Annotated in this window: 49 protein-coding genes and 1 tRNA gene (2 of these 50 running past the window's edge); 14 read left to right on the top strand and 36 right to left on the bottom strand. The window is 39.8% G+C overall.

All coding sequences use genetic code 11. The annotated features are described in order from the left end of the window. The 5 genes in view from argH to argC are tightly spaced (at most 51 nt apart) and all read right to left on the bottom strand, a layout consistent with a single transcriptional unit that may run on beyond the window. Window positions 1–5, bottom strand: the beginning of a protein-coding gene (gene argH, locus H5120_RS01390) for an argininosuccinate lyase (RefSeq protein ID WP_002958762.1). The gene continues 1,861 nt to the left of window position 1, outside the view; only the first 5 of its 1,866 coding nucleotides appear in the window; the start codon lies at window positions 3–5; its stop codon lies beyond the left edge, outside the window. 51 nt (window positions 6–56) lie between these two features. Further along, complete coding sequence (locus H5120_RS01385; protein ID WP_182673348.1) at window positions 57–1,259, bottom strand: argininosuccinate synthase; 1,203 nt, start codon at window positions 1,257–1,259, stop codon at window positions 57–59. Further along, complete coding sequence (locus H5120_RS01380) at window positions 1,256–2,188, bottom strand: ornithine carbamoyltransferase (RefSeq protein WP_149593651.1); 933 nt, start codon at window positions 2,186–2,188, stop codon at window positions 1,256–1,258. Before H5120_RS01380 ends, H5120_RS01385 begins: the two co-directional genes overlap by 4 nt. 7 nt (window positions 2,189–2,195) lie before the next feature. After that, on the bottom strand, window positions 2,196–2,963 hold the full coding sequence (gene argB / locus H5120_RS01375) for an acetylglutamate kinase (protein ID WP_002958765.1): 768 nt from the start codon (window positions 2,961–2,963) through the stop codon (window positions 2,196–2,198). After that, a complete protein-coding gene (gene argC / locus H5120_RS01370; RefSeq protein ID WP_182673347.1) occupies window positions 2,964–3,974 on the bottom strand; it encodes an N-acetyl-gamma-glutamyl-phosphate reductase in 1,011 nt (336 codons plus the stop codon). It abuts the gene before it with no gap. Window positions 3,975–4,198: 224 nt separating this feature from the next. Here argC and argE point away from each other — a divergent pair, with 224 nt between their 5' ends. Beyond that, the gene (gene argE, locus H5120_RS01365; protein WP_182673346.1) at window positions 4,199–5,347 is read left to right on the top strand and encodes an acetylornithine deacetylase; all 1,149 of its coding nucleotides are present in this window, start codon (window positions 4,199–4,201) and stop codon (window positions 5,345–5,347) included. A 53-nt stretch (window positions 5,348–5,400) separates the two neighbouring features. Here the strand turns inward: argE and H5120_RS01360 are convergent, their stop codons facing one another. Together H5120_RS01360 and radA are read right to left on the bottom strand one after the other, a co-directional pair. After that, window positions 5,401–6,333 (bottom strand): hypothetical protein, encoded by a 933-nt coding sequence (locus tag H5120_RS01360; protein ID WP_002958768.1) that lies wholly within the window; start codon window positions 6,331–6,333, stop codon window positions 5,401–5,403. A 75-nt stretch (window positions 6,334–6,408) separates the two neighbouring features. Next, window positions 6,409–7,794: a DNA repair protein RadA gene (radA, locus tag H5120_RS01355; protein WP_182673345.1), complete on the bottom strand. Its 1,386-nt coding sequence runs from the start codon at window positions 7,792–7,794 to the stop codon at window positions 6,409–6,411. Window positions 7,795–8,158: 364 nt separating this feature from the next. On the opposite strand from radA, the gene H5120_RS01350 reads away from it, so the two are divergent. Further along, on the top strand, window positions 8,159–10,636 hold the full coding sequence (locus tag H5120_RS01350; protein WP_182673344.1) for a PilZ domain-containing protein: 2,478 nt from the start codon (window positions 8,159–8,161) through the stop codon (window positions 10,634–10,636). A gap of 20 nt (window positions 10,637–10,656) precedes the next feature. On the opposite strand, the gene serB is transcribed toward H5120_RS01350, so the two are convergent. Then, window positions 10,657–11,685, bottom strand: a complete 1,029-nt coding sequence (gene serB / locus H5120_RS01345) for a phosphoserine phosphatase SerB (protein ID WP_182673343.1) — start codon at window positions 11,683–11,685, stop codon at window positions 10,657–10,659. A 152-nt stretch (window positions 11,686–11,837) separates the two neighbouring features. Here serB and H5120_RS01340 point away from each other — a divergent pair, with 152 nt between their 5' ends. After that, window positions 11,838–12,458 carry an AhpA/YtjB family protein gene (locus tag H5120_RS01340; protein WP_002958772.1) on the top strand — a complete coding sequence of 207 codons (621 nt, stop codon included), beginning with the start codon at window positions 11,838–11,840 and terminating at the stop codon, window positions 12,456–12,458. On the opposite strand, the gene H5120_RS01335 is transcribed toward H5120_RS01340, so the two are convergent. The 4 genes from H5120_RS01335 to prfC all read right to left on the bottom strand — a co-directional run bounded on the left by H5120_RS01335 (window position 12,425) and on the right by prfC (window position 17,769). Further along, window positions 12,425–13,192 carry a TatD family hydrolase gene (locus tag H5120_RS01335; RefSeq protein WP_182673342.1) on the bottom strand — a complete coding sequence of 256 codons (768 nt, stop codon included), beginning with the start codon at window positions 13,190–13,192 and terminating at the stop codon, window positions 12,425–12,427. The two genes, H5120_RS01340 and H5120_RS01335, sit on opposite strands and share 34 nt — an antisense overlap. A 21-nt stretch (window positions 13,193–13,213) precedes the next feature. Next, a complete protein-coding gene (gene pdxH / locus H5120_RS01330; RefSeq protein WP_002958774.1) occupies window positions 13,214–13,852 on the bottom strand; it encodes a pyridoxamine 5'-phosphate oxidase in 639 nt (212 codons plus the stop codon). Between the two features lie 524 nt (window positions 13,853–14,376). After that, on the bottom strand, window positions 14,377–16,119 hold the full coding sequence (gene argS / locus H5120_RS01325; RefSeq protein WP_182673341.1) for an arginine--tRNA ligase: 1,743 nt from the start codon (window positions 16,117–16,119) through the stop codon (window positions 14,377–14,379). A 60-nt stretch (window positions 16,120–16,179) separates the two neighbouring features. Next, a complete protein-coding gene (prfC, locus tag H5120_RS01320; RefSeq protein WP_002958776.1) occupies window positions 16,180–17,769 on the bottom strand; it encodes a peptide chain release factor 3 in 1,590 nt (529 codons plus the stop codon). Between the two features lie 738 nt (window positions 17,770–18,507). On the opposite strand from prfC, the gene H5120_RS01315 reads away from it, so the two are divergent. After that, complete coding sequence (locus H5120_RS01315) at window positions 18,508–21,174, top strand: ATP-binding protein (protein ID WP_024596082.1); 2,667 nt, start codon at window positions 18,508–18,510, stop codon at window positions 21,172–21,174. 72 nt (window positions 21,175–21,246) lie between these two features. On the opposite strand, the gene rimI is transcribed toward H5120_RS01315, so the two are convergent. From rimI to H5120_RS01300, 3 genes are all read right to left on the bottom strand, one after another. Next, entirely contained in the window at window positions 21,247–21,714 is a 468-nt protein-coding gene (rimI, locus tag H5120_RS01310; protein WP_182673381.1) for a ribosomal protein S18-alanine N-acetyltransferase, read from the bottom strand. Continuing rightward, on the bottom strand, window positions 21,701–22,000 hold the full coding sequence (locus tag H5120_RS01305; RefSeq protein WP_182673340.1) for a hypothetical protein: 300 nt from the start codon (window positions 21,998–22,000) through the stop codon (window positions 21,701–21,703). The genes rimI and H5120_RS01305 overlap by 14 nt, the downstream gene beginning before the upstream one ends. A gap of 64 nt (window positions 22,001–22,064) precedes the next feature. Next, window positions 22,065–22,141, bottom strand: a tRNA-Trp gene (locus H5120_RS01300). A gap of 425 nt (window positions 22,142–22,566) precedes the next feature. Between H5120_RS01300 and H5120_RS01295 the strand changes: the two genes are divergently transcribed. Further along, the gene (locus H5120_RS01295; protein WP_182673339.1) at window positions 22,567–24,156 is read left to right on the top strand and encodes a BCCT family transporter; all 1,590 of its coding nucleotides are present in this window, start codon (window positions 22,567–22,569) and stop codon (window positions 24,154–24,156) included. An 87-nt stretch (window positions 24,157–24,243) separates the two neighbouring features. On the opposite strand, the gene guaA is transcribed toward H5120_RS01295, so the two are convergent. Beyond that, window positions 24,244–25,821, bottom strand: coding sequence for a glutamine-hydrolyzing GMP synthase (gene guaA / locus H5120_RS01290; protein WP_182673338.1), 1,578 nt, complete (start codon window positions 25,819–25,821; stop codon window positions 24,244–24,246). Between the two features lie 264 nt (window positions 25,822–26,085). Further along, entirely contained in the window at window positions 26,086–27,555 is a 1,470-nt protein-coding gene (gene guaB / locus H5120_RS01285; RefSeq protein WP_002958783.1) for an IMP dehydrogenase, read from the bottom strand. 401 nt (window positions 27,556–27,956) lie between these two features. On the opposite strand from guaB, the gene xseA reads away from it, so the two are divergent. Then, the gene (gene xseA, locus H5120_RS01280; protein ID WP_149602214.1) at window positions 27,957–29,288 is read left to right on the top strand and encodes an exodeoxyribonuclease VII large subunit; all 1,332 of its coding nucleotides are present in this window, start codon (window positions 27,957–27,959) and stop codon (window positions 29,286–29,288) included. Here the strand turns inward: xseA and H5120_RS01275 are convergent. The 3 genes from H5120_RS01275 to H5120_RS01265 all read right to left on the bottom strand — a co-directional run bounded on the left by H5120_RS01275 (window position 29,285) and on the right by H5120_RS01265 (window position 33,900). Then, window positions 29,285–29,965, bottom strand: coding sequence for a hypothetical protein (locus tag H5120_RS01275; RefSeq protein WP_182672967.1), 681 nt, complete (start codon window positions 29,963–29,965; stop codon window positions 29,285–29,287). The two genes, xseA and H5120_RS01275, sit on opposite strands and share 4 nt — an antisense overlap. Before the next feature lie 36 nt (window positions 29,966–30,001). Further along, window positions 30,002–30,820, bottom strand: a complete 819-nt coding sequence (gene cysE / locus H5120_RS01270) for a serine O-acetyltransferase (protein ID WP_002958786.1) — start codon at window positions 30,818–30,820, stop codon at window positions 30,002–30,004. 197 nt (window positions 30,821–31,017) lie between these two features. After that, the gene (locus H5120_RS01265; protein WP_182673337.1) at window positions 31,018–33,900 is read right to left on the bottom strand and encodes a pitrilysin family protein; all 2,883 of its coding nucleotides are present in this window, start codon (window positions 33,898–33,900) and stop codon (window positions 31,018–31,020) included. 250 nt (window positions 33,901–34,150) lie between these two features. Between H5120_RS01265 and H5120_RS01260 the strand changes: the two genes are divergently transcribed. Further along, window positions 34,151–35,107, top strand: a complete 957-nt coding sequence (locus tag H5120_RS01260; protein ID WP_024597318.1) for a methylenetetrahydrofolate reductase — start codon at window positions 34,151–34,153, stop codon at window positions 35,105–35,107. A 260-nt stretch (window positions 35,108–35,367) separates the two neighbouring features. On the opposite strand, the gene H5120_RS01255 is transcribed toward H5120_RS01260, so the two are convergent. The 3 genes from H5120_RS01255 to H5120_RS01245 all read right to left on the bottom strand — a co-directional run bounded on the left by H5120_RS01255 (window position 35,368) and on the right by H5120_RS01245 (window position 38,533). Beyond that, window positions 35,368–36,348 (bottom strand): sensor domain-containing diguanylate cyclase, encoded by a 981-nt coding sequence (locus H5120_RS01255; RefSeq protein ID WP_182673336.1) that lies wholly within the window; start codon window positions 36,346–36,348, stop codon window positions 35,368–35,370. A gap of 59 nt (window positions 36,349–36,407) precedes the next feature. After that, window positions 36,408–37,655, bottom strand: a complete 1,248-nt coding sequence (locus tag H5120_RS01250; RefSeq protein ID WP_182672962.1) for a DEAD/DEAH box helicase — start codon at window positions 37,653–37,655, stop codon at window positions 36,408–36,410. A gap of 176 nt (window positions 37,656–37,831) precedes the next feature. Next, entirely contained in the window at window positions 37,832–38,533 is a 702-nt protein-coding gene (locus H5120_RS01245) for a DUF3581 domain-containing protein (protein ID WP_182672961.1), read from the bottom strand. Between the two features lie 112 nt (window positions 38,534–38,645). Between H5120_RS01245 and H5120_RS01240 the strand changes: the two genes are divergently transcribed. Both H5120_RS01240 and H5120_RS01235 read left to right on the top strand, forming a co-directional pair. After that, window positions 38,646–39,515 carry a CPBP family intramembrane glutamic endopeptidase gene (locus H5120_RS01240; protein WP_182673335.1) on the top strand — a complete coding sequence of 290 codons (870 nt, stop codon included), beginning with the start codon at window positions 38,646–38,648 and terminating at the stop codon, window positions 39,513–39,515. Window positions 39,516–39,619: 104 nt separating this feature from the next. Next, the gene (locus H5120_RS01235; protein WP_182673334.1) at window positions 39,620–40,012 is read left to right on the top strand and encodes a hypothetical protein; all 393 of its coding nucleotides are present in this window, start codon (window positions 39,620–39,622) and stop codon (window positions 40,010–40,012) included. A gap of 16 nt (window positions 40,013–40,028) precedes the next feature. Here H5120_RS01235 and H5120_RS01230 read toward each other — a convergent pair whose 3' ends face one another. From H5120_RS01230 to proB, 5 genes are all read right to left on the bottom strand, one after another. After that, on the bottom strand, window positions 40,029–40,328 hold the full coding sequence (locus H5120_RS01230) for a 2OG-Fe(II) oxygenase (RefSeq protein WP_182673333.1): 300 nt from the start codon (window positions 40,326–40,328) through the stop codon (window positions 40,029–40,031). 429 nt (window positions 40,329–40,757) lie between these two features. Further along, a complete protein-coding gene (gene gltX, locus H5120_RS01225; protein WP_182673332.1) occupies window positions 40,758–42,242 on the bottom strand; it encodes a glutamate--tRNA ligase in 1,485 nt (494 codons plus the stop codon). A 39-nt stretch (window positions 42,243–42,281) separates the two neighbouring features. Continuing rightward, a complete protein-coding gene (locus H5120_RS01220) occupies window positions 42,282–42,641 on the bottom strand; it encodes a glutaredoxin domain-containing protein (RefSeq protein ID WP_077535797.1) in 360 nt (119 codons plus the stop codon). Window positions 42,642–42,697: 56 nt separating this feature from the next. Further along, entirely contained in the window at window positions 42,698–43,672 is a 975-nt protein-coding gene (locus tag H5120_RS01215) for a GGDEF domain-containing protein (protein ID WP_182673331.1), read from the bottom strand. Window positions 43,673–43,773: 101 nt separating this feature from the next. Further along, a complete protein-coding gene (gene proB, locus H5120_RS01210; RefSeq protein WP_182673330.1) occupies window positions 43,774–44,877 on the bottom strand; it encodes a glutamate 5-kinase in 1,104 nt (367 codons plus the stop codon). Window positions 44,878–44,996: 119 nt separating this feature from the next. On the opposite strand from proB, the gene H5120_RS01205 reads away from it, so the two are divergent. After that, complete coding sequence (locus H5120_RS01205; protein ID WP_024597327.1) at window positions 44,997–45,956, top strand: DMT family transporter; 960 nt, start codon at window positions 44,997–44,999, stop codon at window positions 45,954–45,956. On the opposite strand, the gene H5120_RS01200 is transcribed toward H5120_RS01205, so the two are convergent. The 3 genes from H5120_RS01200 to pdsO are packed head-to-tail and all read right to left on the bottom strand — an operon-like array spanning window position 45,851 to window position 49,266. Continuing rightward, on the bottom strand, window positions 45,851–46,456 hold the full coding sequence (locus tag H5120_RS01200; protein ID WP_182673329.1) for a class GN sortase: 606 nt from the start codon (window positions 46,454–46,456) through the stop codon (window positions 45,851–45,853). The genes H5120_RS01205 and H5120_RS01200 overlap by 106 nt on opposite strands. Continuing rightward, window positions 46,453–48,489 carry a marine proteobacterial sortase target protein gene (locus H5120_RS01195; protein WP_182673328.1) on the bottom strand — a complete coding sequence of 679 codons (2,037 nt, stop codon included), beginning with the start codon at window positions 48,487–48,489 and terminating at the stop codon, window positions 46,453–46,455. Before H5120_RS01195 ends, H5120_RS01200 begins: the two co-directional genes overlap by 4 nt. A 45-nt stretch (window positions 48,490–48,534) precedes the next feature. Beyond that, a complete protein-coding gene (gene pdsO, locus H5120_RS01190; protein WP_182673327.1) occupies window positions 48,535–49,266 on the bottom strand; it encodes a sortase-associated OmpA-like protein PdsO in 732 nt (243 codons plus the stop codon). A gap of 204 nt (window positions 49,267–49,470) precedes the next feature. On the opposite strand from pdsO, the gene pdsR reads away from it, so the two are divergent. The 3 genes from pdsR to H5120_RS01175 all read left to right on the top strand — a co-directional run bounded on the left by pdsR (window position 49,471) and on the right by H5120_RS01175 (window position 52,744). Continuing rightward, window positions 49,471–50,160, top strand: coding sequence for a proteobacterial dedicated sortase system response regulator (pdsR, locus tag H5120_RS01185; protein WP_182673326.1), 690 nt, complete (start codon window positions 49,471–49,473; stop codon window positions 50,158–50,160). Continuing rightward, window positions 50,160–52,298 (top strand): proteobacterial dedicated sortase system histidine kinase, encoded by a 2,139-nt coding sequence (pdsS, locus tag H5120_RS01180; RefSeq protein WP_182673325.1) that lies wholly within the window; start codon window positions 50,160–50,162, stop codon window positions 52,296–52,298. The genes pdsR and pdsS overlap by 1 nt, the downstream gene beginning before the upstream one ends. A gap of 281 nt (window positions 52,299–52,579) precedes the next feature. Beyond that, window positions 52,580–52,744, top strand: coding sequence for a hypothetical protein (locus H5120_RS01175; protein ID WP_182196201.1), 165 nt, complete (start codon window positions 52,580–52,582; stop codon window positions 52,742–52,744). A gap of 5 nt (window positions 52,745–52,749) precedes the next feature. Here the strand turns inward: H5120_RS01175 and H5120_RS01170 are convergent, their stop codons facing one another. Beyond that, complete coding sequence (locus H5120_RS01170) at window positions 52,750–54,000, bottom strand: multifunctional CCA addition/repair protein (RefSeq protein ID WP_182673324.1); 1,251 nt, start codon at window positions 53,998–54,000, stop codon at window positions 52,750–52,752. A gap of 132 nt (window positions 54,001–54,132) precedes the next feature. Between H5120_RS01170 and H5120_RS01165 the strand changes: the two genes are divergently transcribed. Next, window positions 54,133–54,360 (top strand): hypothetical protein, encoded by a 228-nt coding sequence (locus H5120_RS01165; protein WP_007581571.1) that lies wholly within the window; start codon window positions 54,133–54,135, stop codon window positions 54,358–54,360. 30 nt (window positions 54,361–54,390) lie between these two features. Here the strand turns inward: H5120_RS01165 and H5120_RS01160 are convergent, their stop codons facing one another. The 4 genes in view from H5120_RS01160 to H5120_RS01145 are tightly spaced (at most 8 nt apart) and all read right to left on the bottom strand, a layout consistent with a single transcriptional unit that may run on beyond the window. Further along, the gene (locus H5120_RS01160; protein WP_002961636.1) at window positions 54,391–54,891 is read right to left on the bottom strand and encodes a DUF1543 domain-containing protein; all 501 of its coding nucleotides are present in this window, start codon (window positions 54,889–54,891) and stop codon (window positions 54,391–54,393) included. Between the two features lie 8 nt (window positions 54,892–54,899). Then, window positions 54,900–56,249, bottom strand: coding sequence for a sigma 54-interacting transcriptional regulator (locus H5120_RS01155; RefSeq protein WP_138488616.1), 1,350 nt, complete (start codon window positions 56,247–56,249; stop codon window positions 54,900–54,902). A 2-nt stretch (window positions 56,250–56,251) separates the two neighbouring features. Continuing rightward, window positions 56,252–56,797: a hypothetical protein gene (locus H5120_RS01150; RefSeq protein WP_182673323.1), complete on the bottom strand. Its 546-nt coding sequence runs from the start codon at window positions 56,795–56,797 to the stop codon at window positions 56,252–56,254. A gap of 1 nt (window position 56,798) precedes the next feature. After that, on the bottom strand, window positions 56,799–57,671 hold the 3' portion of the coding sequence (locus H5120_RS01145; protein WP_182673322.1) for a HAMP domain-containing sensor histidine kinase. It continues 585 nt past the right edge of the window; 873 of the gene's 1,458 nt are visible here — the last part of the coding sequence; its start codon lies beyond the right edge, outside the window; its stop codon occupies window positions 56,799–56,801.

Raw genomic sequence — 57,671 nt, 5'->3', positions numbered from 1 at the left:
GCCATGAAATCTCTCCAAACCCTGTAGTGCCCCTTTTATAAGGGGCTATAAATAATTTACTTTTTAGCCAATGCTGAAATTCTGCTTGAAAGCGAGAATAAACGAATAAAGCCTTCAGCGTGTGACTGGTCATATACATCATCTTCGCCAAATGTAGCAAATGCTTCGCTGTATAAGCTATTTGGTGATTGCTTTTGAACCGCAGTTACTTGACCTTTATATAGCTTAAGTACCACTTCACCTGTTGCCACTTTAGAAAGTGCTTCTGCACCGGCTAAAATAGAATCTTTAAGTGGTGTAAACCAACGTCCGTCGTACACTAAATGTGAAAATTCACCACCTAGTACTTCTTTCCACTTACGGCTTGCTTTATCAAGCACTAGCTCGTCAATGGCTTGAAGCGCAGCCATAATTACTGTGCCACCTGGTGTTTCATAACAACCGCGTGACTTCATACCTACTAAACGGTTTTCTACAATATCAACACGTCCAACGCCATGAGGCGATGCAATATCGTTTAATTTAACTAAACAGTCATATGGTTTAAGTTCTTCGCCATTTACAGCAACCACTTCGCCTTCAACAACTTTTAAAGTTACTAGTTCTGATTTATCTGGTGCTTGCTCTGGAGAGTTAGTCCAAGTCCATACTTGCTCAGTTGGTTGACACCATGGATCTTCAAGCTCACCACCTTCGTGCGAAATATGCCAAGCGTTAGCATCACGGCTATAAATTTTTGTAGCTGATGCTGAACACGGAATGTCACGCTCTGCTAAGTAATCAAGTAATGATTCACGACTCGATAAGTCCCACTCACGCCATGGCGCAATTACTTTTAAATCTGGAGCAAGGGCTGCAAAACATGATTCAAAACGAACTTGGTCATTACCTTTACCAGTACAACCATGAGAAAGTGCATCAGCACCTACTTTACGTGCAATTTCAACTTGTGCTTTAGCAATAATAGGACGCGCCATAGACGTACCTAGTAAATAAGTACCTTCGTAAACCGAGCCCGTTTTAAGTGTTGGATAAATGTAATCACTTACCATTTCATCTTTTAAATCAACTACGTAACATTCTGAAGCACCTGAAGCGATTGCTTTAGCTTCTACGCCTTCAAGTTCTTCTGCGCCTTGACCTACATCCGCTACAAACGCAACAACTTCACAACCGTAGTTTTCTTTTAACCATGGCACGATAGCCGATGTATCAAGACCACCTGAATAGGCTAAAACGACTTTTTTAATTGAACTCATAGGTGTTCCTTAACAAAATTTGGATTTAGTAATGTAACTAGCAAAGCATTTTGCGCGTGCATGCGATTCTCTGCTTGTTGAATAATTTTCGATGCTGGACCATCCATTACCTCAGAGGTAATTTCAAATTCACGGTGTGCCGGTTGGCAATGTAATACCGTAGTTGCACCTGTTTGATCTAGCAATGCCTGATTTAATTGATAAGGCATATATTTTTCTTTAACTTGCTCAAGCGGTGTTGTATCACCCATTGATACCCATGTATCTGCATATACAACGTTTGCACCCACAGCCGCTTCAACACGGTCACTTACCATTACTGATGCGCCATTCATTGCTGCTATTTGCTCAGCCTTTTTAAGAATTTGCGAATCAGGCGAGCTACCTTTTGGCGTTACGGCAACAAAATCAGTGCCAAGCGTTGCCGCTAAAAGCATTAATGAATGAGTTACATTATTGCCCTCACCTAAGTAAGCTACTTTAAGCTCGCTCACATCGCCGTGAACTTCTTGAAGCGTTAAAAAATCAGCAAGAGCTTGGCATGGGTGGTATAAATCACACAAACTATTTACTACCGGTACTGATGCGTATTCACCTAATGTAGTTAATGTGCTGTGCTGATTTACGCGCGCAACAATACCATCGGCCCAAGTAGAAATATTAAGTGCGAAATCTTTAATTGATTCACGTGCACCCATAGCGCCATTTTGCTGATCTAAATAAACTGCATGGCCACCAAGGCGGTTAATACCTATATCAAACGATAAGCGAGTACGTAAACTTTGTTTTTCAAACAATGTTACGATTGATTTACCCGATAATACTTGGCTGTATTTTTCTGGCTTTGCTTTTATATCTTGCGCTAACTTTAATAAATTAAGTGCGCCTTCTTGGTCTAATTCTAAACCCGTTAAAAAATTCTCAAACATAATAAACCTATGGTGTAATCTTTGTTCCGACATGCTCGCCTTGCAGCAGAGCAGTTAAATTTTCTGGCTTTTGCCAGCTGGAAATATACACACCGCGTCGTAAATGTTGGGCAGCGTGAAGGCTGGTCTTAACTTTGACCTCCATCCCGCCCACAATTACTCCATTTGTAATTAAAGTATCAATGTGTTTTGTGTCAAGTTGATGTAACGGCTGTTTATTTTCGTCAAGCACTGCTTCAACATCCGTCATAAAAATAAGCTCAGCATTTAAGTTACTAGCAATAGCCGCTGCTGCTTCATCTGCATTTACGTTGTACCAAAGCCCTTGCTCATCAAAGCCTATAGAGCTAACAATGGGTAGGCGACCGATTTTGAGTAAATCATTAACAATAGAATCGTCGTTGCTTTTACATTTACCCACTAAGCAAAGCGCTTTTAGCTTTTGAGTGGCAGTAACACCTGCCTCAAAAAGACTTAAGCCAACAGGCTTGTGCCCAGCACTAATAGCTTGAGTCATTAATTGTTTATTAGCGCAACCTGCGAGTGCTCCGACTATATAAGGCATTTGCTCTGCTGGGCTAATACGTAATCCTTGGTGTTTAGCACTGGCAAAACCCGCTTGTTTTAACCATGTATCAACTAAAGCGCCACCGCCATGTACAATGACAAATTCATCATTTGTTTGCTCATTTAATACATCAAACAACGCTTTTGCTGCATTTTCTGTATTAAGTACTGCACCACCTAGTTTAATTACCCACGTTTTTTTACTCATTTAAAACGCTCCTTTTAATCCAGTGGTATGATCTAAATTCATAGAAATATTAATACACTGCAAAGCTTGTCCAGCAGCGCCTTTTAATAAGTTATCAATAGCAGACATCACAATTAACTGCGTTCCTTGTTGCTGCCAGCCAATATCAACAAATGGCTGCTTAGCTACACCTTTAATTGAAGGTACTTTATCGCCTAATAAACGAATTAATGGCTCGCTCGAAAGTACTTGATAAGCCGATGCAACGTTTTCCTTGGTAACGCCTGGCTTAAGCTGTACATAAATAGTTTCTAAAATACCGCGCGGAAAATTACCTAGATGCGGTGTAAACAACACTTTGTGGCCAAGGTGTTGTTCAATTTCAGGGCCGTGGCGATGGTTAAACAAACCATAAGGTGCAAGCGACACTTCACAAAAATGTGTTCCTACACTGGCTTTACGCCCTGCGCCTGTAACGCCCGAAACCGCATTAATAATAATACTTTCGCTGCTCAATAAGCCTGCTTGCTTAAGCGGTTTTAGCGCATTAAGCGCTGCTGTTGGGTAACAGCCTGCAACAGCAATTAGCTTTGCATTAGCGATAGCATCATGGTTCCACTCAGCTAGACCGTAAGCCGCTTCATTTAAAAGCTCTGGATGTTGATGCTCAAAACCATAGTAAGTAACGTAGTCGTCATTGCTTGCTAAACGATAGCCACCGGATAAATCAAATACCTTTTTACCCATAGCTAAAAATTGCGGCGCTAGATCAACACTTACTTTGTGATCGGTACATAAGCATACGTAATCAGCATCACTTTGAATGTCATCAAAAGCTGATACGCTAAGAGGAAGTAAAGGGCAGTCTAGTAAGCCAAGGTGCTCCGGGTATAAATCACTTAGCAATTTATTTTTATCTAAGCTACCCTCAGATACATAACAGTCTGTTAAAGTTAAGTTTGGATGCTTAGCAACTAAACTTGCTAACTCTGCGCCGCTGTATCCGCTTGCGCCAATAATCACTACATTCATTTGTTACTCGTTATCTTAAAATTAATTACTACTTATCTATAATGTTCGCTTAAACTAGCTTAGACGCTAATTAAGTCTTTTTTATTAATGAATTTTGATTATCGTCGCATTATTTTCATGGCGTTACTTTTAATATATTTATGCTTAAAAAGTGAATTGATATTCATCATAAATACTTTTATATTGTTATGCAATTAAATTGAATAATAATTTTGGATTTTTTTATGCCTTTGCCTTCGTTTATTTCCATGTACCAACAATTGATTGCAGCCCCTTCTATTAGTGCTATTGAAGACAACCTGTGTATGAGCAATAAAAACGTAATCGAACTCCTAGCCAGTTGGTGCGAAACAATCGGTTTTACGTGTGAAATTATAGAATTAGAAGGAGGTAAAGGGCGCTATAATTTATTAGCAAAACGCGGAGAAGGTGATGGCGGATTAATGCTAGCTGGTCATACCGACACAGTGCCTTTTGATGACAGTCGTTGGAATCATAATCCATTTAAACTTACCGAACTCGATAACAAATTGTATGGGCTAGGAAGTATTGATATGAAAGGCTTTTTTGCTTTTGTATTACAAGCGATTAGTGAACTTGATGAAAAGCAGCAAACTCAGCCTATTTTAATCCTTGCCACCGCCGACGAAGAAACAACGATGGCTGGTGCACAACAAATATGTAAGCACCCGAATTTAAAACCTGCGCGTTGTATAATAGGCGAACCTACTGATATGACGCCAGTATTTATGCACAAAGGCCATATGAGTACAGCAATAAGAGTGGTTGGTCGCTCTGGGCATAGCTCCGATCCCGAACGTGGTCTTAACGCCATTGAAGTAATGCATAAAGTGATTACAAAATTGATGATCTTAAAAGAACAATTAAAGCATAAGTATTCAATAAACCACTTCGAAATCCCTTATCCAACATTAAACTTAGGTAATATTCATGGCGGCGATAACGCGAATAGAATTTGTGGTTGCTGTGAAATGCATATAGATATGCGCCCATTACCAAGTTTAAGTGTACAAGAACTACAAGCATTAGTACTCGATGCAACGAAAGAGATAAATCAGCAATACCCAAATGCGGTGAGCGTTATTGATTTACATGAACCAATACCGGCATTTAGTGGTAGCACCGACAGTGCTTTAGTAAAAATGGCTGAAAAAATAGCGGGGCAAAAAGCGGTCGCGGTAAATTACTGCACTGAAGCGCCGTTTATCCAGCAACTCGGTTGTGAAACGATTGTAATGGGCCCAGGCTCAATTAACCAAGCACACCAGCCTGATGAATTTTTAGCTATGGAAAAAATAAAACCATCACAACAAATAATCACTGATCTTATAAAAGCAAATTGCTTTAGCTAATAAGATTACAATAAAGGCGCCAATTGGCGCCTTTATTAATACAGAACTAAGGCCTAATCACCTTTAACTTCTAAGTTAATAAACTTAACTAGTTCTTCAGGTTGCCCTACTAGCATCATAACTTGTTGGTTAATTTCCATCATAGTTTTACCTTCAGGTAGCTTTGCAGACACACTGAATGAATTTAAACCTTTCGCAAAGCTAGTTAAAGCCTCTGCAATATCTTCAGTTACAGGAGCTTGTTGTAACTGTTGTTCTAGCGTCATTTCCATTTGCTCAAGCGTCATACCTTGCTTTTCAAGCTCGCTTGATAGTAAATCTTTTAATTTACCTTGGTTATTTAAGGCAAAGCTAACATTACGCGGCTCTAATTTACTCATTGCTTGCATAACAAGTGTTTGCTGCTGTAATTCCTGTTCATACGTCAGCGGTTGATCACCCGCTTCTTGCTGCGCCTTGCTAATAGCTAATGAAGCATCCATTAACGCTTTTGAATTAGCTAAACCCATATCCATATTAAAACTAACAATGTCTTTTGCATCAAGCTTAACTACTACATCACTATTGCCAGACTCTTCATCGTAATCAAGTGATGAATGTAAATCGTAACTTGCCGACGCTAACATTTCGTTTGTATCAGCTGGTAATTTTGATACGAAGCTTTTATCAAACTGAAAGCTTTTTACATCAAATGATGTATGTGGTGATATTTTATCCGGCTCGTAGCCAGTTATTTCAATGCTTTGAATATTAGCAACATTGTCACCTTCAGGGCTTATTACTTCCATGTTTGTTATTTCTACACTCTTTGAAATAACACTTGCCGATAAACCAGCGTATTTAAATGTAGCGCCAGTTTGCTCGCTTACTAAAGCAAGTTGCTTATCTACTTCTGCACGCACTTCTTGAGTTGCTACGTAGTTTGCGTAACTAACACCACCCACGCCTGCGGCCACAAGAGCTGCAACTATAACTAATTTTTTCATGTCATTTCCTTATTTAATTCTTTCTATAAAGTGTCTCAACTTAAGAGTAACACTGAAGAACATCACCGATAAGTGTTAATTAATCAAACTAAGTAACTCATGTACGGTTTTTACAGGGGTAATTTTAGCGCCTAGCCCTTCCATCGATTTATGGTAATTGCGAAATGGAATATATATTTCTGTAAAACCATGTTGTGCAGCCTCTTTAACACGCGGTACACCACTGTCTATTGGGCGTACATCGCCGTTTAAGCTAAGTTCTCCCATAATACACGTGGTACGAGGTACAACAAATTCGTTTAAACTGCTAAGTAACGCGGTTACTAATGCTAAATCGATGCAGGTTTCTGTCTCATCAATTCTTAAACCACCCACAATATTAAAAAACGTATCGTGAAATATTTTAGTTTTAGTATGCTTACGTAATATACCGGTCAGCATTTTTATACGATTCATATTTAAACCAACACAAACACGCTGCGGAAATTCAGCTTCTGTTTCGGTAGTTAAACATTGAATCTCAAGCAATAAATTACGATTCCCTTTACGAATACAGGTAATAGTAGAGCCAGGTGAGTCAGTGGTTGAACCCGATAAAAATATTTCACTTGGATTATCAACACTTAACATCCCACGTTCACACATTTTAAAAATGCCAACAGTATCAATATCACCAAAGCGGTTTTTATTTGCCCTAAGGGTTCGTATTTGCCCATCGTTGGTATCTATGTGTAAAAGCGCATCAACAATATGTACAAGTGTTTGAGGGCCTGCTATTTCGTTATTTTTATTTACGTGAGCAATAATGAACATGGTTACATCATTTTGCTTACAGTACTGAGTTAATGCTTGGGCGGCGCTTTTTACTTGCGAAGGCGAACCTGGGCTACCATTTGCCGTATCGGTTACAACAGCTTGAATAGAGTCAATAACAGCAAACTTAATTTTATTTTTCTCGAGCTCTTCGATGATGGTTTCAACGCTCGTTTCTGAAAGTAAATAAAGCTCTTCCGGGTTATAGCTTAACTTTAAACGATTTACCCTGTTTTTAAACTGCGATAAAGATTCTTCTGCCGTACAGTAAAGTGACGGCATCCGTTGTGACATTCTCGCCACTAAGTCAGATAGCAAAGTTGTCTTACCCGCCCCCGGATCGCCCGAAATTATATTAACAGAGCCAGTAGTCACCCCGCCGCTTAGTACGCGATCAAGCTCGCCGATTTCAGTTAGCTGCTTTTCAGCCTCTGATGTAGCAATATCATTGATTTTTTTAGAGCCACCACCAACACCACCAGCATAACCACCAACGTTCGCTCGTATTGATGCTTTTTTACTGTGCCCTGCTGAAGGCTTAAATTCCGCTAATGTGTTCCACGCACCGCAGCGACATTGACCCTGCCAACGTTGATAGTTCATGCCACATTCGGTACAAACAAATTCTACTTTTGCCGCTTTAGCCATTGATAACTTTACCTACTATTCTTTAATTAAAAAAAATTCTTACTATTAAGCGCTTATTTTGCCATTTCAGGCATTTACTTAGCAACAAACTCTTGCCTGCTTAAAAATCTAGCGTCACAATCAATAAATACACATGGTGTTTCTTTTTAGCTATAATTTAGGGCATACTTTTTGCTTTGTAATAGTTTAAAGTAACTTGCCAATAAAATGGCAAATAACACATACATAACAAGAGCTAAACAGTAGTAACTCAAATAATCGTACCTATATTAATAACATAGCGCGATTTAACGTTTATTGAACTTCTAATAAATGGACTTAACAGTATACCTACTTTTTCAATTAGACGGTGATGGTTTTATAAATGGCTGATGACATAATGCTCAAACACGAAGACCTCGTGAATGAGTTAAAAACATATTTAGGCAACGCTAAATTTGATCTAATTTTCAAATCAAAAACCGCAGGGTTAACTAAACCTGAGCAATTTTTAATGAAAATGGAAATGTCGCGTTTATCTCAGCCAGTGGCACGTTTTGTTGATCTTCGTGGATTAGTGACAGGCCAAGTAAAACCATATGAGCATAACGGCAAGCAACACTTTATGGATGACACAGCCATTGAAGTGTTTGAAAAAGCGCTTAAACAACATGGTGAATACACCTTAGCTGTTTACGAAGCCGTAATGAATACAGAAAATAACCACCGCGTATTACAAAAACAAGCAGCCGAAAAATCAGAGTTACAAGAGTTAGAAAATAACTTAAACACTGAAGTAATTAAGTTTGCCTCTTACGAGAGCCGCCGTGAAGAACGGATGAATTACTCAATAAAAGTAACGATTGATTACAAAGATAAAAAGAACATTGCTGCTAGCACCTCAGATATATCTTTAAGTGGTTGTAAAGTTAAGCTTGCAACGCGCTACTCTATAAAAAAAGGTGAGCTCATCGCAATGCGCTTAGTAGGCCTTGAGCAAGACTTTGAACTTGGCCTAAAAAACGGTATTCAATACGAAGTTGTTGCAGTAGAAAATATCTCTCGTGAATTTAATCACATCCGCTTAAAGCGCACTTATATAGAAAACAACGATGCCTTTAATGACTTTTTAGAAAGTTTTATTCATGGTAATAAGCGTCGTTATAAAGTAAATCTAGATAATACGCTCGATGCTGTAGTATCAAAGGGGTATGAGCAGTACTACATTCCTCGCGTAACGTCTTTATATGTGTTTTTAAGTAAAAAAGATGAGCAATATTACCCAAGCCTTAGCCTTACCACTGAAAATAATATTTTTATTCAGCGCTACTTTACCGATGAAAGAAAAATACCGTGTTTGTACAATATACTTAATCATCAGCGTATTACACAATTACTAACTCAAATTACCGCAGTAAAAGAAGATTACCTCTATACATTTACACATATATCATCAGGTAAAATTTATTACTACTCAGCGACGCGTACAGAGTTAAATAACAACCCTAAATTACGTGATCTATTTTTAGGTTTTGGTAGCCAAAAAGAGAGCTGGCAGTGCTTTAAAATACAAATAATGCCAAGTCATCCAGATGATTCTTTTATACCGCTTTCACTACCCAATAGTGCCGGTGAAAATATAGAAAAATTAAATAAGCCGCCTTCACCTCGTGTAAAAGGCCTTATAAAAGATGTTAAGTATATTGTTGTACTTACAAATATTGGCAATAAAGCTGAGCAAGCAAATTATAAACAACTTACTTTTGATAAAGCATTAGTAAATCAGCTTAAGCACTTTGGCCACGCAAAACACAAAACACCACCCTACTTAGATATTGTGCCACTTGAATACGTAAATTTACGCTCGCATAAGCGCTATCTTTATAAAACACCAGTTAGTGTCACTATTAATGATGAGGTATTTAACGGCTATACACGTGACTTTTCGGTAATGGGCTTGCAGTTAGAGTGCGAACAACCTGCCACATTTAAAAAAGGCGATATAGTACTTTTAGCATTCCCTGAACTTCAAAAAATAACTAAAAAGCATAAGCTTAGTGAACTAAAGTACGAAGTAATGGCCATCAGTAAGTCATTTACTACTATTAACCTAAAAGCAAATCGTATTGCTGATTTACCCCATGCTGGCGTGACCTTTTTCACTCAGCTAATAGAAGGTAATAAAGACAAACTTAAAGTATCTGAAGAAGCACCTAAAGTAGAAGGCTTATCTACCGCACTTAGAAATATGGTTACAAAAAGCGTTTGCCAATTTCCGCTATATTTACACAAAGAAGCTGCACACTTTAAAACCGGCGCAATTGGATATGGGTTATACGCCAGCCCTATGCACGTGATTTTGCAAAACTTTGGTTTATTAAGTAACAAAACTGACTTTTCGAGCATTCTGACTGAAGAGCAAATTATTAATGTAATAACACCAAATATTAAAGATCGTAGCCGCCAAGATGCACCACTTGCTTTTACACTTGCTATTAACTTCGACCCTCGAAAAGGCAGTATTAAAGAGGCTATTGTTAGTCAATGCGCTTTAGGTGAAGACTACTCAAGCTTTTATAAACAAATTAGTAAAGACATTACATCGCAACTTATATTCGTAATGCGTTTGTATATATCGCGCACAGGTCGCCCCGATACTGATTATCTTTCTAATGAGCTAAAATACGTAAGTCAGTACGCAATGCACAAAGCTAAAGATTTAGAAGAAGCCTTATGGGCCGTAGCTGGTGTGGGTGATGTAGTAGATATAACTGAAGAAGCGCTAAGCCATTTAGAACTAAAAAAAGAGCAAGTAGCACAAATGAGCCGCCGTAAGCTAATTTGGTTAAACCGCTTACGTTAAGCGGTTTAACTTAATTTATTTTAAAGTGTTGGTTGTTTTTCTAACGGAATAGCCAACATATACAACAATTGCAATAATGACCCTTCACAAATAGCCGCTTGTGCTTGCTCAACCACTTTAGGCTTACCATGGACGGCCACACCTAGGCCAGCTTTTGCCATCATGACTAGATCATTTGCGCCATCCCCAATAGCTACAGTTTGTGCTTTTTTAAGCCCTAGCTTTTGCTGAAGTACCTCTAAAACGACCGCTTTTTGCTGCGCATCGACAATCGTACCCAGTACTTTACCTGTTAGCTTGTCGTCTTTAAATTCGAGCACATTAGCGTGCACTTCATCTAAATTAATCAGCTCTTGTACACGCTCTGCAAAAGGCACAAAACCACCTGAGGCAATCGCCAAATACCAGTTATGTTGCTTTAAAATTTGGCACAGTATTTTAATACCAGGCATTAATGGTAATGTACTTTTCAGTTCTTCAATTAAGCTTTTTTCAATACCTTCAAGCTTAGCTACACGCTGATATAAACTCTCACTAAAATCAAGTTTACCCGCCATTGCAAGTGCAGTTACAGAGGCAACTTCATCGTATACGTTCGCAAGGCGTGCTATTTCGTCTATGCACTCAATAGTTATTGCAGTTGAGTCCATATCCATAACCAATAAACCTGGCTCATATAAATTAGGCGGCGTAGCAACTTGCACTAATTGACAATCAAGCGTGTTTGAAAATTCTTGTAGTACTAACGGGTTTATAGTTTTATCTGCATTTTGCGCGTAAAAACACAGTGCTGGTGCAAGCCCTAAATCAGGTTGGTATTGGCATATAGCGGTGACGTTTTGGTTATGTGTCGCTAAAAAGTCAACAATACTGGCAATGTGTTTTTCTGCAAAATCACCTGCAAATGCGATGCTAAATAACCCTAATGCTTTGTTTGGAATATAATCGAGAGGTGTAGATACACCACCACTATAGCTAAACCATTTATTTAGAGTTAAGTGTTGTAATGGTTGCTCAGCAGCTTGCTGTGCCATGTTGATTTGCGACATGGGATCTCCGTGTTTATTTTTATTTTCCTGATAGTTGGCATCTCAAAACTGCTATTCTCAACACTAAATTCGCCATCAGGTGGGGTTTAAGGTTATAGTTAGTGTAGTTGTAACATCAAATCAAAATGCTGTCAGTAGCATAAACGGTGACTATGAAAAATAACCATATTAAAAACCCTATAAGCGCATCCCAAAGAAAGCGACTCGTTCGCTTAATTCTTGCGGCTGGCTGTTTTGTATTACTAAGCTGGGTGGGTGTTAATAGTAGTTTTCAGAGTCACCAGTTACTTTACGATAGCGCCGACAGCACCGCAAAAAGCCTCACTCAGTTTATGGCTTTAAATGTTAAAACACCTTTAATCGAAAAAAATAAACCCCAGCTCAATGCAATTTGTAACGATATAAGTAAAGATGAGTTCGTGCTTTCGGCCACTATTTACGATCAACAGGGTATTTTATTAGCCAGTAGCGACAATTGGCAGTCGCACCATGTTTATGGTCAACTTTCTGATTCTACCCCCGGAATAAGTAAGTTAAAAACACCTTTTATGGAACCTGTTATAAGCGATGATGACCGCCCTATAGGTTTTGTATCTATTACTTATTTAACTCGCGCTGCAATATCCGATAGCCATAATCATTTTCATGACTTAGGCAGGCAGGTTTTACTAATGCTAGTGATTGCTTGTATTTTTACGTGGCAGTTAGGCCGCGGATTAAAGCGCTGGCAGGTAAATCGTTATATGCAAAAAACATCTGAACAAGAATCATAAAGCTGCTTTGCAAGCGTCTCTTTTTCGCTGTGTGGCTTTAAATCACATAGTGCGTCAAACACATCAGGTAAATGCAATGGCGTGTTAACCTCCCCTTGGTAGCCACTTAACGGCATTGAAGGTGAATCCGTTTCAAGCACTAAGTGCTCGGGCTCAATAGCGGCAATAACAGCACGGGTTTTAGCTGCACGTTGATAGGTAATAACACCGCCTACGCCAAGCTTAAAGCCCTGTTTGATATAATACTTCGCTTGTTGGATTGAACCTGAAAATGCATGAATCACTCCCCCATTTTTTGGCTTACAACGTTTAAACGATTGCGCAATTAAATCATGGCTTTGCCTGTGATGTACAATAAGCGGTAAGCTTAGCTCGTTAGAAAGCTTTATTTGCTGTTCAAATAAATAAGTTTGTTTAGAGAGGTTTTCAATGCTTCTATCAAGCCCACACTCACCAATGGCCACTAACTGATGCTTATTTGTAGTTGCAAACTCGAATAATGCTTCTATGTGCGATTCTTCATGCTGTTTTAAAAAATAAGGGTGCAGCCCTGCCGCTATTTTTATACTTGGATAGGTTGCTTTGAGCTCTATAAGAGTATGCGATTGAGCAAGCGTAATACCCGGTACAACAAACTGATTAACTCCCTTTGCTACACACTCGTTTATCAGCGATTCACGACTTGAATTAAACTCACTAAAATCGAGGTGGCAATGAGAGTCAATAAATTGCACGGTTACTTACTCATCTATTTATTAAGGATTTAAGCGTGTAATTTGCCAGCTATTATCTGCTTGGCGCTGATACATAAAACGATCATGTAAACGATGCGCCCCACCTTGCCAAAACTCAATTTTAGTGGGCACTACACAATAACCGCCCCAAAAATCAGGTAATGGAATTTCACCTTTAGCAAACTTATTTTTCATATTAGCAAAGGTTTCCATTAGTACTTTACGTGATGACACCGGACGACTTTGCGCTGATGCCCACGCTGCTAATTGGCTTTCTTTAGGACGAGATAAAAAGTACTTTGCCACAGCAGAAGTTGGTAATGGTTTAGCCTCACCGTATACAATAACTTGGCGTTCCATGTGATGCCACGGAAAGTGAAGCGATATTTTGTTATTACCTTTAAGCTCCTGCGCTTTACGCGAACCTGTATTGGTAAAAAATACAAAGCCGTTATCATCCAGGTGCTTTAAAAGCACTATACGCTGTGAAGGCTGACCGGTTTCATCAACAGTTGCTACAACCATCGCTGTTGGATCGGGTAATTGGCTTGCTACAGCATGCTCAAGCCATGTTTCAAACTGCTTGAATGGGTCATCTTGCAAGTTATCTTCGCTTAACGCGTCTTGCAGGTATTCACGGCGGATATCTTCGAGTTTCATAACAAATCCTTTAAATAAAGACTTAGAAAAGAGCTTAGAGTAGCGAGCTTAAAACAATAGATATTGAGTAGTAACAAATATTAAGATTCAGGTATATGTGATAGCAATAACACCGAGTCTCGGGTGTATTCGATAGCAATAAACACAGAGCCTCAGGTGTATCGTTGGGTTTCGTTTCACTCAACCCAACCTACAACGCAAACTACACAGCTCAGATATCTGCAAGTGTAGGAGTGCTAGCAAGGCGGTAAAACTATTTATGCCAAGGAGCATACGGTTTGTATGTGACTTAGGCTAAATAGTTTTACCAACGCAGCTAAAGCGAACTGCACAACTCAAATATCTGCAAGTGTAGAAGCACGACAACGCAGTCAAAGCGAACTACACGCAGCAGACGGTTCACCTAAGTAGTTTAGCCTAAGACAAGGCATCCAACCCGACTTATCCCTATGAGCATACGGTTTGTATGTGATTAGGGTAAGTCGGGGTGGATAACGCAGTATTAGGTTAAAATACGACGGTGATTACATTTGCTCCATAACTTCAATGCCAAGTAAGTCCAATCCCGTTTCTAATGTTCTTGAAACCAAATTACACAACACTAAACGGCTATCGCGCACGCTTGGCTCCACGCCTTCTTTAAGTACTGGGCAGGCTTCGTAAAATGTCATGTATAAGCTTGCAAGCTCGTATAAGTAACCACATAGTACGTGCGGTGTTGCTTCGCTGATCATTAAATCAAGTACTTCTTCGAGCTGTAGTAGCTTAAGTGCAAGTGCTTTTTCTTGAGGCTCAACAATTGCAACGTCTGAATTTAATGTAGCAGCATCAACGCCTGATTTGCGGAAAATACTGCGTACACGTGTATAAGCATATTGTAAGTAAGGCGCTGTTGCACCTTCAAAACTTAGCATGCTGTCCCAGTTAAAAATGTAATCACTGGTACGGTGCTTAGAAAGGTCGGCATATTTAACTGCGCCAATACCTACTTTACGGGCAATTTCGCTGCGATCGCTATCACTTAAATCAGACTCACGTTCAGCTAATTTTGCTGCTGCGCGGTTAATTGACTCTTCTAATAAGTCAGCAAGTTTTACTGTGCCGCCAGTACGTGTTTTAAATGGTTTATTATCGGCGCCCATCATGGTGCCAAACGGGCAAAACTCGTAACTTGTTTCGTCTCTTAATAAACCAGCTTTACGCGCTGTTAGCTCTACTTGGTTAAAGTGTAGATTTTGACGTGCATCTACAAAAATTAAGATGCGATCTGCACCTAATTTATTTGAACGGTAGTCACATGCCGCTAAGTCTGTTGTTGCATATAAAAAGCCACCGCCAGATTTTTGTACGATAAACGCTGATGGCTCGCCATCTTTATTTGCTAGCTCATCTAAAAACACCACTTGCGCGCCTTGCGACTCTACGGCAATATTTTTATCTTTAAGTAGGCTAATAATATCGTTAAGCTCTGCGTTGTATGCGCTTTCAGCCATAATATCGTCTTGAGTAAGCGTTACATTCAAACGCTTGTATACTTCTTCAGAGTGTTTAACTGAGGTGGCTATAAATAGTTTCCAAAGTTTTTCACAGTGCGCATCGCCGCCTTGTAATTTAACAACGTAGTCACGTGCTTTATCTGCAAAGCCTTCTTCGTCGTCAAAGCGTTTTTTAGCGTCGCGGTAAAAAGTTTCTAAATCAGCAAGCGCAACAGTATCTAAGTCAACGCCTTGACTAATTTGATCTTCTAAATGCGCGATTAACATACCAAATTGCGTCCCCCAATCACCCATGTGATTTTGACGCACAACCGTATCGCCTCTAAATTCAAGCGCACGTACAATTGAGTCACCAATAATAGTTGAACGTAAATGACCTACGTGCATTTCTTTAGCTAGGTTTGGTGATGAATAATCAACAACTACTTTTTGTGGCTTAGCATGTTCGTTTACAGCTAGTTTTGCATCATTATTAGCCGCTTTCACGCTTTGCGCTAAAAACTCAGGCTTTAAATGAATATTAATAAAACCTGGACCCGCAATTTCAGTCTTTTGTGCAATATCGCTTACATCAAGGTTATCAATAATTTTTTGTGCAAGCTCACGCGGGTTGCTTTTCATTTTTTTAGCTGCGCCCATGGCTGCATTAATTTGGTAATCACCAAATTGTGGACGCGTGCTTTGCGTTACTGCCGGGTTTGTGTCTTCAGGTAAGCCTGCACCGACCATAGCTGCAATGGCTTTTTCAATTAAAATAGTACGAATATTCATATTTTTTTACCTTTATAAACCCGCCAAAGCAGGTTTTCTATTAATTCTTGTAAATGAGCTCTAGTTTTCGCGTGTATGGCTAAACGTTACTTCTGGGTAACGCTCTACCGATAAGTTAAGGTTTACACGGCTCGGTGCAATGTAAGTTAAGTTATCACCGCCATCGAGTGCTAAATTGCTTTCGCATTTACGTTTAAATTCTTCAAACTTTTTAACGTCATCACTGCTTACCCAGCGTGCCGTATTCACGTTTACGCCTTCATAAATAGCATCAACGTTATATTCTGCTTTTAAACGCGCTACAACCACATCAAACTGAAGTACACCTACCGCGCCTACTATTAAGTCATTATTAATAAGTGGTCTAAATACCTGTACAGCCCCTTCTTCAGAAAGCTGTACTAAGCCTTTTAATAATTGCTTTTGCTTAAGCGGATCGCGAAGGCGAATACGACGAAATAGTTCAGGGGCGAAGTTAGGAATACCACTAAATTTAAGTTTTTCGCCTTGCGTGAACGTATCACCAATTTGAATTGTACCGTGGTTATGCAAGCCAATAATGTCGCCAGCGAAAGCATCTGCGGCACGTTCACGATCGCCCGCCATAAAGGTTACCGCATCAGAAATGCTCACTTGCTTGCCAATTCGCACGTGATTCATTTTCATGCCTTGGCTGTACTTACCCGATACAATACGCATAAATGCAATACGGTCACGGTGTTTAGGGTCCATGTTGGCCTGAATCTTAAATACAAACCCGGTAAAGTTTTCTTCAGTTGCAACAATTAGTCTGTCTTCGGTTTCACGTGGTAATGGCGTTGGCGCCCACTTAGTTAAACCATCTAACACGTGATCAACACCAAAGTTACCAAGTGCGGTACCGTAATAAACTGGCGAAAGCTCACCGGCTAAAAACAGATCTAAATCAAATTCGTTTGATGCACCAATAACAAGCTCAAGCTCATCACGTAACTGCGCAGCTAAGTCTTCACCAATGGCAATATCTAACTCTGGATTATCAAGGCCTTTAATTGTGCGAACATCTTGAATTTTATGACCTTGGCCCGTTTTATATAAAACAGCTTCATCATTATGAATGTGATAAACACCTTTGAACTCTTTACCACAACCAATTGGCCAAGTAATGGGTGCACAGGCAATATTTAGCTCTGTTTCAACTTCGTCCAGCACTTCCATTGGGTCGCGAATATCACGGTCACATTTGTTCATAAACGTAACAATAGGTGTGGTACGCAGGCGTGTAACTTCCATTAGCTTACGGGTACGGTCTTCTACACCTTTAGCCGCATCAATAACCATTAAGCACGAATCTACTGCTGTTAATGTACGGTAAGTATCTTCAGAGAAATCTTCGTGTCCTGGCGTATCAAGTAAATTAACAAGTGCGTCGTTATATGGAAATTGCATTACAGATGTAGTAACTGATATACCACGCTCTTTTTCCATTTCCATCCAGTCAGATTTAGCATGCTGATTAGAGCCGCGACCTTTTACAGTACCAGCTCTTTGAATAGCTTGTCCGAATAACAATACTTTTTCGGTAATCGTTGTTTTACCAGCATCCGGGTGAGAGATGATAGCAAAGGTCCTTCGCTTGCTGATTTCATTGATAATAGTCTGGTCTGCCATTGATAAATTCTTTTAGTTTATATGCGGGGTTGAATGCATTTTAATAAGCGTCTGCGAGTAACCCGTTATGTTGATCGTAATTAACTACTATTCTCGCTGATTTTCACGTTGCAAACAGCTGATAATAAAGCGTCAATAGTTGATTTTTTAATAATGACAATTGTAACAGGAGTCGGTATAAAAGTGTGCTATCTACTTAAAAATATCTTAGCTTTAAAATAAATGTGTGCAGCGAGCGATATTTAAACGACCTACAATTTAGTCGTAGATCGTTTAAATAAAAAGAGTAGTTACTTAATAACATCAATAGTAGGTACAACCGACATTCCAACACGTAGCTAAATAAGTAAAGGCTGCTTAGCATCTAGGCTAATCTTTACCGGTGGACACTGCGCTATTTTAGTAAAGTTGCCTGTTACATTATGCGCACCAATAATGGAGTAATTTACATCACTTGCTGGACTTAGACTGTCAACGTGCCCTTTTAATGTCACGCTTGGCAGTGCATCAACTTTAATTAGTGACTTTAAAAGATGTAAAACTATGTAATTTTTTTAAACACTGAATTAATATTATTCAGTGTAACTTGTTAAATTTAAATAACTTAAACATAAAAAAAAGAGCTAAAGTTCATGCAACTAATGATTGTAATTTAGCCACCAAGACCGCTATAAGCTTGTGTAATCAGGTCGTAACGCATATTATTGGAAGATTGCATGGAGGATAAGTCGTTTGGTCATGAAAACCAGTAAGTTAAGTATAAGATTATTATGGTATATAACACCTCTTGTTATTTTGCCGCTGCTATTTTTAGGTGGCTTTACGCTCACCAATGTAACTAATTCAACACAAAAACAAGCTGATTTAATAATGAGCCGTTTTGTTGAGCAACAACAGCAAAAAATATTCAACTATATCGACTCATTTCACTCTACTGCAAAACTACTTTCAAATTCGCCAGTACTTAGTGACTTTTTAGCAAACGATATTAGTGCCAACGGTAATTACACCCGAAAACTTGGCGCGCTTATGGATGTATTTGCCAGTTACAGCGAAGCTTATCCAGATATAATTAGCATTAATTTAGTTTCAGCAAGTGGGAAAAGTGATGCCTACTACTCTAATAACCTAACAACAGCACCTAAAAGCTATCCGTTTTTTAATCGAGTATTGCAAAGTAATTTAAGTACACAGCAATTTATGATTCAAAAGGACGATGGCACCACGAGCTTATATTTCATTCAACGAATTGACAGCGTTGATTACTACTTGAAACGTCCACAGCAGCTTGGTTTTATTGTAATACATATAGAGCCTTCAATACTCAACTCCAGTATTTTAGAAGCGCCATATAACAACACACTTAATTTAATGTTGACCAAAGACGGGAAAATTTTATTTAGCTCCGACTACAACATGCGCGGCCAATACATAAGCGAATATGAACTTAACCAAGTACACGATCTTGCCGATATAGGCATGCTTTCTACCATTGAACTCTCAAGCATAGATAAAATAGAGCGAATGATTTTTGCCGTACAAATGCCCGGTGGATATTATTACGTTTCAACCATTCCCAAAGGTGTGCTTTATCAATCTGGTAAAGCCATAAGCTTAATAACAGGCTTAATTGTTATTATTTCGATAATCACCCTGCCAATATTAATTTTTATAGTGGTACGTAATTTATTACTTAACCCAATTGAATTATTAGGTGCTGCAAGCCACCGTGTTGGTGATGGCGATTTGTCGGTGCACTTACCAGCTCATACAAATGACGAAGTGGGTGTTTTGTTTAACGACTTTAACCACATGGTTAATCAAATTAGACACTACCAGCAGCAGCTTGAAGAATATAAACACCACCTTGAAGATAAAGTAGAAAGTCGTACTAAAGCACTTGAAGCCATGAACAGCCAACTAGAGCTTGCAATTGGCCAAGCCGAGCAAGCTAATCAGCTTAAAAGTCGTTTTTTAGCTAATATGAGTCACGAAATACGAACGCCACTTACGGCTATTATGGGCTTTACAGAGCAATTACTCCACAACGACAAAGTAGCCAACGACAAGCAACATCTAAGCACTATTTTACGTAATTCAAAACACTTACTAGAGTTAATAAATAATATACTCGACTTATCTAAAATTGAAGCTGAAAAGCTAGCTGTCGATTTGTCTGCGTTAAACGTAGTGCAGCTTGTGCATGATATTGAATCAATTATTCAACCACTGGCACAAGAAAAACAATTAACCCTTAATATTGATTACCAACTGCCGCTACCTCGCACCATTTATAGTGATGTGACCCGCTTAAAACAAATACTTATAAATATTGCAAATAACGCTGTTAAATTTACCGAAAATGGCAGTGTGTCTATTTGCGTGCATTATTTACAAGCAAGTCAAAAGCTAGAATTTGTAATTAAAGATACCGGTATTGGTATGTCTGAGCATCAAATTGAGCGTGTGTTTAAACCGTTTGAGCAAGCCGATGCAACAACCACACGCCGTTTTGGTGGTACAGGCCTTGGGCTATGTATTTCTAAAAATTTAGCTCTGTTACTTGGTGGCGATGTAACGCTTGAAAGTGAAGTTGGCGTTGGTAGCCGCTTTACAATTAGGGTGTCGTGTCAGTTATCTGATGATCAACCAATGCTTGAGTTTTTAACGCAAGAAAGCCAGTTGATACCAGAGAAAGACCCTCTCTTATCGTTTGCGACCAATAACTTTGAGGCCAATATTTTAGTCGCTGAGGATAACCCTGATAACCAACTATTAATTAAATTATTACTGCAAACTTGGGGCCTTGAACCCGATATTGCTAGTAATGGCGCACAAGCTGTAGAAATGGCACTCGTTAACGACTATCAGCTTATTATAATGGATATGCAAATGCCTGTAATGGGCGGATTAGAAGCAACTAAAATGCTTCGTCATGCAGCGTACGATGGCCCTATTATTGCCCTTACTGCTAATGTAATGAACCACGATATAGGCACTTACCTAGAAGCAGGCTGCAACAAAGCACTCGCTAAACCCATTGATAAAGATGCTCTGGAAAATGTACTCGTAAGCTACCTACATCTTGAAAAGGATAATCAAAATAAGTGGGATAGCTTATTAAAAAGCGAAAAGTTTCAGCAAATTACTGATAACTATTTAGCCAACTTACCTACTTATTTAGAAGAAGTTAAAACTCTGCAACATTGCAATGACTGGGAAGCATTAAGAAGTATAGCGCACAGTATTAAGGGTAGTTCTGGGTGCTTTAATTTTGATGAAATTTATCACAGCGCTGCGGCACTTGAAGAAAACTTAAAAAGTAACAATAAAGTGCCAAGAGACGAGCTGGTAAATAAATTAATAGCAGCCATTGAGCAAGCAATTAGCGGCAAAGTAACCTAAAAGAAAACTTACAAAATAGTACAAGCTCGGTGCGTTAGTGCTCTATGCTAAAACGCTAATCACCGACTTTAATTATGAAAAGTTTAAACCTAATGCCATGCCCATTAAAATAGCGTCTTCAAAGCCATTTTTGGCCGGATTATCACTTGGATAATAGTTTTTACGCACTGACATCTCTGTAAAGCCAGCGTTCTCGTATAGCGCAATAGCCCGTGTATTAGATTCACGTACTTCTAAAAAGAGGTTTTCAGCATTTTGCTGTTCACCATATTCAATAAACTGGGCTAACAACTGCCTTGCAATACCCTTACCCTGGTGGCTTGGCGTTACACAAATATCCATAAGCGTAAAGTCAGGCCCTGCTTTTTCACCAATATAAAAACCCACTAATGTGTTTTTATCAAACGCCGCCAAGTTAAAGTAGCGCCCCCCCATACATGAACTCATTGTATTTAAAGTCCACGGATGGCTATGGCAAGCAATTTCAATTGCCATTAATTGTTCAATAGCGCTTTCATCTACGGCGTTAAAGTTTATCAAGGTGTTCACTCATTAAAGCCCATAAAGCGCGTTTATCATTAGCACTGAGCTGTTGGGTTGGCAATATAAGCTTATCATCGGTTAACTGCATTTCACTGCCTTTGAGCACACTATTAATAACCATAGGTTGAGCACTTAGCTTTATATCAGTAAATAACTGCTTATTAAGCGTTAAAGGCTCAGTACTTTGTATAGGCCCTGAAGCAGAATTAGTATTGTTTGGACAATAATGTTGATTTAGTTCGAGGTTTTCTATACCAAAAATAGCTGCGTAACGTTGATGCATAACAACTCAGTAAATTAAACACTTGAACAATATATGAAGTAATAAAAACGATGTAAAGAAGAAATGGCAGGGGCGGAGAGATTCGAACTCCCAACCGTCGGTTTTGGAGACCGCTGTTCTACCAATTGGAACTACGCCCCTGCAATGTCGACGAATTATAGAGACCTTTGAGAAAAGGTAAAGCAATAAATCACTTTTTTAGTTCAACTGCTTTTAAAATAAGCAAAACGATGAATTAGCACACAAATACAGTGTATTTAACTTTGTTTCATAAATTAAATTCTTTAAAGCACAGCTGATTTTAGTTGAAGTATATGGACAATTTTTTAAATATGCATAACTAATAGTCGCCATAGCTCAAAAATAATTTGTAAATTTATTAAACCAAAGAGCATAAACAACTCAATAACATTATTAGCATTTGTGGTACGATTTTAATCCTAGGGGATCCGCGCCTTATTACCTAATTACATATTTCATCATGTATCTTACTTTCGCGGATCATTTAAAATGCAAATATGGAGGAGCTTTACTATTGGCTTAGCTAATAGTTCACGCCACGTTATATGAAGTTTAAATCAAAAAAATACAGTATCGACTCAACCGATTATCAAGTAGGTCAAGATAACGTTAGTAAATGGGGCATGGATATTCATAGTAATGTGTTTTCCGTTTCTACTGGATTATCTCTACTATTTATTATTACTCTACTTGCTCTCTCACCTAGCGAAGCTAAAGACGCTATTAACACAATAAAAAATGCAGCTCTAACAAACTTTGACTACGTATTTATGTGGGGCGCAAACATACTCCTACTATTTGCAATAGGTATAGCAGCTTCACCGCTAGGTAAAATTAGATTAGGAGGTGATAAAGCAAAGACGGAATACTCTACCCTTTCTTGGATTTCTATGCTGTTTGCAGCAGGTATGGGTATTGGCCTTATTTTTTGGGGGGTAGCCGAGCCTACCGCGTTTTACACTAACTGGTTTGGTACACCGCTAAATACTGAGCCCTTTACTGAACAAGGCCGAGAGATGGCTTTGGGGGCAACTGTTTTTCACTGGGGGCTTCATGCATGGGCTATTTATGGCATGACCGCACTGTGCTTAGCATACTTTGTTTATAACAAAGGTTTACCGCTTTCTATGCGCTCAGTGTTTTACCCACTTTTTGGAGATCGTGTATGGGGAAAACTAGGTGATGTTATAGATGTAATGGCTGTGTTGGTTACTCTTTTTGGCCTTGCTACATCGCTAGGTCTAGGGGGATCGCAAGCGGCTAGTGGTATCAGCCATGTTTTAGGGTTCGAAAATTCATTGTTATTACAACAAGGCATTATTTTGCTGATTATGGGCTTAGCTATTTTATCTATTGTGCGTGGTATGGATGGCGGCGTTAAATTGCTCAGTAATATAAATATGGGCATTGCTATTGTGTTTTTGGTGCTTGTATTTATTTTAAACTTTACCACTGTACTTGATTCAGTCTACACAGCAGTAATAGGTTATGTGAAAAATATTATTCCGCTGAGTTCTAGCACCGGTCGAGAAGACACCGAGTGGCTTCACGGTTGGACTGTGTTCTATTGGGCTTGGTGGGTGGCTTATGCTCCGTGTTTTGGTATGTTTGTAGCGCGCATTTCTAAAGGGCGTACCATACGCGAATTTTTAGTATATGTACTTCTTATCCCCACTTTAGTTACCACTGCGTGGATGTCGGTATTCGGTGGTGTGGCTATTGATCAAGTTATAAATGAAATTGGCGTACTCGGTGCTGATCAAGGTATTACCGATGTGTCACTTAGCTTATTTTACATGCTTGATGCGTACTCTTTTGGTACCGTCCTTTCACTTTTAGCTGTGGCATTAATAATTATATTCTTTGTAACCACACTTGATTCTGGCTCTATAGTAATTGATAGCCTTACATCAGGCGGGAAGCTTGAAGTGCCAATAAAGCAAAAGCTAGTATGGGCAAATATTGCCGGAGTTATTGCAATGCTCATGCTCTGGATTGGCGGTACGGAGTCTATTCAGGCGCTACAATATATAACCATTATTGCCGCACTACCTTTTACATTTATTTTACTGCTTGGCAGCGTAAGTCTCGTAAAAGGCCTACTAACTGAGTTAGAGCCAAAAGCTAAAAGTTAAAAATTAGCGCGTAAAAAAGCCCGTTTAATAAACGGGCTTTTTAATGTGCAATAATAAGCTCAGCAAAGTAGGCTTACTTATTTAGTATTATTCCCACTCAATAGTTGCAGGTGGCTTACCTGAAATATCGTAAACAACACGAGAAATACCATCAATTTCGTTAATGATACGGTTTGAAACCACACCTAAAAACTCATACGGTAAATGTGACCAGCGTGCTGTCATAAAGTCGATTGTTTCTACACAACGAAGTGATACAACCCAATCGTACTTACGTGCATCGCCCATAACCCCTACCGATTTAACTGGTAAGAATACAGTAAACGCTTGGCTTACTTTATGGTAAAGCTCAGCTTTGTGAAGCTCTTCAATGAAGATTGCATCTGCGCGGCGTAATAAATCACAGTACTCTTTTTTGATTTCGCCAAGTACACGTACACCTAAACCTGGTCCAGGGAAAGGATGACGGTAAAGCATGTCGTACGGTAAACCTAGCTCTAGACCAATTTTACGTACTTCATCTTTGAATAATTCACGCAATGGCTCAACAAGGCCCATTTTCATGTCATCTGGTAATCCGCCCACATTGTGGTGAGATTTAATAACATGCGCTTTACCTGTGGCAGATGCCGCAGATTCAATGACGTCAGGATAAATTGTACCTTGTGCTAACCATTTCGCATTTTTAAGCTTTTTGGCTTGCTCATCAAATACATTAATAAACGTGTGACCAATAGCTTTACGTTTATCTTCTGGGTCTGATTTACCAGCTAAATCATTTAAAAACTGCTCTTCAGCTTCAACTTTAACAATGTTTAAGCCAAATTTATTACCAAACATGTCCATCACTTGCTGGCCTTCGTTTAAACGAAGTAAACCATTGTCAACAAATACACATGTTAGCTTTGCGCCAATTGCACGGTGAATAAGCATAGCCACAACTGATGAATCAACACCACCAGATAGACCTAAAATAACTTCGTCATCACCTACAGTTTCTTTAATACGCTCAATAGCATCATCAATGATTTTTGCAGGAGTCCATAATTTTTCACAGCCACAAATATCAATAGCGAAACGCTCAAGCAAACGTAACCCTTGATGAGTATGCGTTACTTCTGGGTGAAATTGTACGCCGTAAAAACGCTTTTCTTCGTTAGACATTGCAGCATGTGGACAAGTAGATGTTTTAGCTGTTGTTCTAAAATCAGCTGGAATGTCCATTACTTTATCGCCATGACTCATCCATACGTCAAGTATGCCGTTGCCGCCATCAGTAATATGGTCTTCAATTGCATCAAATAATGCACAGTTGCCTACTTTTTCAACTTGTGCGTAGCCAAACTCTTTTTTATCAGAGCTGTGTACACTTCCGCCAAGTTGAGCTGCCATTGTTTGCATGCCATAACAAATGCCTAATACAGGAACGCCTGCATTAAACACATACTCAGGAGCGCGCGGGCTGTTTTCAAGTGTTGTTGATTCTGGGCCACCAGAAAGAATAATACCTTGTGGGTTGAACTCGCGGATTTGCTCTTCAGTCACATCCCACGCCCATAGCTCACAGTAAACACCAATTTCGCGGATACGGCGCGCGATTAATTGCGTGTATTGTGAACCAAAGTCTAAAATGAGAATTCGTGAATCGTGAATATCTTTGCTCATGGAGTATCTCGTAAAGTCTGATGCTAAATGCCGCTTTGAATACCAATTTTATTAAACATTACTAATTCTTGCAGGCTAAATAACTCACTAACCACGTTAAAAATTTCTTATTTAGAAGAACTAAAAATCGAAATTTTTGCCTCGTTATTGAGCCATTTATCTGTCGCAATAATTGACCACTTTATTAATGCAATTGGTATTTATATAAACGACTAAAAAGAGGGCTTGCAAAGCAAGCCCAGTATATTAAATTAATTACGCTGCTTAACCTAAGCGGTAATTTGGTGCTTCTTTAGTGATTTGCACATCATGAACGTGCGACTCACCCATACCTGCTGAAGTAACACGTACAAATTGTGGTTTTGTATTTAGCTCTTCAATTGTTGCACAACCCGTTAAGCCCATAGCGCTTCGTAGGCCGCCCACTTGCTGATGAATAATCGTTGCAATAGGACCTTTGTAAGCTACGCGACCTTCAATACCTTCAGGTACTAACTTGTCTGCTTCGTTTGATTTTTGGAAGTAACGATCTGATGAACCTTCTTTTTGATCCATCGCGCCCAATGAGCCCATACCACGGTAAGATTTGTAATAACGGCCTTGGTACAATTCAACTTCACCTGGTGCTTCTTCTGTACCAGCAAGAAGAGAACCCACCATTACACACGATGCACCAGCAACAAGTGCTTTAACAATATCACCAGAAAAACGAATGCCACCATCAGCAATAACAGGAATGTCGCGACCTTTTAAGCCTTCAACAGCATCTGAAATAGCGGTAATTTGTGGAACGCCACAACCGGTAACAATACGTGTAGTACAGATAGAACCAGGGCCGATACCTACTTTAACTGCATCGGCTCCGGCATCAGCTAGTGCAATCGCACCTTCAGCCGTTGCAATGTTACCTGCAATAATTTGTAAGTCTGGGTACTCTTTGCGAGTTTTAGTAACACGGTCAATAACGCCTTGAGAGTGACCATGCGATGTATCGATAAGTAAAACATCAATACCCGCTTCTACTAATGCAGCAATACGCTCATCAGTACCTGCGCCAACACTTACAGCAGCACCTACACGTAAACGACCTTGGTCATCTTTACATGCGTCAGGTTTGTCTTGGGCTTTTTGGTAATCTTTTACTGTGATCATGCCTTTGAGTTTAAATTCATCATCAACAACAAGGATTTTTTCAATGCGGTGTTCGTGCATTAAGCCTAAAATTTCTTCGCGTGCTGCGCCCTCTTTAACGGTAACAAGCTTTTCTTTTTTGGTCATAACGGTAGAAACAGGCTGTTCAAGCTTAGTTTCAAAACGCATATCACGACTAGTAACAATGCCTACAAGCACATTATTGCTGTCGGTAACCGGAAAGCCTGAAAAACCTTTTTCGTGCGAAAGCTCAATTGCATCTGCAATTGTTAAATCGGCAGTGACCGTTACAGGGTATGAAACAATACCTGCTTCGTAGGTTTTAACTTTACGTACGTTTTTCGCTTGTTCTTCAATAGTCATGTTTTTATGAATAAAACCAAGACCACCTTCTTGCGCAAGGGCAATAGCTAAACGAGCTTCTGTAACAGTATCCATAGATGCTGAAATAAGCGGCAAGTTAAGTTTGATACCACGCGTTAAGCGAGTTGAAATATTTGCCGTGTGTGGCAAAACAGTAGAATGACCAGGTACTAAAAGTACGTCATCAAAGGTAAGAGCTTCTTTAGCGATTCTAAGCATTTTGGCAACTTCTCACATGTGGATCTAAGATAAGGAATTGCGGCCAAATTTTAACAGCGTTGTTGGCATGAGTAAATAATATTTCGCAAATATTTATGATAATATAGGGTCTATTAGCCTTTCAAGGTTAAATTTGCAGCAGTTTGTTAGGTATTTAGGCAAGGCAGAGCCTATGCAGTGTGGTTATTCCCCATAAATAGGCGATAGCGTAGCATCAATTCCAAACAAGCGCTGCCCAAAGGGTTCAGCCTAGGGGCGATTAACTCTTTGTTACTCGGTTTTTACTTAGCCCACTAGGTTACAAACCTCGCGCCGCGATTAAACCGCCCCTAGTTTGAACAAATTTTAATCTACAAAGGTCAATAGACCCTTGCTTTATAAATAGTTTTAGGTTGTTTTTTATGTTTTCGAAGCCTTCGCAGGCGGTTTACACCGTTTCACGCCTTAATAGAGAAATTCGCACAATCCTTGAGCAAGGTTTTGCATCTTTAGTGCTCACGGGCGAAATTTCTAATTTTATTACCCCAGCATCCGGCCATTGGTACTTTTCGTTAAAAGACGATAAAGCACAAATTAAAGCCGCTATGTGGCGTGGGAATAATCGCAACCAAAGCTATCGCCCTGCAAATGGCGCGCAAGTTACAGTAAAAGCGCGTGTATCACTTTATGAACCTCGCGGTGACTACCAGCTTATTGTTGAGCATATGGAACCGGCCGGCGAAGGTCAGCTAAAACAAGAATTCGATGCACTTAAAATGCGTTTGGCCGCCGAAGGATTATTTAGCTCTGCGTATAAAAAACCACTTCCGCAAAACATTAATCGTATTGGTGTTATTACCTCTGCAACCGGCGCTGCTATAAAAGATATTTTAACGGTACTTAAACGCCGTGCGCCGCAGCTAGAGGTAATCATTTACCCTGCTATGGTACAAGGCAAAGAAGCACACCTACATTTAATTAATCAAATTGAATTAGCTAATGCTCGTGATGAAGTTGACGTACTTATTTTAGGACGAGGCGGCGGATCACTTGAAGATTTATGGTGTTTTAATCACGAACAGCTCGCTCGAGCTATTTTTGAAAGTGAATTACCGATAGTAAGTGCAGTAGGCCATGAAATAGATACAACCATTAGCGATTACGTTGCTGATGTTCGTGCAGCCACTCCATCAGCCGCAGCTGAGCTTGTAAGCCCAAATACGCAAGAGTTACACAACAAAGTAACACAATTAGTTAATCGTTTATCTAACGCGTTTAAGCACGGTATTGCCGATAAACGCGCATTAGCAACGCAGTTACAACACCGCCTTAATTTGTGTCATCCGCGTAATCAGCTTAGTCAAAAATCACAACGTTTGGATGAGCTAAGCATTGCGCTGCAACAAGCTATGCGTAATCGTTTATACCAACAAGAACGCACACTCAATAACTTAACGCCGCGTTTGATGCGCCAATCACCTGATAAAAAACTCGCTTCAGCAAGCCATCAACTCTCGCAATTACAAGCTAGGCTAAACCAAGCTATACAGCATCAGTTACAACAAGCGAATAATAGCTTAGCACTGCAAGCAAGCAGGTTAGACTCGGTAAGTCCGCTTAATGTTTTAGCGCGCGGTTATAGCATCACTAAAACACAGCAAGGAAAAGTAGTTAAATCTGTGGGGCAAATTAAAACAGGCGATGTTTTAGTTACAGAGTTAGTCGATGGCTCTATAGAATCACAAATTATTTAAAGCTCTGTACTTAGCAACATTTTAAGTTCGCTATCGCTCGATGTGGAGGTAGTGCTTTTAAATTGTTGCCAAAACTCTTGTTCCATCAACTTATCGTTTAGCTCTCGCCATTGAGCATTACCAAATGTGTCGTTATCAGTGGGAGCGGCAAGTTCAAATTCACATACTGTTTTTTTACATTTTGCACTAACAACGTCAGGAATAATTGATAAATCAGCTGTTAATAAAAAATCTTGTAATGCCATTTCAGTACGATAAGCCCATTCTTCATCGCGCGTTTGATTTTCAAATTTATCACGTAAAATCTGCTCAAAATCTGAAGGGTCCCTCATTTTCTTTAAAACACTTTTGAGCGCCGCTTTCTGTTCGGCGAGTTGCTGCTTAAGCTGAGTTACTTGCTCTTCTAAAGGGAGTTCATCAAGCTTTTGGGTTTCTGAATTGGTTGTAGGCGAGACTTCAGCGGGCTCTATACTAGCGACTTGCTCAGGTACTGCAGAGTCTGCATTACTCAACACCTCATTACTTTGTTGTTCAGTATGAAGCTTTTTCTGTTTTTCATAACTTGGCTGCGACTTAACAGATTCTGGATGACTTGAAGCTGCATTAAAGTAGCTCCAAGTTAAACCTACACCCGCAATAAACCCAATCCCTAGAGCCAATAAACTATTCTTGTTCATGTTAATTCCTTTTAAGTTTTATTATTTTTTAATTACCTATAGCATTGCACTCGTGTGCGATTCGTTTTCAGGCTCAGGATTTGCTAAAAAGTTTTGGTTCATACTTTGCGCCGGACACTCACAATCCGGTCGACCAATAATTTTAGCGGGTACGCCAACAGCGGTTGTGTGTGGTGGAACATTGCTAAGCACAACTGAGCCCGCACCAATTCGTGCGCCCTCACCTACTTCAATATTACCAAGTACTTTAGCGCCGGCGCCAATTAATACGCCTGCTCTAATTTTGGGATGACGATCGCCCTGCTCATTGCCCGTACCGCCAAGCGTTACAGATTGCAAAATTGATACGTTATCTTCAATTACCGCTGTTTCACCAATAACAATACCGGTTGCGTGGTCAAACATAATGCCTTTACCCACTTTACATGCTGGGTGAATATCGACCCCAAACACTTCAGAGTTACGGCTTTGAATAAAGCGCGCTAGCTCTTTGCGGTTTTGTTGCCACAAGCAATTAGCCAAACGGTGCGCCTGAATAGCATGAAAACCTTTTAGATTTAATATAACCGTAAGATAGGTTTCTGATGCAGGGTCGCGGTCTTTTACCGCTTTAATGTCCTCAGCAACAAAAGATAGCATACGGTCACATTTTACAAATGCTTGGTCAAACAGCTCTCGGATAGTGAATGCAGATACCACCGCATCAGCCAACTTATTAGCAACAATAAAGCTCAATGCCGAACCTAAACAATCATGATTTAAAACACATGAATAAACATGACTTGCTAATAATGGTTCACGTTTTACTACATCGTTAGCTTCGTCGCGAAGCTGTTGCCAAATTGCATGACGCATAATACTGCACTGCCTTAAGTTGATATAAAATAGCCTTTTCCCAAGTCTAACGGATTTAACCACTAAGGTGTTAATCCCTTAGTTATTTGTTCTGGTTATTAGGTATAACTGTTTATTAAGTTTCATTATTAAATAATAAAAATGCCTCGATGCTTATAGCACCGAGGCATTATTTTAACGCTTAAAAAACACTTAAATTATTGAAATACTTTATCGACTTTCATCACTTCAATATTTTTTGCAGGAATTGCTAATTTATAATCAGCAATTACTTTATCCTCAGCAACCAGCTCAGCAGGTTTATTAGTGTTGTAAACCATTGGTGAGGTTTGCTGCGATGCTAAACGTTTTTGCATATCAGCGCCGTCACCAGTAATAAATACATAGTGAACATTGTCTGTTTGTAAGTTTTCTTTAATAACGCGATTAACATCAGCAAGCGTTAGCGTTTTAAGTTTATTAGTTACGTAACTTACAAAGCTATCAGTGTTGTAAAATTCGCTATCAAGCGCGTAACCTAATTGGCGATTTTGACTTGCAACCATTTGCGGCACAAAGTTAATTAAAAAGTTACGCGTAGCTTCAAAATCGCCTTCGCTCATACCATTTTTAATTAGCTTATCTAGCTCAAACAAGGCGGTACGTGTTGCAAAGTGCGCATCGTTATTAGAGCGAAGTGGGCGTAACCACACTTGAAATATTTGCTCTGAGCGCCCTAGGTTTGCATCTGGCTTGGTTTGAAACATACCACGTGGAAAGTATTCAATGTATGCGTAATCGCCATAGTTCATGCCGCGAGTTTCACGAATGCGCTCATATAAAAAGCTGTTAGAACTACGGTGCTCACCAAAGTACGAACGCACAAGCCAAAGGGCTGTCCAGTCTTCGCTACTTCTTATTGTATCAATAGGGAAACCAAACGATACCGCCGTCGATTGCGCTGACTTTTCTACAATAGTTGCATGATGACCTTTAAGCACTGGCGCATCAGGAATACTTAAACGGCTTTGCTCACCTTTTGGTAGCGTTGCAAAATCGCTCATCATTTTAGCTTTAAGGTTTGCAGGCACAGCCCCAATTAAACCAACCGTGAGTTTAGATTGCGTAAGCTCGCTGTTATAAAACGCTTTAACATCATCTATCGTCAACGCTTCTAAATCCGAAATATCACCGTAGTTGTAACTTTCGTAAGGATGATTTTTGTAAAGTGCACTGTATAGCACTTCTTTGCCTAGCTCTTCATCGTTAGATGCTTTTAAGCCTGATTTAATACCATCGATCATTTCTTTTTTAAGGCGTTTAAAGTCATCGTCTCTAAAGCCTGGGTTTAATAATTGATCGCTCACAAGTGAATACCACTGCGCTGCATTGTCTTTATGAATACGCCCTTGAAACGACAGCATTTCTTTATCTATTTGATAACCAAAGCTACCTGCAAGCGGATAAAGTGCTTTTTGAATATCTTTATAGCTTGTCGCCTCTGAGCCACCTTGTGCAAGCATAGCCGCAGTGAGCGCAGCAACACCTTTTTTGCCTTGAGGGTCGGCAGCCGCGCCGGTATTGAATAAAAAGTTAACATCGATTAACGGCGAGCTATTGGTTTTATCAAGTACTTTAAATGCAGGTGCCGCGGGTGCTTGTTCAAGCTTTGCAGTAAGCGTATTTAAATTAACTTCTTGCTCAAAACCTGGGGCTTTATCAAGTGCCGACATTGTTAATGTGGTACGTGCGTTATCAGTAAAGTATTTATTAGCAACGGCTTTAATGTCTGCGCTGGTGATGTTATCTGCCGATTTATACAGCTGGTTTATAACCTCTGGATCGCGCTCAAAATGCATGTAGCTGGCAAGGGTTGATGCAATCGCTTGCGACGAATCTAAGCCATTTATAAAGCTGTATTTAAGGTTCGATTTTAAATCACTTAGCTTTTGCTCATCAACAAGCTCAGTGCGTGCTTTTGCATAAGTTCGATTAATGACATCGCGCGCAGTGGCTAAATCATCTGCGTTTTCTACTTTAACAAATACGTGTAATAAACCCGGATCTTTAGTCTCTGGGTTATAGGTAAACATTTGGCTGGCAATTTGTTTGTCGACCACTAGCTCTTGATATAAATCTGAATTACTAGAAAAATAAAGCTGTGAGATTAAATCAAGCGCCGCTCTGTCTTTTTTAGCAGGCTCCCACGCAGCGCCTTTGTACGATACGAGTAACCAATGCCCTGGTAGCGCTTCATCTTGCTGGTGTAAATATTTTGGTGCTTGTTGCACAGGCTCTGCTTTAATATCAGCAACATAGTTACCTTTTTTCCAGCTGCCCCAATGTTTTTTAACCATTGCCATTGTTGCTTGTGGGTCTACATCGCCCACAATAACAAGTGACACATACTCAGGTTTATAAAACTTAGCAAAAAACTCTTTACCATAGGCCATTTGATCAGGCATGGCTTCTATGTCTTTAAAAAAGCCCATAGTGGTGTGTTTATACGTGTGCTTATCAAACGCCTCTTCGCGTACAGCGCTTAATAATTTACGAATTGGGCTCGCGTTGTTTTTTAAGTACTCACCTTTTACCGTTTGGGCTTCGGTTCTAAATTGTTCTTCGGTGTAGGTTAAGTTTTGAAAAATATCAGCTTCAAGCTCAAGTACTTTATCAAGATGCTGCTTTGAAAAGTTTAAATGGTAATTTGTGTAATCGTTTGTTGTATAAGCGCGGTTATCAACACCTGAATTTTTTAATATGTCTGAGTACACATCTTCAGGGTATTTTTGTGAGCCTTTAAACATCATGTGTTCAAAAAAGTGAGCAAAGCCTGTTTTGCCCTCTTCAACTTCGTTACGCGATCCAACCGATACCGGAATTTGCAGCGACACTACATCAGGGTAATCGGTTTTAACAACCATGACACGTAAGCCGTTTTCTAGCTCTTCAATTAAGTAATCTTGTGAAAAAACACGGTCATCAGCTTTATTTACTTGTTCTTGTTGTGCTGTTGTTTGCGTGCTTTGGTTTTGTTGCATGGCGCAACCTGTTAACGCCAGCGATACCGCTAAGCTGGTTGCTAATAATTTAAATTTCATTGTTGTCCCTTTTTAAATTGAGCAAATTTGTTGTCAGATTTAACTCTTTAATTATGCCCCATAGCCAATAAATATAAGAGCCCCAAGGGAATTTATTATGTAAACAACTGTGTCAATTATAAATTATGGGAACAAGCACTATGAATAAACATCATGTTAATTGAAAAACTTTCATTAAATAAATCTATCTAGACGTCTAAATGGCTGCTATATTAAATCCATCAAAACAAACTTAGCTGGAATGAGGATTATGGCTTTATCACTAAAAGAGAAGATAGTGGACACCAATCAAGGTGTTTATCTTATTGGTACTACCCCGCCTAAAATTGGCACCGATAAAGCGCAATTAAAAACCATTGCAGAAAAGCTATTAGGTCGCTTACACGAAATTGAATACGACGGCGTGATAATTTACGACATTCAAGACGAAAGCAGCCGAACTAATCAAGACCGTCCATTTGCGTTTAAACAAACCGTTGATCCGCGTGAATACAGCCATTTACTTCGTAATTTATCTGCACAAGATGTAATTACTTATAAAAGTGTGGCGCAGCGTGGCGTAGGCGAATTTAAAGATTGGCTAAGTGAAACTAAAAACGACTACGATTTACAAAATGTTGTTTTAGTAGGTAGCCCATCATCGATAGGCGATATAAAGCTAAGCCTGCCAGATGCTTATAAAGCATTGGCTGAGCAATCAGATGATTTCTTTTTAGGTGGCGTTACGATTGCTGAACGCCATTCAAGTAAACGAAATGAGCACGAACGATTAATAGAAAAAACAGCACAAGGTTGTCAGTTTTTTATATCGCAAGCTGTTTACGATGCACAAGCGACTATAGAGCTAATTACTAGCTACGCACGTACATGTAAAGCGCAGGGTATTACACCTCAACGTATTATATTAACGTTTACCCCGTGCGGCGGCGAAAAAACCTTAGAATTTATGCAATGGTTGGGTATCTCAGTGCCAGAGGCAACAAAATGGCGCATGCTTGATGCAGACAATACATTAAGCGAATCGGTCCGTATTTGCCGCGAAAACCTCGACTTAATACTTAAAAGCTGTGCGCACCTAGACGTGCCACTGGGCTTAAATATTGAAAGCTTAACAAACCGTAAAGAAGAAATTGACGCGTCAATTAACTTATACCGTTTATTAAAAGCTATTATGGAATTAAACCTTGCTGAAAAATTAATAGCTTAAAGGCTAGGTAAGAGCTAATTAACACCCTTCTTGGCAAGCCTCATGGCTTGCTTTTTTTATGTCCGTACTTTGAAAAATAAATTAAGAAGTACAAGTAAAAATTTGCAGTTTAAGCTATTCATTGAAGCTATTTTTGGTTATTACTCTCAAGCCTTTTTAAGGCAAACCCCATAGAGGAGCACATAACACCAAAAATAAAACCTATCGCAGAAAAAACTAGCCAAGTTTTTGTGGCATGAGTCATGACGAACTTCCTTTTATTATTCTGCTTTTTTAGCGAGCCTATACGCTTGTTTATTTTTATACATTGCGTGGTCTGCATCATTTAATAGCGCTTCAAAGGGCTGCTTTTGTTTATTAGTAAAACTATAACCTATGCTGAGCGATAAATCGCAAACGTCTTCTTTGAGTAAAGATTTTGAATACTCAGAGGATATCTTATCCGTGATGAAGCTAATTTTACCTTTATCGCTTAATTGCATTACTGCAACAAACTCATCACCACCTAAACGCCCTACTATATCGGCATCTCTTAAATGTGTTTTTAGCGTATCTGCCAATATAATTAAGGCTTTGTCGCCCACTTCATGTCCGCAGGTGTCGTTTAATTTTTTAAAGTCGTTTATATCAATAAACAAGCAACATACGTCGAAGCCCAAACGCAGTGCTAAATTAAGCTTTTGCTGAGCTAGTAAGTTAAGTGCTCGGCGATTATAAATACTCGTTAATGAGTCTAACATGGCTATTTCGCGCATTTGCTCATAGCTATACACAAGCGCTAGGTCGTCTTCAATTAAATCGCGTAGTTGCTCTATGAGCTCAAAGTATTCATCGGTATAGCTAGTTATTTTAGTGTCTTTTAAGCATAGCGTGCCAAATACTTCGCCTTCAGGCCAATGAATAGGTAAACCTAAGTACGATTCAACACCATCCTCAACTACTTCTGGCAGTGTGTTCCATGCATCGTTATTGCTTGCATCATTAACATATAAAATATTATTAGTTTCAGCGACGTGCCGACAAAAAAGAGGTGTTTGAGGAGGAAGTATCGGATTGGTTTCAAAGCTTGAGCCACCTTCGTTACTTCTAATAACAACGCGATAGCCTTTGCTTGTTGCCTGAACTATATAACCAGACGGGGCAGAAAAAAGCCCCGTGATAAGGTCCATTGTTTTTTGCCATTTATGCAAAGATATTTGGCCATCAACACCAGAGAATGCCCATTTATCAGTTTCAAACATTAACTTTACCTCGGCTATTTAATAGCTCCAGTATAGGCAAAAAAGTAAAGTAAAAGCTATTATTTACGACGCCTACTTGGCTCTCTTTTACCTGTTATGCGTTTTTTATCGCGATCTTTTCGCGACTTGTTAGTATTTTTACGATTATCTTTTGGCTTTTTATTAGGATCTGGCTCGTAACCTTCTAACCACTGCGGCGTTAAACGCGTATCGAGTAGTACTTCAATTTCTTCTAGCAGCCATTGCTCATCAAGACTTACCAGCGACATAGCAAGTCCTTGTTCACCAGCACGACCTGTACGGCCAATACGGTGCACGTAATCTTCGGCAATGTAAGGTAGTTCAAAGTTAATTACGTATCTAAGTGTAGAAATATCTAAACCACGCGCAGCGACATCGGTTGCAACAAGTACGCGTGTAATACCTTCTTTAAAGTTTTGCAATGCACGGTCACGTGCGCCTTGCGATTTATCGCCATGGATTGATTCGGTTTTTAACCCATCTTTACACATTTCTTTAGCGAGCTTATCAGCCATTTGTTTTGTGCGAGTAAAAATAAGCACTTGGCGCCAGTTTTTCATGCCAATCATGTGCGATACAAGTTCGCGCTTACGGTCTTCATCTACAGCGTAAATAACTTGCTCTACTTCAACCGCAGCTGAGTTACGTTTATCAACTTCAATTAGTTCTGGGTTTTTAAGTAACTTTTTACTGAGTTCAAACACGCTGTCATCAAACGTAGCCGAAAAGAGTAAAGTTTGGCGATCGCCTGGTATATGGCGCAATATACGTTTAATTTCATCAATAAAGCCCATATCAAGCATGCGGTCAGCTTCGTCAAACACTAAAGAGTCTACGCTTGAAAGTACCACGCTGCCTTTAACTATATGATCAAGCAAACGCCCTGGTGTCGCCACTATAACTTGTGCTGTTTTAAGTGCTTTTATTTGAGGGCCAATACTTGCACCACCATAGGCTAAAGCGCCATTAATGTTAGTGCCTTGTGCATACTTTTCAAAGCTGGCAAATACTTGCTGGGCAAGCTCTCGTGTTGGCGTTAAAATTACAACGCGGGCAAGGCCTTGCTCATCTTTTTTAGGGGTATTTAAAAGCTTATGTAATAGAGGTAAAACAAAGGCGGCGGTTTTACCCGTACCTGTTTGCGCGCTGCCCATTACATCACTTCCGGCTAAAATAGGCGGAATAGTTTTAATCTGAATTGCGGTAGGCTGAGTGTAATTATTTTGCTCAATCGCTGTTAATAATAACGGGTCGAGATTAAGTGATGAGAACGTAGTGGCAGACATAGGCTTAGCTTTAAAATAACAAAGAGCGCTATTGTACGCATATTACTGTACTGCGTAAATTAACCAGTCCAGAAAAGTATTTAATCGCGGTTGATCTCTTTCGCCTTAGCGCTAAAACAATAAAAAAGGCGCTAAATAACCTTTGTATTTAGCGCCTTTTATAATTTTCTGTAGCTTTAGGCTGGCTTTAGTGTTGCTTTACGTTCGTTGTAAAACGCGATTAAATCGTCAACTGTTGCTTGGCAGTATTCGCGAATACCCGAAACCACCATATGCTTTTCACCACTGCCCACTTTAACGCCGTTTTCTAACAGGTTAAAACGTAGTGTAATTTTTCCGCGCTTACCAGTGTACTCAAAGCTTGGCTCTGCAAATTCAAGTATTGGCGTTGTTATATCAAGGTTATCAAGATTAATGAGCATTGATTCGTAAATTACCATCGGACGAGCAGGGTTTATCATTACCTCTTGCTTGCCCATTAATGGGATAATTACATGCGGAAAGGTAGTACCAGAAAACTCAACATAATTTTTTATTAGACTATTAGTTAGTGCTGGGCATTGGCTGGTTTTACCGCTGCGCTTTACCTTTAAAATTACTTTTTCGCCATTGGTAACATCAAACTCATCGGCTCCCTCAGGGAAATGTAGTTTGGTGTTTTCATCAACCATACCGGCAAAAGTAAATTCCATTTGTTCACTAATACCGTAGCGGTCTAGTACCAATGAAAAAAGTAAGTCTCCTGGCGCGCAAAACTTTTTGGCATCTTTGTCATGAAGTGGATTGTAATCGTCAGCAACGCATTTAGCGAAGCGACAACCCTGCTCACGAGAGATAGAAACATAATCAGCATGCTGCTGAAAAAAAGGACTTAACATAGTTTGTTCACTGCTTAAACTGCTTATAACCTATCTATATTACCAGAAAAAAAATATTGAGAGGTCGAATCTGTTAGATTAATGGCTAAATAAAACAGAGTAATAAAAAACAATGACCTTTTATTTATTAGCACTATCAATTATATGTGTTTTTCCGTACTGCAAAATATCAATAATGCGGCAACCCCTTTGGCACTACTTAATGGCTTTAAGTGTTCTAAGTGGGTATTTTCAAGGTTATATAAATTTGTATGCTCTGCTCAGCACTGGGCTTTACGTTGTTTTATACTACTGTGTGCTAAATGCAAAGCGGGCAATAATACGCGCTATTTTAGGTACTGTTTTTATAATTTCCTCACTGGCATTAGCACTTCATTGGGTGCCTGGTTTTAATAACCTCCCTATTGTTATAGATGAGCGTATTACAAGCGATGCGATTGCTTTTACCCTTTATGCTAATTTTGATAAAGCTATGGCTGGGTTATTCCTTTGTGCTTACTTTTATTCGAATAAAAAAGCTTTAAAAGCAGACTCTAATAAAGCAGGCCCATTAAACGTTAAACAACCTATTTTTATAATTATTGCTACTGTTTTAGCTTCGCTCACTGCGGCTTTAACACTTGGACTTGTAAGCTTTAATCCTAAGGTTCCTGACTTTTGGATAGCCTTTATTGCTATTAATCTTTTATTTACCTGTGTAGCTGAGGAAGCTTTGTTTAGAGGTTTATTACAAACCAAACTTAGCCAAATAATCACATCTACTCGCCTAGCGCTACTTGCTCCAATAATGACAGCAGCAGTGTTTGCTTTGGCGCATTTTGCTGGAGGATTTAACTATGTATTGGTTTCATTTATTGCAGGCTTAGGATATAGCTATATTGTTTATAAAACGCAGCGCTTAGCGTGGGCTATTATGTGCCATTGGTTAGTTAATGTTTGCCACTTCTTTTTGTTTACTTACCCTATGCTCAGTAAAATCTAAATACATTTACAAATGCTAACAATTTACTTAGTAGTAAACATTGCCCGCATTTGATTTTGTTAGTAATTTACTATTTCAAATAATAAATTAAGGGACTAATAAATATGCTACGTTTTATAATGACAATAACAGTGCTGGCCACAATAACTGGTTGTTCAGGAATGACTTATCATACAGATATAGACAACGGTGTTTTATCTCAAGAAATTGGCACATACGTTAATAAAAGAGATTTACAGCAATTTTATAGCGACCAAGAAGCACACGAAAGTGGCGCAACACTTTTAGGCCGAATAGAAGGTGAAAGCTGTGATGGCGACGGCATGGGCAGCAATAATGTAAGTTACAATCGCTCTAAATCAAACGCGATTGATTTACTTAAAGCTGATGCTATGCGCAGAGGCGGAAATGCTTTTACTATTAATTCCTGTAGTGAAACCTCTGTATCGTATTGCGACCTATCTGTTTTATGCACCGGACAGGCCTACGACTATTAATAAGTAAAAGTGCAAATTATATATTAAGCGCAAAGCTCAGTAGCACACGCTTTCCAGACTCGATTTTAGATACGCTGTGTTCGTACTTATCGGGTCTGAACAAATACACGCGATTAAATAAATTTATAATGCTTTTTGAGCATTTAAATACCCCACCCGCTTTAGGTTTCTCTAATACAAAATTGAGCTTGTAATAGCGCCCTTGCTGCACAGGGTCAATATGGTTCATTACGCTATGATTGGTTGGGTAAGTAACAAGGTTTATCGAAAATGTGTTACTGCTAAAAATGGCTTTGTTTTTAACGGTTGCAATCATACTGCCTCCTATGAGTTTATATTCCCTATTGTATCATTGGGCTAAGTACTAGGGTCTGTTGATCTTTCAAGGTTAAATTTGCAGCAGTCTGTTTGGTATTTAGGCAAGGCAAAGCCTATGTAGTGTGGTTATTCCCCATAAATGGGCGATAACGTAGCATTAATGCCAAACAGGCGCTGCCCAAAGGGTTCTTTCTAGGGGCTATTTACTCTTTGTTGCTCGGTTTTTACTTAGCTCACTAGGTTACAAACCTCGCGCCGCGATTAAATAGCCCCTAGTTTGAACAAATTTTAATCCGAAAAGATCAACAGACCCTAATACTTTAGTTAAACAATATCAAAATACGATGTCATATAGCTAAACAGCCTGAAACAAAAAAGCCGAACTTATTTTACTAAGCTCGGCTTTTAAAAGTACATTGTATAGCAATTATGCACTTGGGTATTCGCGGTACGCACGCTCTATATTTTTAGCCTGCTTTTTAGAAATACCTAAATGAGCAAGCGCTACACGTAAACGAGCACGTGATAAGTCAGAGCCTAATATTTCCATTGCATCAAGCACTGACGTACTTGATGTTTTGCCTGTAATTGCGACAAAAATTGGCTCTAAAAAGTCTTTAATTTTAAGCTCGTGGAATGTAGCCACTTCTTTTGCAATTGCAAAAATAGCGGGCTTATCAAAGCTACGTAAGCCTTCTAGCTGCCATACAAAAAATTGTAGTGCTTGGCGTATTACGTTTTCGTCTGCTTTAACAGCTGTTAATAGCGCAGGGTCGTAAGTTGGAATACCACCTACAAAGTGCCCTGCCAGCTCAACCATATCCGAAAGGGTATTAATACGCGTTTTAGCCTCAGGTAATACTTTAGCTAACATTTCACCGTTAAACTTCCAATCAACAAAGCGCTGAATTAACTGCTCGTCGGTTAGATTTTCGCGGATCCACATGCCGTTTAACCAGCTTAACTTATCCACGTCGAATACTGGGCCACCAAGCGATACGCGCTTCATGTCAAAGTTTTCAATCATTTCATTAAGTGTGAACTTTTCACGCTCATCTGGCATTGACCAACCCATACGACCTAAGTAGTTAAGCACGGCTTCTGGTAGGTAACCCATTTCTTTATAGTAGTTAATAGACGTTGGATTTTTACGCTTAGATAGCTTTGATTTATCTGGGTTACGGAGTAATGGTAAATGACCAAGTACTGGCGCTTCCCAACCAAAATCTTCGTAAAGTTTTAATAACTTAGGTGCTGAGTTAATCCACTCTTCGCCACGGAAAATATGACTAATTTGCATATGGTGGTCATCAACTACGTTCGCTAAAAAGTACGTTGGGAAACCATCCGCTTTTAAAAGCACTTGCATGTCTACGTTTTCCCACGGGATCTCAATTTCATCTCGTAGGTAGTCGTTAAACTTAAATGTGCCTTCGCTTGGGATTTTCATACGTATAACGTAAGGTTTGCCTGCAGCTAAGTTTGCTTTAATTTCTTCATCTGTATGGTTTAAACCACGACCGTCGTATTTAGGGCGCAAGCCTTCTGCCATTTGCTCTTCACGCATTTGATCAAGCTCTTCGCTTGTTGCAAAGCAGTAAAACGCTTTCCCATCGTCAACTAACTGATGCGCGTATTTTTTATATAAATCGCTACGCTCAGATTGACGGTAAGGACCGAATTCGCCACCCACATCAGGACCATGATCCCACTCAAGCCCTAACCAGCGTAAGCTATCCATAATCGCAAGTTCAGACTCTGGCGTGCTACGTACTTGGTCTGTATCTTCTATACGAAGTACAAATTCACCGCCTTGTTGTTTAGCAAAACAGTAGTTAAATAAGGCGATATAAGCGGTGCCAAGATGCGGGTCACCAGTTGGCGACGGGGCAACACGGGTGCGAATTGTCATGGTAAATTCTCTTTAAATAAGTGAGATAATAAAAGTGGTTTATGCAGCTACTTTGTTTAAGTAAGCAATAATATCGTTTGATTCATACAACCATTGTACTTGGCCGTTTTGCTCTATACGCAGGCAAGGCACTTTAACTTTGCCGCCTTGCTCAAGAAGCTCTTGACGATATTGCTCATTATTTTTTGCATCACGCGTTTCTATGTTTAAGCCTTCGCGCTTAATAGCACGACGTACTTTTACACAAAACGGGCATGCTTTAAATTGATACAGTTTAAATTGTGAAGTTTGCTGATCAAGCTGTGCTTGCTCGTCGCTTGCACGCTTTTTACTGCGAGGAGTAAATACAAAATTAAAGAATAAGATTATACAACCTAAAAACCAACGAACTAATTTCATGTTCTGTGCTCTGCTTACAACAATTTAAGGAGCCAGATTTTAGCACAAATTTACAATCAAAAAAGCTCAATACTGTTATCTATCTTTGGTTCGTTATTAACTTCTAATTCACTGTAGGAGGTAACTCTATTACGGCCAGTATTTTTAGAGTAGTAAAGCGCTAAATCAGCCTGATTAACAATACTTGATACAGTATCAATACTCACTAACTCTAAAAAACCAATGCTAATGGTTAATTGGCCAATTTGTGGAAAGGGGTATTGGGCAACATTAAGGCGTAACCGGTTAAGTGCAACATGTGCATCAGCCTCTGTTTTTGCTCGAAATAACATTGCGAATTCTTCACCACCATACCTAAATACATAGTCTTCTATTCTAAAATTATTTTTTAGTAGCCGTGCAACAAGTAAAATAACCTCATCGCCAATTACATGCCCGTAGTTATCATTAATATTTTTAAAGTTGTCGATATCGGCAATTGCTAAGTACCAACGTCGCTTTTTATTGTTATCATTTCTTGGTAACAAAAAACCGTTACCCGATACAATCTCAATTACTTTTTTATCAAATGTTTGCCTATTTAAAAGCTCTGTAAGTGGATCTAACCGCGACTTATATAATAGCCCAAGCTGATTAGCATAAATATTTAAAATATGTACAGCTAACATAGTTGTTCGTTCTGGTAATTCTTGCTCGGTTTCTATTAATAAAGTGCCGACTACTTTTCCAAAATGATAAATAGGCACGTAACTTGTTGTGCGACTAAAGGCATAGCTCACCCTAATTTTATTTTGAGTAACCTTTTGTAATAACAATGATGCTTCATCTGGGCTTAATTGCTCTAAATTACTATTTGGATTAATAAGAGTAGGGGGTATGGGGGCTGAAAAATTTTTATTGACGTAAATGGCAAAATTATCAACTTCGAGCAAGTCGCTAATTATTTGTATTAATGCGCTATCTAAATCACTTTCTTCCTCTTGCTGGGTAAGCTTAATAATCCATTCGTGCCCACACTTATTTGCCTTCATTACACTGCCTAAACTAATTAAACTTTTATTAGTCTAGACAATACTCATGAATTTACTAAGTTATGAGATAATACTTATTAACTAATCCTTTAGAATAGGTATTAAAGTAATACTAAGTCGTCGCGATGCAATACTTCTGCACCACTATCGTATTCAAGTAACTCACCTATTTGATTTGAGTGTGCGCCTTTGATTTTATTTACCTCGGTACTGCTAAAACGCGTTAAACCACGTGCAATCACTTGATTTTTATTATCTATTAAATCAATTAAATCGCCGCGTTCAAAACGTCCAAATGCATTAGTAACGCCTTTAGCGAGTAAGCTTGCGCCTTTATTTTGCAGCGCTGTAATAGCGCCAGCATCTATAACAATTTGGCCGGTGCTTTTAGGCCCAGCTAGTAGCCATTTTTTACGGCCATCTTTTGGAGCGGTGAGTTTTAAAAAGCGTGTGCCTGGTAACTCGTCACTCATGCATTTTAAAATAACGTTTTTGCCTGCGCCTTTAGCAATAATAACTTCAACGCCTGCACGCCTTGCAATGTCGGCTGCTTGCAGTTTAGTTGCCATACCGCCGGTGCCTAAATTTGTACCACTGCCACCAGCAAGTTGGCGCAGCTCATCGTTTATATGTGTTACTTCACCAATGAGGGTGGCATCGGCGTTTGTGCGCGGATCGCTGGTAAATAAGCCTTCTTGATCGGTAAGTAGCAGTAACTTATTAGCATTAGCCAAAATAGCGACAAGTGCCGATAAATTATCGTTGTCGCCTACTTTTATTTCACTGGTAGCGACTGCGTCATTTTCGTTAATGATGGGCACAACATCGTAATTTAATAACGCATTGAGTGTATCGCGGGCATTAAGGTAGCGCTCTCTGTCGTCTACATCAGCGCGAGTAAGCAGCATTTGCCCTACATTTACCCCATATAAAGCAAACAAGCTCTGCCAAATATGAATAAGTTGACCTTGTCCAATTGCAGCAAGCATTTGTTTATCAATTAAGCTTCTGCCACAGGGTTTTAATAGTTGTTCGCGCCCAGCAGCAACTGCACCGCTCGATACTAAAATAACGTGATGACCCTGCTTTTTAAGCTCGCAGCATTGGCGTACTAATTCAACCATATGTGCTTTGTCTAGCTTATCGGTGCCGCCAGTTAGTACGCTTGTACCAAGCTTTACAACTATTACCTGTTCCCTTTGCATGTGCTTTTTACTATTGATTAATTAAAGATGAATTAATTTATACCAGCTCGGTATTTTTGAACAAGTTAAAAATTTTCATGCTAGGATCTGATTTTATTAAATTAAGTAAATTACTCTCTATGCCTGCCAGTTTATGTTTAATTATTGCCACCTTTTTATGGGGCAGCTCTTTTATTGCGCTTAAATACGCCATTGCTATTTACGACCCTGCATTGGTGATATTTTTACGCATGCTCACCACGTTAGTTTTGTCGCTTTGTTTATGGCGCTACGTTATTCGGTTTGAGTACTTAAAAGGTGACTGGAAGTATTTAGTGGGTATGTCGCTTGCTGAGCCTTGCTTATACTTTTTATTTGAAGGCCATGCAATGGAATACACATCAGCCTCGCAGGCCGGTGTTATTGTCTCTTGCTTACCTATTATTATTGCGTTGCTTGCCTTTGTATTACTTAAAGAGCATATAAGCAAAGCCATTGTTGTCGGTTTTACGCTGTGTATAGGTGGCAGTATTTTACTTACGCTTCTTTCACCAAGTACCGACCAAGCACCTAATCCGTTACTAGGTAACTTTTTAGAGCTTATGGCTATGGTGTGCGCTGCATTTTATACCGTAAGTATTAAACATTTAGCTAATCGCTACTCGCCCCTGACTTTAATTGCGTTGCAAGGTATTAGCGGCAGCTTGTTTTTTGCGCCGTTTTTGTTTTTTATCGACCTACCAAGCGAAAACCAACACGACTTAACCGCGCTTATGAGCATTTTGTATTTAGGCTCGTGTGTAACCCTTGGCGGGTATGGCATGTACAACTATGCAATTAGCAAGGTATCGGTATTAACCGCTGCTGCGTACTCTAATTTAATTCCTATTTTTACACTTATTTTGTCAGCTATTATTTTGGGCGAAGTGCTCAACGTTTGGCAATGGCTGAGCATATTTGTGGTATTTATTGGCGTAATGGTAAGCCAGCGCCATCAAGAACTCGTGGTTGATATACCGCTTAGTGAATCAGGCGAAGACATTTGCGCAGATACAAGCAACCTTAAATCAGTACCCGAGGCAAGCGAATCAAAAGGGTAACAGGTAAGCAAATACAGCCCAGGTGTTTGTAAAAATGAGTTTTGGGATTGATGAATAACCTCAATCCCCGTTACCTTATAATTTTGAATCACCCCACTTTGCAGTTGCAAAGTAAACGCCTCTCCCACTTTGGCGTTTTGTAAAAATGCAAAGTGGGTGTCGTTATGCCCGGCTATTAGCGCGCCCTTTTCGTTTCCAAACTCTTTTCCGCCAAGCTCCCCTGCAGGTAAAAATTGGCTAGGCGCAAACGCTAAGTTACGACCACTCGCTCCAGCCAATACACTTAATGTTTTATTATGGCTTGGCCAATCGAGCTTTGCAGTCACGTAGCTGTCGGCGTAATACCACGGTTTTACTTTAGTGCCGGGTGATTTAAGCGCCTCTTGCCATGCTTGCTCAATTAATACTTGAGCAAGCCATGCTTTTGCCTGCATATAAGCGCCGTGACCAAATAATCCAAGCCCAGCTATTAGTAAACCCGCGCTTAGCCACTTTTTCATTTACGTGCCCTGCTTAATTTAAGCCCTCGATTTATTTTAAGGGCGCTAAATCCCAATAATAAAATACAGCCTAGTAATATATGTAACCTGCTTTGCCCATCGGTTTGCGGTAAACGCATTGCCATACTTTGTGGTAATGCATTAGTAGCTTGCGCCGTTTGCTCTGCCACTTCTTTTATTTGAGTTTGTTCAATCGCTATAAAAGCAGTAAACGGACTAAGTAATTGATGAGTAAGCGCAAGCTCCTGTACTTCATCTTTAACTACACTTTCCTCGTTGTATAAAAGTAATGATTTGATTTTTTGGCGCGCCCACAGTTTTGCTATACCTTGAGCGCTTGAGCTATTTTGTGTACTTAATTTAATACTTAAAGGCCCTTGTGCTGTTTGCCCAGCAAGTACCACATTTTTAGCATTATTAAGTTTTATAGCGACCATAATAGGCTCGCCAAAATATAAATCAGGTAGTGGTGATGGCCAAAAATCTAAGCTTTTACCGCTTTCATCGCTTAGCGCCAAATTAGTAATAGCCGGATGTGCAAGCTTATCAAACAACTGCTGCATTTTAGGTTGCACCTCGCTTGTGCTGCCTATAAACGTAAATGAGCCTTTACCTATATCTGCCGCTCGGCGCATAAAAAAGCTATTCGGTGCGCTGCCAATACCCACTGTGTATAAGCGGCTATCGCCTAACTTACTTTGAATATTTTTAAATAATGCATCTTCGTTGCTTACGCTGCCATCAGTTAAAAATACAACTTGGCGTACAAAACCATCAAACTCGCTGCCATCAAGTACGGCATTAAGCGCACCTTGTATTTCAGTGCCGCCGTCGGCCTCTAGGCTATAAATAAATCGCTCTGCACGGCGTAAATTAAAGTCACTGGCTATAAGTGGTTTATCGCTCATTGGAGTCACTATGTTGTCAAAACCAATAATGTTAAAGCTGTCGTCGCTATCAAGTAATGAAAGTGCATAAAACAAGGCTTTTTTAGCTTGCTCCATAGATTGCCCGTGCATAGAGCCTGACGTATCAACGACAAATACCATTTCACGAGGTAAGCGCTGTGTTTGTGTAAAGTGATCCCCTGGTGGCATTAGCATAGCAAGTCCGTATCGGTCACCATTTTCAAACTGCTGAGTAAAAAATGCAGCTTGAGCTTGCTCTTTTTGCAGCGGTTTAAACTCAAGTACAAAGTCGCGATTAACTGCATTTGTCTCATTTAACGCTATTTTATATTGCCCAAATGCTGTGTTTTGTACATCAACATTGTGAAATTTAGAATTGATATCCACCAGCTCTAAGCCTACGTCTATATCAATGTTTAAGCTAAATTGGCTACTTGGTACGTTATCCGTTTGAGTACTATTTTGAGTGATGTTTTGAATGCTGTAAACAGGGCTTAACCACCCAGTTGGGAGTGGGTTAGTATGCGTTTGGTTTTGAGTATTAACCTCAACCTCACCACTAATCGCGTGATAACGCGGCGTAATGGTAGTAGGAAATCTAATAGCAAATGTGCCACTGCTGTAATCAATTATTTCTTGATACTCAAGCTCAATAATCACTTGCTCACCGGGGCCAATATTAGCCACATTCGTAATAAACATATTCGCACGTTGTTGGCGTACTAGGGCCGCTTGCTTGCCTGCTTTTTTAGCCTCCTCGTATTTTTTTTCGGCCTCTACCTTTTTATCAATTTGGCCTTTAATAACTCGCTCACCTATACGCATTGTCATGGCGTGCACGGCGCTTTCATCTGGCAATGGAAAAACGTAGCGCGCGTTAACTGCAAACGGGTTTTCGTTTTGATAGGTTTGCGTAACTACAACATGATTAATTAGGCCAGTTAAGGTCATATTGGCGTCGCTTTTTAATATTATTGCTGGGCCTGCTGGCGCACCATTACCATCAAAAAGCTCTAACTTAGGTGATTGCGCATGGCTTTTAAAGCTCACTAACAGCACAATCGCTATGAATATAAAAATGCTTACCTTAGTAAGCATTTTGGTTGGTTTACTCAATTTAAACATAAATCACCCCATCGAACGCTTAGCTTTACTTAGATTCAGTTAGTTTTAGTTACTCGCCGTTTGGCCATTTACTGGATTTATTGAGCGAGTGGTAAGCGTTACGCGTCTATCAAAAAAGTTATCTTCCACCGTGTTGCTGTTAGCCAATGTTTGCTGCTCGCCAAATGCCTGCGTGCTTAAGCGTTTGTGGCTCACGCCGTGTTTTATTAAATAGCTTTGCACGGCATTTACACGCGCTCTAGAAAGTAAAAGGTTGGCTTGTTCATCGCCGCGTTGATCGGCAAAGCCACTTAAATCAAGTGCGAGTTGTGGTTGGTTGTTTAACAAGTTAACCAGTTGGTCTAACTGCAGCGCAAAATGCGGGGCAATAACACTTGAACCTGTTTTAAATTGCACCGTCATCGCCAATAAGTTATTAATTTGAACTTGAGTTAACTGCTCATTTTGATTGGCAAGCACTTCTAGCTGTTGCTCTAACATATTGTTGTGGTTAAGCACGTGTTGGTAATCGCTGGTTTTTTCTTTCATAACCGTAATTGCACGCTCTTGCTCTGCAATTTTGTTATCAGCTACTTTTGAATCACCTATTAAACCACCGGCAAATGCCCCAATAAACGCACCTATTGGCCCGCCTACTACGCCGCCAATAATAGCGCCTGCACCTAAACCAATAGCCGTTTCTTTATGGGCTTCTTTTGATGGCGTGTTAGATGTTGAGGCAATTGCTGGAGTACAAAAACTAGCAAAGAGTGTTAATGCAATTAATGTCTTCTTCATGATTTGATCCTTAAACTTACTTTTTAATTTGTGATGTTTTGTTTCGATGGACCTATTAAAACAAGTTCAAGTGGCAACAAAGGGGATCAAAAATGGCAAACTGCTGAGCAATTGTGGCAAAAAAATGGCAATTGCCTTTTTAAGCGTACTTAGCTTAAAAACTTCGATATAGTGCACAACAGAGCCGATAGGATAATGATTAAGATGAAAAAAATAGCCATCGTTGAAGATGAACCCGCAATCCGCGAAAACTACATAGAAATGCTGAGCACACAGGGCTACCAAGTCAGTGGCTTTGAAAATCGCGCCAGCGCTGAAGCTGAATTTAAAAATGCCTTGCCCGATTTAGCCATTGTTGATATTGGCCTAGGCAATGAAATAGATGGTGGTTTTTTACTGTGCCAAACATTGCGATCGCTTTCTAAAACACTGCCTATTATTTTTTTAACCGCCCGCGATAGCGAAATAGATACCGTATGCGGCCTGCGCATGGGCGCCGACGACTACCTAACAAAAGACATTAGCTTGGCTCACTTGGCTGCACGTATTGGGGCGCTGTTTCGCCGAATGGAAGCACTTGAACAACCCGCTGATGCAAACGCCCTCATAACACGCGGGCAGTTAACGCTCGACACACAACGTATGCAGGTATTTTGGCAGCAACAATTAGTTGATTTAACCGTAACCGAATTTTGGATGCTGCATTCACTCGCCCAGCGACCAGGCCATGTTAAAAGCCGTAACGATTTAATGAGCGATGCAAAAATTTATGTAGACGACAGCACTATTACTTCACACGTAAAACGTATTCGTAAAAAATTTATAGCACTCGACAGCTCCTTTGATTGCATAGATACCGTGTATGGCATGGGTTACAGGTGGGAACAACACTAATGCTACGATTTGGTCTGCGCAGTAAATTTATATTACTTTCATGTTTTTTGTTTTTGCTACCGTGGCTTGGCTACGAGTACGTATGGGAAATGGAAAAGTTTTTACGCCAAGGCCAAGAAAAAACTCTCGTAGGCACTACTCGAGCACTTGCTACCGCATTACATGAGCGCCCCGCATTATTTGACGAGCAAACCAACTTTTTAGACCAAGTAGTAAAAGGCCGCGATTTATACGCTTACAATCTTAAAAATCCTATTCAGCTCGACGGTAAACTTAACGATTGGGACAGCTATCAACCGCTATTTTGGCATTACGACAAGCGCTACTTACAAAAAACAGATAACAAACATCAAGCCAGTGACTTATCGTTTGATCATATGGTGGGAAAGTTTGATAACTACTTATACGCCGTATTTAAAGTCACCGACAATACTCTTATTTATCGCGCTAAAAATAGCTTAAGTATTACCAATAACGATTATTTACAAATTGGCCTAAAAACGCCTAACGGCCAGTTTAATACTTACATTATTGCGCCACGCCAAGACGGCTGGGTTAATGCGTTTGATGCAAATACCAAAGCCCCTTTTACAAAAATTCAGGGCTATTTTGAAAGTACCGAATCAGGTTATAACGTAGAGCTGCGCTTTCCTATTAGCATGCTAGGCAACAAACTTGGCTTTGCTATTGTTGACGTAGATAGTAAAGAGACATTGCTAGAGCCTAAAATAATGTCGACCTCAAACTTAAATAACCCAAACGATTTAGGCTCGGTATTAGTCCCTTCCCCAGAAATTAGCCGTATTTTAAAAGGTATGGGCCACAGCGGTAGCCGCATTTGGGTGGTTGATAACCATCATCGTGTACTTGCCCAATCGGGTACTATTCAAAATGCAGATGGCGTATGGGCTGATGGGCTTGCTAACAAAACACCTGAAACTTGGTGGCAGCGCTTTGAGCAAAATTACTTACACCCAATTTACTATAAAATATTAACGCGCCCCGAAAATGAGTTTTTAGATACCCTTCACGATGTAGCCTCTATGCAGGGCACACATTTAGCGAAAGCATTAAAAGGACAACCTGCATCGTCTTGGCGCTTAACTCCCGACAGCAAAGCCGTTATTTTATCGGCCGCTTACCCTATTTGGATTCAAGACCAAGTAATTGGCGCGGTAATAGCAGAGGAAACTACAAACGGCGTACGTACGCTGCGTAATAAATCACTCGAAAAACTGTTTAACGTTATTTTAGCTGTGATGCTAATTGGTACTGTCACCTTGTTCTTTTTTGCCTCACGCATATCGAACCGAATTAGGCGGCTGCGCGATACAGCTGAGCAAGCAATTGATGCGCAAGGGCGTGTTACTGGCAGTATTAATTACAGCGACGCTAACGATGAAATTGGCGACCTGTCTCGTAGTTTTTCAAACATTGTGAGCCGACTTGGTGGCTATACCGATTACTTAGAGAATATGTCGTCGCGGTTATCCCACGAACTGCGCACGCCGGTTGCCGTAGTGCGCTCATCACTCGAAAACTTACAAAGCTTGCCACAAAACGAGCTGAGTCAAAAATACCTCGACCGCGCCAGTGAAGGCGTTGAACGCTTAGGTAAAATAATAACCACCATGAGTGAAGCTACTCGCCTTGAGCAAAGTATTCAAAGCAACGAGCCTGAGCCTTTTGATTTACAAAAAGTAATAAATGGCTGCATGCAAGGCTATCAGCTTACTTACCCACACCAGTTATTTACGCTTGATGTATGCCAAAGCAAATTACCTATGCAAGGTGCACCGGAGTTTATAGCTCAGCTGCTTGATAAACTTATTAATAACGCGCTGGAGTTCAGCAAAGCCAATACGGCTATTAATGTAAGCCTTAAGCAGAGCGAAAATAAAGCAACATTAACAGTGAGAAACACAGGCCCTGCGTTACCCGAAGGATTAACTGAGCATATTTTTGATTCAATGGTGTCGGTACGTAGCCAGCAAATGCAGCAACAGCCACATTTGGGGTTAGGGCTTTATATTGTAAGGCTGGTGTGCGACTACCATAAAGGCAGTGTAACCGCGCAAAACAACGAGCAAGGTAATGGTGTCGTGTTTACCGTAACACTGCCGTTAGCTAATAGTTAGGGCTGTATTTGTACCGTTATATTTGTACCGTTATATTTATAGCCACAGCATTATATGCAAATAGTAAGTACGCAATAAGTTAAATTCAGCTGTATATTTTTAGTTAAAAAAAGCTACTTTAATTTACCTTAACTCCATATAAATTAACAAATACCTCCCTCTCATCCCTTAAAAGCTGCCGGTTGCAATTTAGTACAACTACAAATGTAACTATTCACTTTTTATTCAGTCGAATGACCATACCCTACATCATATTAAAGTATTAAATTGAAGGAATACTCATGAAACCATCACTAGAGCGTGAAGAACTAGACTTTATTTTTGACTTATACAGGCCCTCTAAAAAGCCCAAGTCTGAAGAGGTAAAACCAAAAAACACCAATTACAAAGAGCTAAGAAAGCACGACGCGACTAAAAACCAAGGCGTATCGCACTACTTAGTCTAATTTTATTACGCTTGGGACTTCTCATGTTCTAAAAATGCTTTAATGCAGTTTATTTCTGCAAGTTTTACTTCTTCGCCTATTTCAGGGCCTTTTTTGCCATTTTTAAGTGCATCTTGCACTACTTGTTTCTTATCCATTTTTTGCAGTTCAGTATGAATTGCTCGCAGCTTAGCTGCTTGCGGGTATGGCTTATCGACCAGCGTTTCACCACGCCCTTGTGCATCGCATTGGCATGCTTGGGTAAACGCTATAAAACGTTCTGGGTGTACCAACGCATTTAAGTTAGTCACTATTAGCTTATGAATAGTTTGCGGCCTTAACTGATCAATTGTATGGCAAAGGGTGTGATTATCACTGGTGAGTACGCCAACATCACGAAAACGGTTAGGCACTTTTAAGCGCTCACAAAACGCCTCAATAACTGCAACACCTTCGCGTTCGTGCCCTCGTAGGTTTCCATACTTTTTAAAACTCAGCGCTTTTCCAAAATCATGGGTAAGTGCAGCAAAGCGTGCTTCTAAGTTAAAATTCAAATCGGCTGCACGCCTAAGTACCAACATAGTATGCACAAATACATCCCCTTCAGGATGATGGTTTGCCGGTTGCGGTACATTAACCATGCGCTCAAGTTCTGGAAAAATACCTAAACCTTGCAGTGCTTCAAAATAAAGCTCAGGGTGCTTTTCACCCAGTGCTTTTTCAGTTTCAAGCCACACGCGCTCAGATACTAAATGATTGAGCTCACCTTTATTTTTAAGCTCGCGCATTAATGCATAGGTACTTGGGTGAATACGCCAATCACTGCCATAGCGCGCTAAAAAACGGGCAATACGCAGTACTCGAACAGGGTCTTCTACAAATGCCTCAGTGGTGTGGCGCAGTGTTTTATTTTGTAAGTCAGTTTGGCCATTAAACGGGTCAATAATATTACCGTGTTCATCAAGCGCCATTGAATTTATGGTCAAATCACGCCTTGCTAAATCTTCTTCTAGCGTAACGGTTGGGCTGGCATCAACCACAAAGCCTGTATAGCCTTTGCCACTTTTACGCTCTGTGCGCCCTAGTGCATATTCTTCTTTTGTTTTTGGGTGTAAGTAAACCGGAAAGTCACTACCTATTGGCACAAAACCAAGCGATTCCATCGTTTTTGGTGTTTCCCCAATCACTACATAGTCGTTATCTTTTGATTTTATATTTAGCAGTTTGTCGCGCACTGCACCGCCAACGAGGTAAACTTGTTTTAAGTTACTTTTCACTTTATTCCCAATAACACTTGCCCAATTGTTTGACGCTAATCATATCATTAATTAAAAAATTCTGCGGTATTTGCCAAGCTTAAGTAAGCTCATTACAATGGCGCATTATTTTTAGCTATAGCCTCACAATTAATGAAAAACCATTCATCAAAAAAAGAACTCATGTTACTACCCATTTTATTAGTGGTTATTTTGATGTGTGTGGCGGGTCACTTTTTACTACAAGCAAATTTTCAAGACAGTAATGTGGTTGAATACATGTTGGCAGCACTGCCGTTTGCTATGTTTGGGTTGGTTATTGTGGCGTTTAAAATGGCGGCTAAAAGCGAAAAGGATGAACAAAACGAGCAGGACTCTTAATCCTACTCTGTTTTAGCTACTTATTATAATTTAAAGTATGTGATAGCCAAACCAGTCTGGCTTTATCGGCTGCGATATACCGCTGGGCGTGAGCTTAATGTTTAGCTGGCTGTCGAGTAAATCAATGGCAAAGCAATCGTCCACATCATGTAAATCATCTTTATGAATATGACTAAGCCCTGCGAGCAAATCGTTTTTAGCGCGCTCTTTAGCTTCATGGCTACTGCTTGCAACATACAGTGCAAAGTCATGTTGCTCAGCCATGGAATCACTTCTGTAAGCGCCTAAATTTACAAAATAGAGTTGTTTATTTTGCTCCACATAGCTATCAACAACTTCTACTTTAAAGCCATCAATATGATTAATTGCCATGTAGCTATCCATGTGAACACTACTTCTGTCGCCTACCCATTGGCTTTTTAACTTTGAGTAGGTTTGCTCTATATTCTCCCCTACTACAAAACGAATATCATGCATTTCAATGTGGCAACCTTGAATCCGGCCACCTAAATACACCATAAATAACTGCATGCTTTTCCTTAACCTAAATTATCAACATCAATATTATGCTTTTTAATCAACTTATAAAAATCTGAGCGGTTGCGCTTGGCAAGCTTAGCGCCTTCAGCTACGTTACCACCTGCCATTTTTAAAGTGTTAATTACATAGTCGCGCTCAAACTCTTTTTTAGCGTCGTTTAGTGATAATGGTTCTACGTTTGTTTCGTTACTATTTAGCGCAGCTAACACTAAATGCTCTGAAATAACATCGCTTGGCGTTAATGCTACAACCTGCTCTACTACGTTTTGTAATTGGCGGATATTACCTGGCCAGTCGTAACGTACAAGCGCATGCATAGCATCGCTTGCAAAGTGTTTTTCAGTTTGGTTCATGCGCTTAGCAATGCTTGCACTAAAGTGCTGTGCTAATAAGCTTATATCTTCGCGGCGCTCACACAGTGGCGGTAATTTTAAATTAACTACGTTTAAGCGATAGTATAAATCTTCTCTAAATTGCTGGTTTAAAATAGCTTCAGGAAGATTTTTATGTGTTGCCGACACTATGCGTACATCAATTGCTATCTCTTCTTGAAAACCTACTGGGCGAATTGTTTTTTCTTGTAATACGCGCAGTAACTTAACCTGTAAGTTAAGCGGCATATCGCCAATTTCGTCCAAAAATAACGTGCCACCCTGTGCTTGTTGAAACAAACCTTGGTGATCTTTAATTGCACCCGTAAACGAGCCTTTTTTATGACCAAATAATTCAGACTCTAAAAGCTCCCCTGGTACAGCGCCGCAGTTAATTGCAACAAAAGGGCCACTGCTTACATGGCTATGCTGATGAATCGCCTGTGCGAGTAGCTCTTTACCAGTACCACTAGCCCCCGAAATAAGTACATTAACTTGCGTTGGCCCAAGTAGTTTTACTTGCTCTAACAAGTGCAGCATTGCACCACTGCGCGTAACTATATTACTTTTAGGTGCAGCTTCATCGGCGTTAACACCATGAATTTCTATCGCTTTAGCAAGGCTGTCAAATAGCTCATCTTTATCCACTGGTTTAGTTATAAATGCAAAAATGCCCTGCTTAGTTGCCTCTACGGCATCAGGAATTGAGCCGTGCGCTGTCATCATAATGACAGGTAATGCTGGGTAGCGGCTTTGCAGCTGACGATGCAGTGCCATACCATCCATTTCATCCATGCGTAAGTCGGTTATTACGGCGTCAAACACTTGGCTTTTAAGTATTTGTAGTGCAGTTAAGCCGCTTTCGCAGGTTGTTACTTCGTATCCTTTTGATTCAATACGAATAGCGAGCAGTTTTAATAAGCTAGCGTCGTCGTCTACGAGTAATACTTTTGCACCTTGTACTTTAGTTGCGGCCATCGTTACTGCTCCTTCGTTTCTTCTCGTAGTAAAAGTTGCTGCTCAATCGTTGCTAACGATGAGAGGGTTTCTTGCATTTTATTATTAAGTGCTTGCTGCTCTTTTTTAGCATTTATTTGCATAGTTACTTGCTGCTTTTGAAGCCATAAATATTGCTTTATGTCATCAGGCCAAAAGTAAGCAAGATCGAGCTTTAGCAACTGAGTCATTACCGTATTTGGATCATTATTTATGTTTAAGCACATAAATTTAAAAAAGCGTTTAAGCTCGTTTTCGCCTGTAAAAACATCTTTGCTAGGTACCAATTTAAACCCGCCACACTGATTAGCGTGCCATGCAATAACTTGCTCTGCAGGAGGATAGCTTGGTTCAATTTTTGGTCTAGGTTTTGGACTAGGGTTACTGTTTTTGTCGGTCGTTTTTTTTGTATCGACCACAGGTGCAGGTGTAATTGACACACGCTCTTCTTGCCCATTATTAATTTCACAACCTGATATAACCATGCTGCTACTGAGCACACATAAAATAGCGATTAAACGCAAGCGCATGTTAATTAACTCCTAGATTTTTTGTTATGGGAATTTTAATTGAAAACCGGCAACCATGTGGCTCGTTATGCTCAACACTAAGTGTACCTCTTAGCTGTTCAACAGACTCTTTTACAATAGTTAAACCCAGTCCACTGCCTTGCAGCGTAACATTTTTACTGTGTTTACCTTGATAAAATGCGCTGAAAATTTGAGTTTTTTCTTGCTCTTTAATACCGCACCCTTTATCAAGTACAACGATACAAAGCTGGTTTTGCTCAAGCGCTAAATTAATAGTAACGCTTTGCTTATCTTCTGAAAATTTTAAGCCATTTGAAATAAGCTGAATTAAAATCATCTCAATAAGCTCACTAGGTAAAGCAAGCGGTTTATTCGGTAAAGTATTTTGCCACTGCAGAGCTTGCTGACGCGCAGTTAAGCGATGCTCAAAATGGCTATTAATTTTATTAATAAGAAGACTAAACTCAACTTCGCTTAAGCTGTCTTTACTGGTGCGAATCGCATTATAACTCAGCAAACTGTCAATCATTGCGCGAAGGCGCACCATAGATTGGCTAATAAGCTCAAGCACCGCTTTTTGCTCAGCAGTAATTGGACCTACTATTTCATCAGTTAATAAATCAGTGCCTTCAACCATTGAAGCAAGCGGCGTTTTTAGCTCATGAGTTACATGGCGTAAAAAAGTATCTTTTTGCTGCTCAAGCATATGAAGCTGTTCTTGTACCCATTGGAGCTTTTCTCCTAGCTCAACAAGCTCAGCTGAACCTTTCACAGATATTTTTTGCTGCCAATGCCCCTGCCCAAGCTTATCAATAACCGTAGTTAACCCTTTTAGCCGCCCACTTATGCGCCATAAAAAACCTCCCCCAACAAT

The sequence above is a fragment of the Pseudoalteromonas sp. SR43-2 genome, from assembly GCF_014163885.1.
Taxonomy (GTDB): domain Bacteria; phylum Pseudomonadota; class Gammaproteobacteria; order Enterobacterales; family Alteromonadaceae; genus Pseudoalteromonas; species Pseudoalteromonas distincta.
The sequence above is the reverse complement of the archived record's forward strand: the minus strand, read 5'-3'. Positions and strand labels throughout refer to the sequence as shown.

Bases quoted from the DNA above. Each gene is read 5' to 3' on its own strand.
- H5120_RS01235 (WP_182673334.1), top strand. From the start codon at position 39,620: ATGCTACGTTTTATAATGACAATAACAGTGCTGGCCACAATAACTGGT.
- argS (WP_182673341.1), bottom strand. From the start codon at position 16,119: ATGAATATTCGTACTATTTTAATTGAAAAAGCCATTGCAGCTATGGTC.
- guaA (WP_182673338.1), bottom strand. From the start codon at position 25,821: ATGAGCAAAGATATTCACGATTCACGAATTCTCATTTTAGACTTTGGT.
- H5120_RS01165 (WP_007581571.1), top strand. From the start codon at position 54,133: ATGAAAAACCATTCATCAAAAAAAGAACTCATGTTACTACCCATTTTA.
- H5120_RS01260 (WP_024597318.1), top strand. From the start codon at position 34,151: ATGGCTTTATCACTAAAAGAGAAGATAGTGGACACCAATCAAGGTGTT.
- xseA (WP_149602214.1), top strand. From the start codon at position 27,957: ATGTTTTCGAAGCCTTCGCAGGCGGTTTACACCGTTTCACGCCTTAAT.
- prfC (WP_002958776.1), bottom strand. From the start codon at position 17,769: ATGGCAGACCAGACTATTATCAATGAAATCAGCAAGCGAAGGACCTTT.
- H5120_RS01360 (WP_002958768.1), bottom strand. From the start codon at position 6,333: ATGAAAAAATTAGTTATAGTTGCAGCTCTTGTGGCCGCAGGCGTGGGT.
- argC (WP_182673347.1), bottom strand. From the start codon at position 3,974: ATGAATGTAGTGATTATTGGCGCAAGCGGATACAGCGGCGCAGAGTTA.
- H5120_RS01215 (WP_182673331.1), bottom strand. From the start codon at position 43,672: ATGAAGGCAAATAAGTGTGGGCACGAATGGATTATTAAGCTTACCCAG.
- guaB (WP_002958783.1), bottom strand. From the start codon at position 27,555: ATGCTTAGAATCGCTAAAGAAGCTCTTACCTTTGATGACGTACTTTTA.
- serB (WP_182673343.1), bottom strand. From the start codon at position 11,685: ATGTCGCAAATCAACATGGCACAGCAAGCTGCTGAGCAACCATTACAA.
- H5120_RS01220 (WP_077535797.1), bottom strand. From the start codon at position 42,641: ATGAAATTAGTTCGTTGGTTTTTAGGTTGTATAATCTTATTCTTTAAT.
- gltX (WP_182673332.1), bottom strand. From the start codon at position 42,242: ATGACAATTCGCACCCGTGTTGCCCCGTCGCCAACTGGTGACCCGCAT.
- H5120_RS01250 (WP_182672962.1), bottom strand. From the start codon at position 37,655: ATGTCTGCCACTACGTTCTCATCACTTAATCTCGACCCGTTATTATTA.
- H5120_RS01255 (WP_182673336.1), bottom strand. From the start codon at position 36,348: ATGTTTGAAACTGATAAATGGGCATTCTCTGGTGTTGATGGCCAAATA.
- H5120_RS01230 (WP_182673333.1), bottom strand. From the start codon at position 40,328: ATGATTGCAACCGTTAAAAACAAAGCCATTTTTAGCAGTAACACATTT.
- H5120_RS01350 (WP_182673344.1), top strand. From the start codon at position 8,159: ATGGCTGATGACATAATGCTCAAACACGAAGACCTCGTGAATGAGTTA.
- H5120_RS01295 (WP_182673339.1), top strand. From the start codon at position 22,567: ATGAAGTTTAAATCAAAAAAATACAGTATCGACTCAACCGATTATCAA.
- H5120_RS01265 (WP_182673337.1), bottom strand. From the start codon at position 33,900: ATGAAATTTAAATTATTAGCAACCAGCTTAGCGGTATCGCTGGCGTTA.
- H5120_RS01380 (WP_149593651.1), bottom strand. From the start codon at position 2,188: ATGTTTGAGAATTTTTTAACGGGTTTAGAATTAGACCAAGAAGGCGCA.
- argE (WP_182673346.1), top strand. From the start codon at position 4,199: ATGCCTTTGCCTTCGTTTATTTCCATGTACCAACAATTGATTGCAGCC.
- H5120_RS01150 (WP_182673323.1), bottom strand. From the start codon at position 56,797: ATGCGCTTGCGTTTAATCGCTATTTTATGTGTGCTCAGTAGCAGCATG.
- H5120_RS01315 (WP_024596082.1), top strand. From the start codon at position 18,508: ATGAAAACCAGTAAGTTAAGTATAAGATTATTATGGTATATAACACCT.
- H5120_RS01240 (WP_182673335.1), top strand. From the start codon at position 38,646: ATGACCTTTTATTTATTAGCACTATCAATTATATGTGTTTTTCCGTAC.
- pdsO (WP_182673327.1), bottom strand. From the start codon at position 49,266: ATGAAGAAGACATTAATTGCATTAACACTCTTTGCTAGTTTTTGTACT.
- pdxH (WP_002958774.1), bottom strand. From the start codon at position 13,852: ATGAAACTCGAAGATATCCGCCGTGAATACCTGCAAGACGCGTTAAGC.
- H5120_RS01160 (WP_002961636.1), bottom strand. From the start codon at position 54,891: ATGCAGTTATTTATGGTGTATTTAGGTGGCCGGATTCAAGGTTGCCAC.
- H5120_RS01155 (WP_138488616.1), bottom strand. From the start codon at position 56,249: ATGGCCGCAACTAAAGTACAAGGTGCAAAAGTATTACTCGTAGACGAC.
- pdsR (WP_182673326.1), top strand. From the start codon at position 49,471: ATGAAAAAAATAGCCATCGTTGAAGATGAACCCGCAATCCGCGAAAAC.
- H5120_RS01385 (WP_182673348.1), bottom strand. From the start codon at position 1,259: ATGAGTTCAATTAAAAAAGTCGTTTTAGCCTATTCAGGTGGTCTTGAT.
- H5120_RS01200 (WP_182673329.1), bottom strand. From the start codon at position 46,456: ATGAAAAAGTGGCTAAGCGCGGGTTTACTAATAGCTGGGCTTGGATTA.
- H5120_RS01195 (WP_182673328.1), bottom strand. From the start codon at position 48,489: ATGTTTAAATTGAGTAAACCAACCAAAATGCTTACTAAGGTAAGCATT.
- H5120_RS01340 (WP_002958772.1), top strand. From the start codon at position 11,838: ATGAAAAATAACCATATTAAAAACCCTATAAGCGCATCCCAAAGAAAG.
- argB (WP_002958765.1), bottom strand. From the start codon at position 2,963: ATGAGTAAAAAAACGTGGGTAATTAAACTAGGTGGTGCAGTACTTAAT.
- proB (WP_182673330.1), bottom strand. From the start codon at position 44,877: ATGCAAAGGGAACAGGTAATAGTTGTAAAGCTTGGTACAAGCGTACTA.
- H5120_RS01305 (WP_182673340.1), bottom strand. From the start codon at position 22,000: ATGCATCAACGTTACGCAGCTATTTTTGGTATAGAAAACCTCGAACTA.
- H5120_RS01175 (WP_182196201.1), top strand. From the start codon at position 52,580: ATGAAACCATCACTAGAGCGTGAAGAACTAGACTTTATTTTTGACTTA.
- H5120_RS01245 (WP_182672961.1), bottom strand. From the start codon at position 38,533: ATGTTAAGTCCTTTTTTTCAGCAGCATGCTGATTATGTTTCTATCTCT.
- H5120_RS01205 (WP_024597327.1), top strand. From the start codon at position 44,997: ATGCCTGCCAGTTTATGTTTAATTATTGCCACCTTTTTATGGGGCAGC.
- cysE (WP_002958786.1), bottom strand. From the start codon at position 30,820: ATGCGTCATGCAATTTGGCAACAGCTTCGCGACGAAGCTAACGATGTA.
- H5120_RS01275 (WP_182672967.1), bottom strand. From the start codon at position 29,965: ATGAACAAGAATAGTTTATTGGCTCTAGGGATTGGGTTTATTGCGGGT.
- pdsS (WP_182673325.1), top strand. From the start codon at position 50,160: ATGCTACGATTTGGTCTGCGCAGTAAATTTATATTACTTTCATGTTTT.
- radA (WP_182673345.1), bottom strand. From the start codon at position 7,794: ATGGCTAAAGCGGCAAAAGTAGAATTTGTTTGTACCGAATGTGGCATG.